Source organism: Pseudomonas sp. KH_040, from assembly GCF_057839305.1.
This window is the reverse complement of record NZ_CM174487.1, coordinates 5,489,869-5,546,572: the sequence shown is the minus strand read 5'-3', so window position 1 is coordinate 5,546,572 and position 56,704 is coordinate 5,489,869. Positions and strand designations below refer to the sequence as shown.

Sequence of the window (56,704 nt, the reverse complement as noted above, 5' to 3'; positions counted from 1 at the left end):
GTAAGCCGTCGCCCATAGCGGTCTTGAGGCTTTTAGCGCTTGTTCTTCGGGCGCTCTGCCGTTAACCTTCGCGGCGGAGAGTCGATCGGACAGTCGCTGCCCTCTATGAAAATTAGGGGGGGGAGGAAAGTCCGGGCTCCATAGGGCGAAGTGCCAGGTAATGCCTGGGAGGCGTGAGCCTACGGAAAGTGCCACAGAAAATAACCGCCTAAGCGCTTCGGCGCCGGTAAGGGTGAAAAGGTGCGGTAAGAGCGCACCGCACGTCTGGCAACAGTTCGTGGCTAGGTAAACCCCACTTGGAGCAAGACCAAATAGGGTCCCAAGGCGTGGCCCGCGCTGGGACCGGGTAGGTTGCTAAAGATGTCCAGTGATGGCCATCGTAGACGAATGACTGTTCAAGACAGAACCCGGCTTACAGATCGACTCTCCACCTTTTTCTTTCCCTGCTTGAATCAATGGCAACAGGGCTGTGTAACATCAGCAAGCCTGGGCTGAAAGTTCGGCAGCGGCAAACGCAGTAATAGCCATTTCCCACCTTGCTTCAATCAACAGCAGAAGCGCTTTTGTAATACCGAAAAAATCTTACTCTTAACAAATTACTTTAACTTTCGAGCGCAGCTATCAGTGCTGCATCAGGTTATGGGTCAAAAGTCTGCGCCAGATTGTCGTTACTCCTCCTTTTATGCTCCTAAATCTCCGTTCTGTAAGGGTTTTCCTTTAATCCGCGCCTTGACGGTGTGGTGGGCGCATTCCTATAGTGTGCGCAAGTGGCGGAAAGTGGCATGAAGTGGGTTTTTTGAGCTCAAAACGATAAAAATTGGAGAAACGCAGACGTGTTTCGCGGAGCTAACGCTATCAGTCTCGACGCAAAGGGCCGTCTCGCTATGCCGAGCCGGTACCGTGACGAGCTCGATTCGCGCAGTTCCGGCCAATTGATCGTGACCATTGATGCCGTTGATCCGTGTCTGTGTGTCTATCCGCTCGACGAGTGGGAAATTATTGAAACCAAGTTGCGCGCACTCCCTTCGCTTCGCGAAGAGAACCGTCGCCTGCAGCGTTTATTGATTGGCAACGCCGTCGACCTCGAGCTCGATGGCAGTGGTCGTTTTCTGGTTCCGCCGCGTCTGCGCGAATACGCCAAATTGGATAAGCGCGCGATGCTGGTAGGCCAACTGAACAAGTTCCAATTGTGGGACGAGGATGCATGGAACGCGGTATCTGCCGCTGACCTTGCTGCCATTCAACAACCGGGCGCGATGCCTGATGAACTGCGTGATTTGATCCTGTGACTATTGATAGCGGCTTTAACCACATCACCGTACTGCTTGACGAAGCCGTCGAGGCTCTCGCCGTACGTCCTGATGGCTGCTATCTGGACGGCACGTTCGGGCGCGGCGGCCACAGCCGGCTGATCCTCAGCCAGCTCGGCACGGACGGTCGGCTCATCGGATTCGACAAAGATCCACAAGCGATTGCCACCGGGCAAACGCTAGCGGCCGAAGACGGCCGCTTTGTCGTTGTGCAGCGCAGCTTTGCCGAGCTCGGTTCGGTGGTTGCCGAACAGGGTCTGAGCGGCAAGGTCAGCGGTATTCTGCTCGACCTCGGCGTGTCTTCGCCGCAGCTCGACGACGCCGAGCGCGGTTTCAGTTTCCTCAACGACGGCCCGCTCGACATGCGCATGGACCCGTCCCGCGGCATCAGCGCTGCCGAATTCGTCAACACCGCGCCGGCTGAGGAAATCGCCCGGGTGTTCAAGGAATACGGCGAAGAGCGATTCTCCGGTCGCATGGCTCGCGCGGTCGCCGAACGTCGCGATATCAAGCCGTTCGAGCGCACCGCCGATCTGGCTGAAGTGTTGAAAGTCGCCAACCCGGCATGGGAAAAGGGCAAGAACCCGGCCACCCGTGCATTCCAGGGTTTGCGCATTCACGTCAACAACGAGCTGGGTGATCTGGAAGCCGGCCTCGAAGCCGCACTGGATGCTCTGGAAGTTGGCGGCCGTCTGGTCGTGATCAGCTTCCACTCGCTGGAAGACCGCATCGTCAAACTGTTCATGCGCAAGCTGGTGAAAGGCGAAGCCGACAACCTGCCGCGCAACCTGCCGGTTCGCCATGTCGCGTTCGAACCGAAAATCAAAGTCCATGGCAAAGCGCAGACGGCCTCCGACGCCGAACTCAAAGCCAACCCACGTTCCCGTAGCGCCGTCATGCGCGTCGCGGAGAAGCTGCGGTGAGCAAGCTTTTCGCCAAGCCACTGCCCGGCGGCAGCTTTCTGATGCTGCTGCTGTTTATCGGCGTGCTCGTGTCGGCCATCGCCGTGTCGTACAGCGCGCACTGGAACCGGCAGTTGCTCAACACCCTTTACAACGAACTCAGCGTGCGCGACAAGGCGCAGGCCGAGTGGGGCCGTCTGATTCTTGAACAGAGCACCTGGACCGCGCACAGCCGCATCGAAGTGCTGGCCACCGAACAATTGAAAATGCACATCCCCGGCGCGGCTGACGTGAAGATGGTGGCGCCATGATGAAACTCGAAGGCGCACTGTTCCCATGGCGCTTCCGCCTGATGGTGGCGCTGCTTGGCATCATGGTCGCGGCGATCTGCTGGCGCATCATCGACCTGCAAGTGGTTGACCGTGACTTCCTCAAAGGTCAGGGCGATGCGCGCAGCCTGCGTCACATTCCGATTCCGGCTCACCGTGGTCTGATCACCGACCGTAACGGCGAGCCTTTGGCCGTGAGTACCCCGGTGACCACGCTGTGGGCCAACGCCAAGGAAATGCAAACGGCGAAAGAGAAGTGGCCGGCACTCGCCGCCGCGCTGGGTCAGGACCCGAAAGCCCTGACTGAACGCCTCGAAGCCCAGGCCAACAAAGAATTCATTTATCTGGTGCGCGGGCTGACCCCCGAGCAAGGCCAGGCTGTGCTCGACCTGAAAGTGCCGGGCGTTTATGGCATCGAAGAATTCCGCCGGTTCTATCCGGCCGGTGAAGTCACCGCACACATGGTCGGGTTTACCGACATCGACGACCACGGTCGCGAAGGTGTCGAACTGGCTTATGACGAATGGCTCGCCGGGGTGCCGGGCAAACGACAGGTCATCAAGGATCGGCGCGGACGGCTGATCAAGGATGTCCAGGTCACCAAAAACGCCAAGGCCGGCAAGCCCTTGGCGTTGTCCATTGACCTGCGCCTGCAATATCTGGCCAACCGCGAGCTGCGTAACGCGATCATCGAGAACGGCGCCAAGGCCGGCAGCCTGGTGATCATGGACGTCAAGACCGGCGAGATTCTGGCCATGGTCAACCAGCCGACCTACAACCCGAACAACCGCCGCAACCTGCAACCGGCGATGATGCGTAACCGCGCGATGATCGACGTGTTCGAACCGGGTTCGACCATGAAAGCCATCTCGATGGCTGCCGCAATCGAAACCGGCCGCTGGAAACCGAGCGACACCGTCGAGGTGTATCCGGGCTCCCTGCAGATCGGCAAATACACCATCAAGGACGTCTCCAAGAGCGAAGGTCCGGTGCTCGACCTGACCGGCATCCTGATCAATTCCAGTAACGTCGGCATGAGTAAGGTCGCGTTCGATATCGGCGGCGAAACGATTTTCCGCCTCGCGCAGAAAGTCGGCCTCGGCCAGGACACCGGCCTTGGCTTCCCGGGCGAACGTGTCGGCAACCTGCCGAACTACCGCGATTGGCGCAAGGCTGAAACCGCAACGCTTTCTTACGGCTACGGTATTTCCGTGACCGCGATTCAGCTCGTCCACGCGTTCTCGGCATTGGCCAACAACGGTCGTCTCGCGCCGTTGACCCTGATCAAAACCGACAAGCCACCGCAGACCACGCAGGTGCTGCCGGAAGCCGTCGCGAAAACCCTGCAAGGCATGCTTACTCAGGTGATCGAAGCGCCGCGCGGCGTGTTCCGTGCGCAGGTGCCGGCGTATCACGTGGCGGGCAAGTCGGGTACTGCGCGTAAGACCTCGGTGGGCACCAAGGGCTATGCGGAAAACTCTTACCGCTCGCTGTTCGCCGGTTTCGGTCCGATGAGCGATCCGCGTTACGCCATCGTTGTCGTGATTGATGAACCGTCCAAGGCCGGTTACTTCGGTGGTCTGGTTTCCGCGCCGGTGTTCAGCCGTGTGATGTCCGGCACCCTGCGTCTGATGAACGTAACGCCGGACAACCTGCCGACGACGCAACAAGCCAACGCTACCCCGGTCGTTCCGCTGAAAGCCAATGGAGGGCGCGGCTGATGTCATTAAGTCTGAACAAGATATTCCCCCACGCCGGCCACGATCTGTTGATCCGTGAATTGGCGCTGGACAGCCGCAACGTACGCGCGGGCGATTTGTTCCTCGCCGTGCCCGGCGGCAAATTCGATGGCCGTGCGCACATCGCCGATGCCTTGCAACGCGGCGCGGCGGCTGTAGCGTATGAAGTTGAAGGTGCCACCGTGCTGCCGATCACCGACGTGCCGCTGATTCCGGTCAAAGGTCTGGCGGCGCAGCTGTCGGACATCGCCGGGCGTTTTTACGGTGAGCCAAGTCATCACCTGAACTTGATCGGCGTGACCGGCACCAACGGCAAAACCAGCGTGACCCAATTGGTTGCGCAGGCGCTGGATCTGCTCGGTCAGCATTGCGGCATCGTTGGGACCTTGGGTTCCGGCTTCTATGGCGCACTGCAAAGCGGTCTGCACACCACGCCGAATCCGATCGCCGTGCAAGCAACGTTGGGCGACCTGAAAAAGGCCGGCGCCAAAGCCGTGGCCATGGAAGTCTCGTCCCACGGTCTGGATCAGGGCCGCGTCACTGCGCTGGCGTTCGACGTCGCGGTGATGACCAACCTGTCCCGCGACCACCTGGACTATCACGGCACCATGCAGGCGTACGCCGAGGCCAAGGCCAAGCTGTTCGCCTGGAATGATCTGAAGTGCCGCGTGGTCAACCTCGACGACGATTTCGGCCGGCAACTGGCCGCTGAAAAACGCGAATCGCGCCTGATCACCTACAGCCTGCTCGACAGCAGCGCCTATCTATATTGCCGCGAAGCGCAGTTCGATGACCACGGCGTGCGCGCCACACTGGTGACGCCGCAGGGCGAACATCATCTGCGCAGCACCTTGCTCGGTCGTTTCAACCTGAGCAACGTACTGGCAGCCGTCGGCGCCTTGCTCGGTCTGGATTACGCGCTCGACGAAATTCTCAAAGTACTGCCGAAACTCGAAGGCCCGGCCGGTCGCATGCAGCGTCTTGGCGGTGGCACTCAGCCGTTGGTGGTGGTCGATTACGCCCACACCCCGGATGCGCTGGAAAAGGTTCTGACCGCTTTGCGCCCGCACGTCAAAGGTCAACTGCTGTGCCTGTTCGGCTGCGGCGGTGACCGTGATCGCGGTAAGCGTCCGTTGATGGCCGAAGTGGTCGAGCGTCTGGCCGATCAGGTGCTGGTCACCGACGACAACCCCCGCACTGAAGATCCGGCAGTGATTTTCGATGACATCCGCGCCGGTTTCACGGCTGTGGATAAAGTCACCTTCGTCGCCGGCCGTGGTCAGGCGATCGCGCAACTGATTGCCGGCGCGTCCGCCGATGACGTGATTGTGCTGGCCGGTAAAGGTCATGAGGACTATCAGGAAATCAACGGCGAGCGCCACGCTTTCTCCGATCTGGTCGAGGCTGATCACGCCCTGACCGCTTGGGAGGTGGCCCATGCTTAAGGCCCTCAAACTCAGCGAACTGACCAACGCGCTCGACGCCCGTTTGATCGCCGCCGATGCCAGTTTCGACGGCGTCAGCATCGACAGTCGCGCGATCCAGCCAGGCCAACTGTTTATAGCGCTGACCGGCCCGCGTTTCGATGGTCATGACTATCTGAATGATGTCGCTGGCAAAGGCGCCGTTGCCGCGCTGGTCGAGCGTGAAGTCGCCGACAGCACGCTGCCGCAACTGCTGGTCAAAGACACCCGTCAGGCCCTCGGCCAATTGGGTGCCTTGAACCGTGCCGCGTTCACTCAGCCAGTCGCTGCCATCACTGGCTCCAGCGGCAAGACCACGGTCAAGGAAATGCTCGCGAGCATCCTGCGCACCCGCGGTCCGGTGCTGGCGACCCGTGGCAATCTGAACAACGACCTCGGCGCACCGCTGACCCTGCTCGAACTGGCCCCGGAACACACTTCGGCGGTGATCGAACTGGGCGCCTCGCGTCTGGGTGAAATCGCTTACACCGTTGGCCTGACCAAGCCGCACGTGGCGATCCTCAACAATGCCGGCACCGCGCATGTTGGTGAGTTCGGCGGGCCGGAAAAAATCGTCGAAGCCAAAGGCGAAATCATCGACGGGCTGGCGGCCGATGGTGTCGCCGTGCTCAACCTCGATGACAAGGCTTTCGGTATCTGGAAGACCCGTGCGGGCGCGCGCAAAGTGCTGACTTTTGCCTTGAGCAACACGCACGCGGACTTTTACGCCAGCGATCTGAGCACCGATGCCCGTGGTTGCCCGGCCTTCAATCTGCACACACCTGAAGGTGTCGAGCGCGTTCAACTGAACCTGCTCGGCACGCATAACGTCGCCAACTCCATGGCCGCCGCCGCTGCCGCTCACGCCTTGGGCGTGTCGCTGTTCGGCATCGCCACCGGGCTTGGCGCCGTGCAACCGGTCAAGGGTCGCACCGTCGCGCAACTGGCGAAAAACGGTATGCGCGTGATCGATGACACTTACAACGCAAACCCCACCTCGATGTGCGCGGCCGTTGATATACTCGCCGGCTTTTCCGGCCGCACCGTCCTGGTGCTCGGAGATATCGGCGAGTTGGGCGATTGGGCGGAGCAGGGGCACCGCGACGTGGGCGAGTACGCCCGGGGCAAGGTTTCCGCGCTTTATGCCGTCGGGCCAAACATGGTTCACGCCGTAAACGCTTTCGGTGAACAGGCGCATCACTTCGGCACGCAAGCCGAACTGATTCAGGCCCTCGACGCCGAGCAGGACACAAAAACCACCATTTTGATCAAGGGTTCGCGCAGTGCAGCGATGGAAAACATCGTTGCGGCTCTGTGCGGGTCCAGTCTGGAGAAACATTAATGCTGCTGCTGCTAGCGGAGTATCTGCAACAGTTCTACAAAGGCTTCGCGGTCTTTCAGTACCTGACCCTGCGCGGGATTCTCGGTGTGCTGACCGCGCTGGTTTTGTCGCTGTGCTATGGCCCGTGGATGATCCGCACTTTGCAGAACCGTCAGATCGGTCAGTCCGTTCGTAATGATGGCCCGCAATCGCACCTGTCCAAGTCGGGTACACCGACCATGGGCGGCGCACTGATTCTGTCTTCGATCGGCGTCAGCACTCTGCTTTGGGCTGACCTGAGCAACCGCTACGTCTGGACTGTTTTGTTGGTGACTCTGTTGTTCGGCGCCATCGGCTGGGTCGACGATTACCGCAAAGTCATCGAGAAGAACTCGCGTGGTCTGCCGAGCCGCTGGAAGTATTTCTGGCAGTCGGTGTTTGGCCTCGGCGCGGCGATCTTCCTTTATATGACTGCGTCCACCCCGGTGGAAACCACGCTGATTCTGCCGATGCTCAAGGACTACAGCATTCCGCTGGGCCTCGGTTTCATCGTGCTGACCTACTTTGTGATCGTCGGCTCGAGCAACGCGGTCAACCTGACTGACGGCCTCGATGGCCTGGCAATCATGCCGACCGTGATGGTCGGTGGTGGCCTCGGCATCTTCTGCTACCTGTCGGGTAACGTGAAATTCGCTGAATACCTGTTGATCCCTTACGTGCCGGGCGCGGGCGAACTGATCGTGTTCTGCGGCGCGCTGATCGGTGCCGGTCTCGGCTTCCTGTGGTTCAACACCTATCCGGCGCAAGTGTTCATGGGTGACGTCGGTGCCCTGGCACTCGGCGCGGCGCTGGGCACCATCGCGGTGATCGTCCGTCAGGAAATCGTCCTGTTCATCATGGGCGGCGTGTTCGTGATGGAAACCCTGTCAGTCGTCATTCAGGTTGCGTCCTTTAAGCTGACCGGTCGCCGTGTGTTCCGCATGGCACCGATCCACCACCATTTTGAACTCAAGGGCTGGCCCGAGCCGCGCGTGATCGTCCGTTTCTGGATCATCACCGTGATTCTCGTGCTGATCGGCCTTGCCACCCTGAAGCTGAGGTAGAACGAGTGTCTCTGATCGCTTCTGACCACTTCCGCATCGTTGTCGGCCTCGGCAAGAGCGGCATGTCCCTGGTTCGCTTCCTGGCGAACCGGGGCACGTCGTTTGCCGTGGCCGACACGCGGGAAAATCCACCGGAACTGGCCACGCTCAAGCGTGACTATCCGCACGTGGAAGTGCGTTGTGGCGAGCTGGACGTCGAATTCCTGTGCCGTGCCGACGAGCTCTACGTGAGCCCCGGCCTGGCGCTGGCGACCCCGGCCCTGCAAGCCGCTGCGGCCCGTGGCGTGAAACTGTCCGGCGACATCGAGCTGTTCGCGCGTAACGCGCGGGCGCCGATCGTGGCCATCAGCGGTTCCAACGCGAAAAGCACCGTCACCACTTTGGTCGGCGAGATGGCGGCTGCGGCCGGCAAACGTGTCGCCGTCGGCGGCAACCTTGGCACTCCGGCGCTGGATCTGCTCAGCGACGACGTCGAGCTGTACGTCATGGAGCTGTCGAGTTTCCAACTGGAAACCACCGACCAGCTCAATGCCGAAGTGGCCACCGTGCTGAACATCAGCGAAGACCACATGGATCGCTACAGCGGTCTACCGGCGTACCACTTGGCCAAGCACCGGATCTTCCGTGGTGCCAAGCAGTTCGTGGTCAACCGTCAGGATGCGCTGACTCGTCCGTTGATGGGTGAGGGCCAGCCGTGCTGGACCTTCGGTCTGAGCAAACCGGATTTCAAGGCATTCGGTATCCGCGAAGAAGATGGTGAGAAGTACCTGGCCTTCGAATTCCAGAACCTGATGCCAGTGCGTGAATTGAAGATTCGCGGTGCACACAACCAGTCCAACGCCCTCGCGGCGCTGGCGCTGGGGCATGCCGTGGGCTTGCCTTTCGACGCCATGCTCTCGGCGCTGCGCACCTTCGCCGGCCTCGAACATCGCTGCCAGTGGGTGCGTGATCTCGATGGCGTGGCGTATTACAACGATTCCAAAGCGACCAACGTTGGCGCCGCACTGGCGGCCATCGAAGGTCTCGGCGCGGACATCGACGGCAAGGTCATCCTGATCGCCGGTGGCGATGGCAAGGGTGCCGAATTCAACGATCTGCGTGATCCGGTCGCGGCCAACTGCCGCGCCGTGATCCTGATGGGCCGCGACTCCGACAAGATCGGTGCGGCAATCGGTGATGCCGTGCCGCTGATTCGCGCGACCTCACTGGTCGACGCCGTTGCGCAATGCCGCGCCGCCGCCCGGCCGGGTGACGTCGTGCTGCTGTCGCCGGCCTGTGCCAGTTTCGACATGTTCAAGAATTACGAAGACCGTGGTCACCAGTTCGTCCGCGCTGTGGAGGATCTGGCATGAGCCTGCGCAATATCATCAAACCGTATCCGTCGCCGATCATCACCGGGCGCGGTATCGACCTCGATTTCCCGATGCTCGCCGGTTGCCTGGCGCTGCTCGGTCTCGGTTTGATCATGATCGCCTCGGCGTCCACCGAAGTGGCAGCCGCGCAGTCGGGCAGTCCGCTGTATTACATGATTCGCCACCTTATTTATGTGGTGCTGGGTCTGGGCGCGTGCATCGTCACCATGATGATTCCGATCGCCACCTGGCAACGTCTCGGCTGGCTGATGCTGATCGGTGCGTTTGGCTTGCTGGTGATGGTGATCATTCCCGGCATCGGTCGCGAAGTGAACGGTTCGATGCGCTGGATCGGTTTCAGCTTCTTCAACGTGCAGCCGTCCGAGATCGCCAAAGTGTTCGTGGTGATCTACCTCGCCGGTTATCTGGTGCGTCGCCAGAAAGAGGTGCGTGAAAGCTGGATGGGCTTCTTCAAGCCGTTCATCGTGCTGCTGCCGATGGCCGGTCTGTTGCTGATGGAACCGGACTTCGGGGCCACCGTAGTAATGATGGGTGCTGCGGCGGCCATGCTGTTCCTCGGCGGGGTCGGACTGTTCCGCTTCTCGCTGATGGTGGTGTTGGCGGTCGGGGCCGTGGTCTTGCTGATTCAGATGCAGCCATATCGTATGGCGCGTCTGACCAACTTCGCCGACCCGTGGGCTGACCAGTTCGGCGCCGGCTATCAGTTGTCGCAAGCCCTGATCGCCTTCGGTCGCGGTGAATGGCTGGGCGTCGGTCTGGGCAACAGCGTGCAGAAGCAGTTCTACCTGCCGGAAGCGCACACTGACTTCGTGTTCTCGGTACTGGCTGAAGAACTCGGCGCCGTGGGTTCGCTGTGCACCGTCGCGCTGTTCGTGTTCGTGTGTATTCGCGGCATGTACATCGGCTTGTGGGCGGAGAAAGCCAAGCAGTTCTTTGCCGCGTATGTGGCTTACGGTCTGTCGTTCCTGTGGATTGGTCAGTTCCTGATCAACATCGGTGTGAACGTCGGCCTGCTGCCAACCAAGGGTCTGACCTTGCCGTTCCTCAGTTACGGCGGCAGTTCGTTGGTGATCTGCTGTGCCTGTCTCGGCTTGTTGCTGAGGATCGAGTGGGAGAGTCGAACCCATCTGGGCAGTGAAGAGATGGAATTCCATGAGAGCGACTTCGCCGAGGAGCCGAATCATGGGCGCTAACGTATTGATCATGGCCGGCGGCACCGGCGGCCACGTATTCCCGGCGCTGGCCTGTGCCCGCGAGTTTCAGGCGCGCGGCTACACCGTGCACTGGCTCGGCACGCCACGCGGGATCGAGAACGAACTGGTGCCGGCGGCAGGTCTTGAACTGCACCGCATCAACGCTACCGGCCTGCGCGGCAAGGGCAAGCTGTCGCTGCTCAAGGCGCCGTTCATGCTGCTCAAATCGGTGTGGCAGGCGCGGGCGATCATTCGTCGCTTGAAGCCTGTGTGTGTGGTCGGCTTCGGTGGTTATGTGACCGGTCCCGGTGGCCTCGCCGCGAAACTGGCCGGCGTGCCGGTGATCGTTCACGAGCAGAACGCCGTGGCCGGCACCGCCAATCGGTTGCTGGTGCCGTTCGCCGCCCGGGTGTGTGAAGCGTTCCCCGACACCTTTACTCTGTCGGACACCCGCCGTACCACCGGAAACCCGGTGCGCAGCGAGCTGTTCCTCGATACATCGCGACCTGCCCTGGCCGGTCGCAAAGCGCGTTTGCTGATCCTCGGCGGAAGCCTTGGCGCAGAACCGTTGAACAAGTTGCTGCCTGAAGCCCTGGCCCAAGTCGCTGCCGATTTGCGCCCGGAAGTGTTTCATCAGGCTGGCAAAAACCACGATGAAGTGACTGCAGAGCGTTACCGCGCCGCCGGCGTGGAAGCGCAGGTGCAGCCGTTCATCAAAGACATGGCCCAGGCCTATGGCTGGGCTGACCTGGTGGTGTGTCGCGCAGGCGCGTTGACCATCAGTGAGCTGGCTGCCGCCGGTCTGCCCTCGATGCTGGTGCCTTTGCCCCACGCGATCGACGATCACCAGACCCGCAACGCCGATTATTTGGCCCGCGAAGGCGCTGCCTTCCTGATGCCGCAAAGAACGACTGGTGCCGCGGACCTTGCCGCGCGCCTGACAGAGGTCTTGATGCAACCGCAACGACTCGAAGATATGGCCCAAGCGGCCCGCCGTCTGGCGAAACCCGATGCCACCCGTAGCGTGGTCGATACCTGTCTGGAGGTGGCCCATGGTTGAGAATCAGAAAGCCATGCCGCAACCGGAAATGCGCCGCATCCGTCGCATCCACTTCGTCGGCATCGGCGGCGTGGGCATGTGCGGTATTGCCGAAGTGTTGTTGAACCTGGGCTACCAAGTGTCCGGTTCCGACCTGAAAGCTTCGCCGGTGACCGAGCGTCTGGAATCGTTCGGCGCGCAGATTTTCATCGGCCACCGTGCCGAGAACGCTGCGACCGCCGATGTGCTGGTGGTGTCTAGCGCGGTAAATACCTCGAACCCGGAAGTCGCGACTGCGCTTGAGCGCCGCATTCCGGTTGTACCGCGTGCCGAAATGCTTGCGGAACTGATGCGCTATCGCCACGGCATCGCTGTCGCCGGTACGCACGGCAAAACCACCACCACCAGCCTGATCGCTTCGGTGTTCGCCGCGGGTGGTCTGGACCCGACGTTCGTCATCGGTGGTCGTCTGAATGCCGCGGGCACCAATGCCCAGCTCGGCACCAGCCGTTACCTGATCGCCGAAGCCGATGAAAGCGATGCGAGTTTTCTGCATCTGCAACCGCTGGTGGCCGTGGTCACCAACATCGACGCCGACCACATGGCGACCTACGACGGTGACTTCAACAAACTGAAGAAAACCTTCGTCGAGTTCCTGCACAACCTGCCGTTCTACGGCTTGGCAGTGATGTGCCTGGACGATCCGGTGGTGCGCGAAATCCTGCCGCTGGTGAAACGTCCGACCGTGACCTACGGCTTCAGCGAAGACGCTGACGTGCGCGCGATCAATATTCGCCAGCAAGGCATGCAGACGTTCTTCACCGTGCTGCGCCCGGATCGTGAACCGCTGGACGTGTCGGTGAACATGCCCGGCAACCACAACGTCCTCAACTCGCTGGCGACCATCTGCATCGCCACCGACGAAGGCGTCAGCGATGAAGCCATCGTTCAGGGCCTTTCGGGCTTCCAGGGCGTGGGCCGACGCTTCCAGGTCTACGGCGAACTGCCGGTGGACGGGGGCAACGTGATGCTGGTCGACGACTACGGTCACCACCCGACCGAAGTCGCCGCGGTGATCAAAGCCGTGCGCGGTGGCTGGCCGGAGCGCCGTCTGGTGATGGTGTATCAGCCGCACCGTTACAGCCGCACCCGCGACCTGTACGACGACTTCGTCAATGTACTGGCCGACGCCAACGTGCTGCTGCTGATGGAAGTTTATCCGGCCGGCGAAGAGCCGATCCCGGGCGCTGACAGCCGCAAGCTGTGCAACAGCATCCGCCAGCGCGGTCAGCTCGACCCGATCTACATCGAGCGTGGCGTCGATCTGGCGCCGCTGGTCAAGCCGCTGCTGCGTGCCGGCGACATCCTGCTGTGCCAGGGCGCCGGTGATATCGGCGGTCTCGCGCCGAAGCTGTTGAAAAGTGAATTGTTCGCTGGCGCCGTGGCGGCGTCGGTCGAGGGGAAGTTGAAATGACTGCTGCCTACGCCAACCTGTTCTCCACCATCGCGCCAAAAGACTTCGGCCGCGTCGCCGTGCTCTTCGGCGGGCTGAGTGCCGAGCGTGAGGTTTCGCTGAAATCCGGTAACGCCGTACTTGAAGCGCTGCAAAGTGCTGGCGTGGACGCGTTCGGCATCGACGTTGGCGACGACATTCTGCAACGTCTGCTCAGCGAAAAGATCGACCGCGCCTTCATCATTCTTCACGGCCGTGGCGGTGAAGACGGCTCCATGCAGGGCCTGCTCGAAGTGGCGGGCATTCCGTACACCGGCAGCGGCATTCTGGCCTCGGCACTGGCGATGGACAAACTGCGCACCAAGCAGGTCTGGCACAGCCTCGGGATTCCGACGCCGCGTCACGCCGTGCTGTGCAGCGAAGCCGATTGTATTTCGGCGGCGACGGAACTGGGCTTCCCTTTGATCGTCAAACCGGCGCATGAAGGTTCAAGTATCGGGATGGCCAAAGTGAGTTCTGCGTCCGAGTTGATCGACGCATGGAAAGCGGCCAGTACCTACGATTCGCAAGTCTTGGTTGAGCAATGGATTCAAGGTCCGGAGTTCACCATCGCCACCCTGCGTGACCAGGTGTTGCCTCCTATTGCCCTGGGTACACCGCACACGTTCTACGACTACGACGCCAAGTACATCGCCAACGATACCCAGTACCGCATTCCGTGCGGGCTGGATGCCGCCAAGGAACAGGAACTCATGGATCTCACGGCCAAGGCCTGTGAGGCGCTGGGTATTGCCGGTTGGGGCAGGGCGGACGTGATGCAGGACGCCGACGGGCAGTTCTGGTTTCTGGAAGTGAACACCGCTCCGGGCATGACCGATCACAGTCTGGTGCCGATGGCCGCGCGTGCGGCTGGCCTGGATTTCCAGCAACTGGTTCTGGCCATTCTGGCCGCCAGTGTTGAAGACGCTCGAGGTTAAGACGATGCAAGGCGCTCAGCTCCGACATCAGCCTCCCGCACCCGGCCGCAAGCCGGTGCCACGGGGTGCCAGCCGAATGGTGGCGAAAGAGCCGATGTCCGCGCGCCTGCCGAAAGCCAATTTCAGCTTTCTGAAAAGTCTGTTCTGGCCGGTGCTGTTGGTGGTGCTGGGCTTTGGCACTTACGAAGGCGCGACGCGTTTGCTGCCGTACGCCGACCGGCCGATCACCAAGATCGCCGTGCAGGGCGACCTGAGCTACATCAGCCAGCAAGCGGTGCAGCAGCGTATCGCCCCGTATGTGGCGTCGAGCTTCTTCACCATCGACCTGGCCGGTATGCGCACCGAGCTTGAGCAGATGCCGTGGATCGCCCACGCCGAAGTACGTCGGGTGTGGCCGGACCAGGTGGTGATCCGCCTCGAAGAACAATTGCCGGTGGCGCGTTGGGGCGACGAGTCGTTGCTGAACAATCAGGGCCAGGCGTTTACGCCCAAGGAACTGGCGAATTACGAACACCTGCCACAGCTGTTCGGCCCACAACGGGCTCAGCAGCAAGTCATGCAGCAGTATCAGGTGCTGAGCCAGATGCTGCGGCCGTTGGGCTTCTCGATTGCGCGCCTGGAATTGCGTGAACGCGGGAGTTGGTTCCTGACCACCGGTGCCGGCAGTTCCGGCCCCGGCATCGAGTTGCTGCTGGGACGCGGCAACCTGGTGGAAAAGATGCGCCGCTTTATCGCCATCTATGACAAGACGCTTAAAGACCAGATTACGAACATTGCGCGCATCGATCTGCGCTATGCCAACGGCCTCGCTGTTGGCTGGCGGGAACCAGTAGCGCCGACGACAGCCCAACCCGCTGTCGCAAAGAATTAAGAAGAGGCAGGACCCATGGCAAACGTGCAAAGCGGCAAAATGATCGTCGGTCTCGATATCGGCACCTCCAAGGTGGTGGCGCTGGTCGGCGAGGTCTCCGACGACGGCTCGCTGGAAATCGTCGGGATCGGTACCCATCCGTCCCGTGGCCTGAAGAAGGGCGTGGTGGTCAACATCGAGTCCACCGTGCAATCGATCCAGCGCGCGATCGAAGAGGCCCAACTGATGGCGGGCTGCCGCATTCACTCGGCGTTCGTCGGCGTGGCGGGCAATCACATCCGCAGCCTGAACTCCCACGGCATCGTCGCGATCCGTGATCGTGAAGTCAGCTCGGCTGACCTTGAGCGCGTGCTCGACGCCGCTCAGGCTGTAGCTATCCCGGCTGACCAGCGCGTGCTGCACACCCTGCCGCAGGATTACGTGATCGATAACCAGGAAGGCGTGCGCGAGCCGCTGGGCATGTCCGGCGTGCGTCTGGAAGCCAAGGTTCACGTGGTCACCTGCGCCGTCAACGCCGCACAGAACATTGAAAAATGCGTGCGTCGCTGCGGTCTGGAAATCGACGACATCATTCTCGAGCAACTGGCCTCGGCCTACTCGGTGCTGACCGACGACGAGAAAGAACTCGGCGTGTGCCTGGTCGACATCGGCGGCGGCACCACCGACATCGCGATCTTTACTGAAGGCGCGATCCGCCACACCGCAGTGATCCCGATTGCCGGTGATCAGGTGACCAACGACATCGCCATGGCGTTGCGCACCCCGACCCAGTACGCCGAAGAGATCAAGATCCGCTACGCCTGCGCCCTGGCCAAACTGGCCGGTGCCGGTGAAACCATCAAGGTGCCGAGTGTTGGCGATCGTCCACCGCGCGAACTGTCGCGTCAGGCCCTGGCTGAAGTGGTCGAGCCGCGTTACGACGAACTGTTCACCCTGATCCAGGCCGAGCTGCGTCGCAGCGGCTACGAAGACCTGATCCCGGCCGGCATCGTCCTCACCGGCGGTACGTCGAAGATGGAAGGCGCCACTGAACTGGCCGAAGAAATCTTCCACATGCCGGTCCGCCTCGGCGTACCGCATGGCGTGAAAGGTCTGGATGACGTGGTGCGCAACCCGATTTATTCCACTGGCGTGGGCTTGTTGATGTACGGCCTGCAAAAGCAGTCCGACGGGGTTTCGTTCTCCGGCATCGGCAGCCGCGACAGCTACAGCAACGAAGAGCCACAGGCGCCGTTGCTGGACCGATTGAAGAAGTGGGTTCAAGGCAACTTCTAAAGCTTTACCGCAACACCGCAACAAAAATGCAGTAGGCGAAAAAACTAGAGAATGTAAGGAGAGGGAAAATGTTCGAACTCGTAGACAACATCCCCGCAAGCCCGGTAATCAAAGTTATCGGTGTTGGCGGTGGCGGCGGCAACGCTGTCAATCACATGGTCAAGAGCAACATCGAAGGCGTTGAATTCATCTGCGCCAACACTGATGCTCAAGCGCTGAAAAACATCGGCGCGCGCACCATTCTGCAACTGGGCACCGGCGTGACCAAAGGTCTGGGCGCCGGCGCCAACCCTGAAGTAGGTCGTCAGGCCGCTCTCGAAGACCGTGAGCGCATTGCCGAAGTCCTGCAGGGCACCAACATGGTGTTCATCACCACTGGCATGGGCGGCGGTACCGGTACCGGTGCTGCGCCGATCATCGCCGAAGTGGCCAAGGAAATGGGCATTCTGACCGTTGCGGTAGTAACGCGTCCGTTCCCGTTCGAAGGCCGCAAGCGTATGCAGATCGCCGATGAAGGCATCCGCATGCTTTCGGAAAGCGTCGACTCGTTGATCACCATCCCTAACGAGAAGCTTCTGACCATCCTCGGTAAAGACGCCAGCTTGCTGTCGGCTTTCGCCAAGGCTGACGATGTACTGGCCGGTGCCGTTCGCGGTATCTCCGACATCATCAAGCGTCCGGGCATGATCAACGTCGACTTCGCCGACGTGCGTACCGTAATGAGCGAAATGGGCATGGCGATGATGGGCACTGGCTGCGCCAGCGGTCCGAACCGTGCACGTGAAGCCACTGAAGCGGCCATCCGCAACCCGCTGCTGGAAGACGTGAACCTGCAAGGCGCACGCGGCATCCTGGTGAACATCACCGCCGGTCCTGACCTGTCCCTGGGTGAGTACTCCGACGTGGGTAGCATCATCGAAGCCTTCGCTTCCGAGCACGCGATGGTCAAGGTCGGTACCGTTATCGATCCGGACATGCGCGACGAACTGCACGTGACTGTGGTTGCCACCGGTCTGGGCGCGAAAATCGAGAAGCCTGTAAAGGTTATCGACAACACCGTTCATACCTCCATGGCTTCTGCCCAGGTGCAACAACCGGCTGCGGCCCGTCAGGAAGCGCCAGCGGTGAACTACCGTGATCTGGACCGTCCGACCGTCATGCGCAACCAGGCTCAGGCCGGTGCTGCGGCTGCCGCGAAGATGAATCCGCAAGATGATCTGGACTACCTGGACATCCCGGCGTTCCTGCGTCGTCAGGCCGATTGATGGAATGTATCAGGGCTATGAAGGTGATTGGTGTTCAGCAAAGGCATGGTCTGCTATCATCGCCAGCCTTTGTTGATACCAGTTCGCAATTTGCGCTGAAGCGGCCCAAGCCATGATTAAACAACGCACACTGAAAAATATTATCCGTGCCACAGGTGTAGGCCTGCACTCCGGTGAGAAGGTCTATCTGACCCTCAAGCCTGCGCCTGTCGACACTGGCATTGTGTTTTGTCGCGCTGACCTCGACCCTGTGGTGCAGATTCCTGCCCGCGCGGAAAACGTCGGTGAAACCACTATGTCGACGACGCTGATCAACGGCGACGTGAAAGTGGACACGGTAGAGCACTTGCTCTCGGCCATGGCTGGCCTGGGCATCGATAACGCCTACGTCGAGCTCTCCGCGTCCGAAGTCCCGATCATGGATGGCAGCGCTGGACCCTTCGTATTCCTGATTCAATCGGCAGGCCTGGAAGAACAGGACGCCGCCAAGAAATTCATCCGCATCCTGCGTGAAGTGACAGTGGAAGACGGCGACAAGCGCGCCACTTTCGTCCCTTTCGAAGGGTTCAAGGTGAGCTTCGAGATCGATTTCGATCACCCGGTATTCCGGGACCGCACCCAAAGTGCAAGCGTGGATTTTTCCAGCACTTCGTTCGTAAAAGAAGTCAGCCGCGCCCGTACCTTTGGTTTCATGAGTGATATCGAGTACCTGCGCAAGCACAACCTCGCACTCGGCGGCAGCGTTGAAAACGCGATCGTGGTTGATGCCGATGGCGTACTGAACGAAGACGGCCTTCGCTATGAAGACGAATTCGTGAAGCACAAGATCCTCGATGCCATTGGCGACCTGTACCTGCTGGGTAACAGCCTGATTGGTGAGTTCAAAGGCTTCAAGTCCGGTCATGCACTGAACAACCAGCTGCTGCGCAAGTTGATTGAGCAGACAGATGCTTGGGAAGTGGTGACGTTCGAAGACGCCAGCACCGCACCAATCTCTTACATGCGCCCGGTTGCGGCGGTGTAAGTAAAAAACCTCTCTAGTTTTTTGAAGGCCATCCTCGGATGGCCTTTTTTTATGCCTGTAATTTCTCTAGTGCCTGATCTGGCCCTATCGCTGGCAAGCCAGCTCCCACAGGTTTCTTTGTGAATCACAAATCTGCAGCACATCACAAATCCCTGTGGGAGCTGGCTTGCCAGCGATAGGGCCGGTGAAGCCAATACATCTATCAGGCAGCCACCACCACCCGGTTACGCCCACCTTCCTTGGCCTGATACAACGCCTTGTCCGCCGCAAACAGCAACTGCTCCAGCGTCATCTCGCTCGCCGCCGTCCATGTCGCGATGCCAATACTCACGGTCATCGGCCGCTCAGCCCCATCGACCAATGGCAATTGCTCCACCGCCTGACGAATATGCTCGGCAATCTGCTGCGCGCCATGACCGTCGGTCTCGGCCAGAATCACCGAAAACTCCTCCCCGCCATAACGCGCGACCAGATCCGCCGGTCGCCGCACATTGTCCGTGATGACCTTGGCCAGCGTCTTCAACGCCTGATCCCCAGCCTGATGCCCATGTCGATCATTGAATGCCTTGAAGTGATCAGCATCAATCATCATCACCGACATCGGTTTGCCCGAGCGCTGGGCGCGGAACCACTCATGACGCAGTGCCTGATCGAGCATTCGCCGATTGGCCACGCCCGTCAGCGCATCGGTAGCAGCCAGTTGCGCCAGCTCGCGCTCGGCACGCTGACGCAAGCGTAATTCGCGGGCCAACAGCCAGGTCAGCCACAACAGACCCACGCACAACACGCCCGTGGCACCGCTAATCAGAATCGCGGTGCGCCGCCAGGTGCCGAACACTTGATCGCTGGACAGCGCAACCATCACCGTCAACGGCAAATTGCCAACCCGTGAATAGGTATAGAGGCGCTGCTGATGATCCATGCTCGAGGTGCTGGTGAAACTGCCGCTGCCATCCTTGTCCCCGAGGATGCGCACGACATTCGGCCGGTTGCCGAAGCTTTTGCCGATGGAATCACTTTGCAGATAAGGCTTCTGTGCGAGCAGGACGCCGTCACTGTTGATGATGTTCAGCGTGCTGTCTTTGCCAATGTCGAGGCTGTTGAACAATTGGTCGAAGTAGTCGAGTTTCATCGACGCCACGGCCACACCAGCGAACTCACCGGTTTGCGAGGAGATCCGGCGACTGAAACTGATTCGCCACTGATTGGCCTCGTCGCAGTCGCAACGGGTCTTGAACGGACGGCTGATGAACATGCCGATGTCGCGATTGAAGGCATGGGCGAGGAAGTAATCGCGGTCGGCAAAATTACCCGGTTTTGGCTCGATTCGCGAAGAATCGGCAATCACATTCCCGTGTTTGTCGAGCAACAGAATGTCACCCTTGAAGCGTGCCGTGGTCGAGCGGTCGAACAGCGCCAGATGGCGGATCTGCGGTGAGACATCTTGCAGGTCATCGCGCTGGGCGGCGGCGATCAGGCCTTGCAGGGTCAAGTCGTACAGCTCGACGGTGCGCAGCACATCGGCGTCGATCAGTTGCGCAATGGTGGTGGCACTGCGGGTCGCCGATTCCCGAGCATTGGCGTGCTCGCGGATCAGCAGGAACGTGACGATGCACAGAATCGCGATCACTGTCAGCAAACTGCCGCAGATCAGCAGCAGCTCGGGGCGTCCGGTCTTGCCCGCAACGGGTGGGGTACGGCTCGCGATCATGATTGGGCTGTCGGTTGGGGGAAGGTCTTATAAGCGTAGTAGGCCAAACACCACAGCCGAAGCCAGAAACCATTCCTAATGTGGGAGCGAGCCTGGACTTCAAGACTGTGCTGTGGCGCCGATCTTAGAAGACGTTGATCGGGTAGTCGATGATCACGCGGTATTCATCTGTATCCGAATCAATCACGCCGTAACCGTTGCCGCCACGGTTGGTCGCCCATTGCAGGTGCACCGCCAGATCCTTGGCCTGACCGCTCTGCACCACGTACTTCAAGTCGAGATCGCGTTCCCAATGCTTGGCGTTGCGGCCATCGGCGCTGTACCAGTTGGAATAGCCTTTGCTGTCGGGGTCAACTTTGGTCAGGTCGACAGTGCCGCGCGAGTAGGACACAGACGAGGTCAGACCCGGCACGCCGACACCGGCGAAGTCATAGGCGTACTTGAGCTTCCACGAGCGTTCGTTCGGGCCGTTGAAGTCGGAATACTGTTGCGAGTTATCCAGATAAACGCTGTCACCCTGGCTGATGTAGTCGAACGGCGTGTTGCCGTTGACCCGCTGATACGCGGCGGTGACGCTGTGATTACCGACGCCAACGGTGAAATGCAGGCTGTAGGTGTTGTTGTCGATGTTGCCCAGCAGCGCATCACCGGTGTCTTGCGTGTGATAGAAATGCAGGCCCGGGTTGAGGCTGACCAGATCGTTCAACTGCCAGGTGTAATCCAGGTCGTAGTAGTACTGGTTCCAGATGTCCTTCAGCTCGGAGGCATAAAGACTGCTGGTCAGGCCTTCGACACCGCTCCATGCCACGCCGGCCCAGTTCAGGTGCTGGCTCTCATCGCCGTCGGCAAGGTTGCCGTAGGAAGTGCCGATGCGCGTGTGACCGCTTTGGTTGTAAGGCTTGGTAAAACTGGCCTGGCCACCTTCGATCAACCAGCCGTCGAAGCTGTGGTTGGTCAGGCTCACACCACGGAAAGTCTGCGGCAGCATGCGCGTTTCACCGCCAGCGATGACCGGGTTGGTGAGGAACAGGTCTCCGGCCTTCAATTCGGTATCGAACGCGCGCATTTTCAACGTGCCGCCCGCCGTGGAGAACGAACCCGGCGCTTTGCCGCCATTCTCTCGGACCGGCAGGATGCTCGACCCGTCCGTGCCGCCACCGCCATCCAGCTTCAACCCGAGCATGGCGTGGGCGTCAATGCCGAAACCGACCGTGCCTTCGGTGTAACCCGATTTGAACACCCCAAGAAAGCCTTGGCCCCACTCGATGTTGTCGTCCGCTTTCTGCAAGCGGTTGCGATTCATGTAGTAGTTGCGGGCGTTGAGGTTGAGGCTCGAACCCTCGACAAAGCCTTCTTTGGCAGGCTCGTCGGCGTGGGCGGCAGGGGCAATCGTTGCGGCAATTGCAATGAACAGCGGGGTGAAGCGGACTGGGTAACGCACGTGCAATGGAGCTCCTTGGGTCAACTGGCGCCTCTATATTTTGAGGCGCTCGATGTTTCTTGTTGTTACAGACGAACCAAACGGCTTTCAGACCACAACGAAAAAAGGCCGCTGAAAGGCAGCGGCCTGGAATGACGACGGTTGAACGGGAAGAGCCAAACAACCGCGTCGAGGGAAACGTTGGCGCGGAGCGCGACTCAGCTGTCTTTCTCGCTTGCTTGAGTCTGGGAAGTGGCAGCCTGCGGGGCTTGCGAGGCGTCCTGAGCCTTGGCCATCACTTCGGCCTGATGCTGATCGTAGGCCTGCGCGCGAGCGACATTGTGCGCCACGAACGACTGCGATTCTTCAGCCATCGCCATCGGCGACAGGATCAATGAGGACAAAACGAACGCGCTGGCAATACCCATACTGTTGGACATCTTGAAAACCTTCTCGCTTGGCGAGTGCTGTTTGGTGCGGGCAAAGATAAGGTTGCCGAGCGTTGGGAAACAGCGTGATTTTCATAAATGACTGTTGCGCGGGAGGTAAAAGTCGAAGATCGCGGCGCGGCCAAGGGCAACCCCCTCACCCCAGCCCTCTCCCCCAAGGGGGCGAGGGGGAAAGGGAGCAGATCCGGGGCTTTTCAGAATCCGAGTTCGACTGGATATTTCAGGTCGGCGTACTTCGAGAGAACAACTCGCTCAGTCCCATTTCCCCCAGGGGGGCGAGGGGGAAAGGGAGCCGATAGGGGGCTTTTCAAAGCCTGAGTTCGACTCGAGCTTTCAGGTCGGCGTACTTCGAAAGAACACCACGGTCAGTCCCCTCTCCCTCCGGGAGAGGGTTAGGGTGAGGGGCTTTTCAAACCGGCAAATAAATCCCGAAAGTATTCATCCCCCGATCACTGCGCACAAACACATCCCCGCCATGCATCAGCGCAATCGCTTTAACGATCGCCAGCCCCAACCCATGGTTATTGCCACTGTTGCTACGCGACGCATCGACCCGATAAAAGCGCTCGAACAGCCGTGGCAAATGCTCACTGGCAATCGGCGAACCGGGGTTGGCCACACCAATACTCACCTGATGATCTTCAACCTCGATGCGCACCTCGATCACCTGACCCGGCCCGGTGTGCTGCACCGCATTGCTCAACAGATTGATCAACGCCCGGCGCAAATGCGCGACCTCGATCTGCACCAGTGCATCACCGCTGACCTGCACTTCAACCTGCGCATCTTCAAGGATGAAATCCAGATACTCCAGCGTCGTCGCCACCTCATCTGCCAGCGACGTCGAGGTCAGTTTGGTCGCCTTGTTGCCCTGATCGGCACTGGCCAGAAACAGCATGTCATTGATGATCGAACGCAGCCGTTCCAGCTCTTCAAGATTGGATTGCAGCACTTCGAAATAGTGTTCGGCAGAGCGCCCACGGGTCAGCGCCACTTGCGTCTGGCCAATCAAATTGGTCAGCGGTGAACGCAGTTCATGGGCGACGTCGGCGTTGAACGATTCCAGCCGCGAGTAGGCCTGCTCGACCCGTTCCAGCGTCGAGTTGAATGAGTCGACAAACTGCTCAAGCTCCGGTGGCAGCGGCGACAAACGCAAGCGCCCGGCTCTGAGCGGTGGCGCCAGTCGTTGAGCCTCATGGGACAGTTTGATCAACGGCTTCAAACCAATCCGCGCGACCCAATACCCCAGTGCCGACGCCATCAACACACCGACAATCGCCAACCCGATCAGCGCGATCAACAGATTGTGCTGAGTCTCGTGAAAGGTCTCGGTATCAATGCCGATCATGAAGCGTAGCGGCGGGCGCTGATCCTTGGCTGGCAACTCGGTCAGCAACACTTTCAGCGGATAAGGATGGTCGGCCAACTGCAGGTCATGCATGCCCAACGGGCCTTGAGCGAACGCGCGAATCGCCGCATCGGGCTGACCATACTCGTAACCCGGATCGCCACTCACCACCCAGAAACGAATGCGTTTGTCCTCTTCGCCGAGCAGCTTCAACTTGGCGTTGATCTTCACCCAATGCTCCGGCGTGCCGAAGCGATTGAGCGCCGATTCGAGCACGCTGTAACGTGCATCCAGCTCGGCTTCCGGCAGTAATCCCAGGCCTTTGTCGACCTGTTGATACAACGCGCCGCCGATCAACAGAAACACCAGCAGCGCCACCAGCGTGAACATTCCACTGAGGCGCAGGGCAATCGAGTTACTGGACACCACGGCTCTCCAGCACATAACCCATGCCGCGAATGGTGTGCAGCAGTTTCTCGTCGAACGGCCCGTCGAGCTTGGCGCGCAGGCGTTTGATCGCCACTTCGACGACATTCGCGTCGCTGTCGAAATTGATGTCCCAGACCATCTCGGCGATGGCGGTTTTCGAAAGGATTTCACCTTGGCGGCGGGCGAGGACGCTGAGCAGCGAGAACTCTTTGGCGGTCAGATCCAGTCGGGTGCCGGCGCGAGTGGCCTTGCGGCTGATCAAATCTATCCACAGGTCGGCGATGCTCACTTGCACCGGTTCGTGGCCGCCGCTGCGCCGGGTCAGTGCTTGCAGACGCGCGACCAGTTCGAGGAAGGAAAACGGTTTGCCGAGGTAATCATCGGCACCGTCGCGCAAGCCTTTGATGCGGTCTTCGACGCGCTCGCGGGCGGTGAGCATGATCACCGGGGTCTGCTTGCGTGCACGCAACGCGCGCAAAACGCCGAAGCCATCGAGGCCCGGCAACATGACGTCGAGGACGATCACCGCGTAGTCGCTTTCCAGCGCCAGATGCAGCCCCTCGACGCCGTCGCGAGCCAGATCCACGGTGTAACCCTGTTCCGTCAGACCGCGGTGCAGATAGTCCGCGGTTTTTTCCTCGTCTTCGATAATCAGAACGCGCATGACCCTGCCTCAGTCTGTGGTCGCCAATGCCGGTGAGGGCATCGGTTTGGGCCGGTGGAACAGCCGCTCAAGCCACAAGTATATGACCGGAGTGGTAAACAACGTCAGCATCTGGCTGACCAGCAAACCGCCGACCACCGCGATCCCCAACGGTTGGCGCAGTTCGGCGCCGGTGCCGTAACCGAGCATCAGCGGCAGCGCGCCAAGCAGGGCGGCGAGGGTGGTCATGATGATCGGCCGGAACCGCGTGATGCACGCTTCGAAAATCGCCTCCTGCGGCGACAGACCTCGGTGGCGCTGCGCTTCGAGCGCGAAGTCGATCATCAGGATGCCGTTCTTCTTGACGATACCGATCAGCAACACCAGGCCGATCAACGCCATGATCGAAAAGTCCTGGCCGCAGATCCATAGCATGATCACTGCGCCCAAACCCGCCGCCGGCAATGTCGAAATGATCGTCAGCGGGTGCACGAAGCTTTCATAAAGCACACCGAGAATGATGTACACCGCCACCAGCGCCGCGAGAATCAGCCACGGCTGGCTGGCCAGCGAACTCTGGAACGCCTGCGCCGCACCCTGGAAATTGCCGCTGATCGCCGTCGGCATGCCGATCTCGGCCTTGGCCTGATTGAGCAGAATCACCGCATCACCCAACGCTACGCCGGGCGCGAGGTTGAACGACAGGTTGGCGGCCGGGAACATGCCGTCATGGGCGATCGACAGTGGGCCAATGGTTGGCGCATCGAATTTGGCCAGCGCTGACAGCGGCACCATCTCGCCACTCAGCGGTGAGCGCAGGTAGAAATAGTTGAGGCTTTCGGCCTTGCCGCGTTGTTTGGTGTCCAGCTCCAGAATCACGTTGTACTGGTTGACCTGAGTCTGGAATTCATTGATCTGCCGTTGCCCGAAGGCATCGTACAGCGCCTCGTCGACATCGCTGGCGGTCAGGCCGAAACGGGCGGCGGCGCTGCGGTCGATGCTGATGTGGGTGATGCTGCCGCCCAGTTGCAGGTCGTTGGAGATGTCGCGGAACGCCGGGTTGCTGCGCAGTTTTTCCGTGAGGCGTTGCGTCCATGTCGCGAGGGTCGCGCCGTCGTTGCTCTTCAGCACGTACTGATATTGCGCGCGGCTCGGGCCGGAGCTGAGGTTGATGTCCTGGCCAGCGCGCAGATAGAGAACGATGCCGGGGACTTTCATCAGTTGCGGGCGGATACGGTCGATGAACTGGCTGGCGCTGACGTCACGGTCGCCGCGTTTTTTCAGGGCGATCCAGAAGCGGCCGTTGGCGATGGTCTGGTTACTGCCGGACACGCCGACCGAGTGGGAAAACGCCTGCACGGCCGGATCGGCGGCGACGATTTCGGCCATGGCCAAGTGTTTTTTCACCATGTCGCCGTAGGAAATATCCGCAGCCGCTTCAGTGGTGCCGAGGACGAAACCGGTGTCCTGCACTGGGAAGAAACCTTTCGGGATAAAGATGTAACCGCCGATGGCCAGCGCCAGCGATAAACCGAAAACGCCGATCATCAACTTCTGATGGGCGAGGGCGCGGCGCAGACCTTTCTCGTACCAGCCGAGCAGACGTTCGCTGAAGCCCGGTTTGGCGTGGGCGTGGTGCACCGGTTTGCGCATGAACAGCGCCGCCAACGTTGGAGCCAGAGTCAGCGAGACCACCACGGAAATCATGATGGTCGAGGTCGCCGTCAGGGCGAATTCCTTGAACAGTCGCCCGACCACACCGCCCATGAACAGCAGCGGAATAAACGCCGCCACCAGCGAGAAACTGATCGAGACCACGGTGAAGCCGATCTCGCCGGCGCCCTTGATCGCCGCTTCGCGCATATCGTCGCCGGCCTCCAGATGGCGGTGGATGTTTTCCACCACCACGATGGCATCGTCGACCACAAATCCCACGGCCACCACGATCGCCACCAGCGTCAGGTTATTCAGGCTGAAACCGAGGATGTACATCAGGGCGAAACTGGCGATCAGCGACACGCCGAGCACCGCCGAAACAATCAGGGTCGCCGACAACTGACGCAGGAACAGCGCCATCACCGCGACCACCAGCAGGATCGCGATCAACAGGGTGATCTCGACCTCATGCAGCGAGGCACGAATGGTCTGGGTGCGATCGATCAGGGTTTTCACTTGCACCGAGGCCGGCAGCATCGCTTCGAGGCCGGGCAGGGCGGCTTGAATGCGGTCGACGGTTTCAACGATGTTCGCGCCCGGTTGACGCGAGATCACCAGGTTCACCCCGGGTTGATCACCGGCCCAGGCTTGCACGTAGGCATCTTCCGAACCGTTGACGACTTTGGCGACATCACGCAGGTGAACCGGGGCGCCGTCCTTGTAGGAAACGATGAGTTGGCTGTAGTCCTCGGGGTGGAACAACTGGTCGTTGGTCGACAGCGTCGAGATGCTCGATTCGCCGTACAGCGCACCTTTGGCAAGGTTGAGGCTGGTCTGCTGGATCGCCAGCCGAATGTCGGCGAGGGTCAGGCCGATCGCCGCCAGTTTGTCGGCCGAGGCTTGTACGCGAATCGCCGGACGTTGCTGACCGGTGATGTTGATTTGGCCTACGCCGTCGATCTGACTGATCTGACGCGAGAGCAAGGTTTCCACCAGGTCGCTGAGTTCGGTGCCGGGCATTTGTGACGAGCTGACACTGAGGATCAGTACCGGGCTGTCGGCCGGGTTGACCTTCTTCCAAGTGGGCAGCGTCGGCATGTCCTTGGGCAGTTTGCCGGCGGCGGTGTTGATCGCCGCTTGGACTTCCTGGGCGGCGGTGTCGATGCTTTTATCGAGGGTGAACTGCAGGGTCAGCAGGCTGGAGCCGAGCGCACTGCTGGAGGTCATCTGGGTCATGCCGGGGATGGCGCTGAATTGCACCTCCAGCGGCGTGGCCACGGACGAGGCCATGGTGTCGGGGCTGGCGCCGGGCAACTGCGCGGACACCTGAATCGTCGGAAATTCCGCTTCCGGCAGTGGGGCAATCGGTAAACGCGGGAAGGCAATCAAACCGACCAGCACCAGCGCGATGGTCAGCAGAATGGTTGCGACCGGGTGATCGATGCACCACGTCGAGACGCCTTTGTGCGCCTTCATGGTTTCGGCTCCGCTTGCACCACCTGCGCCGGCTCGCTCATGACTTGCACCGTTGAACCCGGTTTAAGCCGCGACTGGCCATCGGTGACCAGCACGTCACCGGCCTTCACGCCTTTGATGATGTCCTGACCGCTGCCTTGATAAACCATCTGCACTTGCACGGCTTCGACCTTGTCGCCGTTGACCCGGTAAACGAAGTGTTGGTCGAGGCCACGTTGTACGACGGTGGGCGGGACGACCAGCGCATCTTTGTCGAGGGCTGTCTGAATTTTTACCGTGACCAGCAGGCCGGGCCAGAGCTTCTGGCTGGCGTTGTCGAATTCGGCCTTGGCGCGGATGGTGCCGGTGTTGGCGTTGATCTGGTTGTCGATCAGGGTCAGGTGACCTTCGCCGAGCAGGTTGCCGGTTTCGCCATCGGTGTCGGCGCCGATGTAGGCCTTGACCTGCGCGCGCTGCGGATCGTTGATCAGGCCTTGCAGGGTCGGCAGCATTTGCTGGGGCAGGGAAAACTCAACGGCGATCGGGTCGATCTGGGTGACGGTGAACAGGCCGGCGGTGTCGGTCATGCGCAGGAAGTTGCCTTCGTCGACTGTGCGAATACCGACGCGGCCGGTGACCGGGGAGCGGATCTGCGTGTAGGAAAGTTGTACCTGCGCCGCGTCAATCGACGCCTGGTTGCCTTGGGCGGTGGCTTTGAGTTGGTTGACCAAGGCTTGTTGCTGGTCGTAGGTCTGTTTCGAGATGCCGTCGTCGACGGTGAGCAGTTTGTAGCGTTTGAGGTTGACCAGGGCGACTTGCAGTTGCGCCTGGCTTTCGCCCAGTTGGGCGCGGGCCTGGTCGAGGCTGGCGCGGATGGAGCGGTCGTCGATGGTGGCCAGCAGGTCGCCTGCTTTGACGAGTTGGCCTTCTTTTACGAGGATTTTGGTGAGGATGCCGTCGATCTGGGGGCGCACGACCACGCTGTGTAATGAGAGTACGGAGCCGATGCCGCTGGTGTAGCGGGGGACGTCTTTTTCGCTGACCGCTATGACTCGCACGGGGATTGCTGTGGGGGTGGCGAGTTTGGTCGGGGCGGGTTTCAGGGCGTACCACAGACCTGCGCCTGCGAGGACGATCAATAGGGTGGCGAGCAGGGCTTTGTTCTTTTGGATTCGCATGCGGGGTGGGCGCCGGAGTTTGGAGTTTGGGCAGGTTGGGTAGTTATAAACTTGTTTGGGGGTCAGGAGGGTGACGGCTGGCTGTCAGCGCTGTCAGTTTTCTTTGGGTGTATATCCGTTGCTGCGGGTGTGGCTGATTAAGGTTCCGCCCTTACGGCGGGTCACTTTTGACAAACGCCTCAAAAGTAACCAAAAACGCTTGCTCCTACGTGCGGCCCGCTCGCTGGGGCTCGGGGTTCCTTCGCTGCGGGATCGATCCGGGCGCAGCGCCTACGGTTTGCTTCGCTGCACCTCCTCTCGCTGTGTTTGGCTTCGCCAAACGGTCGCTGCGCTCCCACGCCCGGATCAATCCCTCCACTCAGCCTTCCGACGTCGCCCGTGGGTCAAGATCAAGAGCAGGCGAGCTGACACTCGGCCTATTGAGTGGTGAAGAGCGGGGCGTGGTCGGCTTTGGATTTGTGGTGGATTTGCCCCTCACCCCAGCCCTCTCCCGAGGGAGAGGGAGCCGATTTTCGGGCGTTTCAAAACCTGAGTTCAACGCGGTATTTCACGTCGGTGTACCTCTCCCAAACACCTCGGTCAGTCCCCTCTCCCTCTGGGAGAGGGCTAGGGTGAGGGTTGGCTTTTGGCTGTTTAAATTTGTGTCAAATAACCAGAACCTTCCCACAAGGTTTTCAGGTTGTCCGTCGGACGTGCGCTCTCTAGTCTTGGGTTGTCGCCGAAAACTCGGCGATCGGGTGTGAGAGCCCGTAGGAACTGTTAATCCAACACCAGTACCACCATAATTGCCGCCGGCTATTTGCTGCCCTGCAATTTTTATGGCGGCTGTGTGCGGGCGAACTTCGGTTCGGCCGGGCTTGTTCCTACCGGTTTCTCACTCCGCACATAGCTGCCACCACTCCGCCGCGTGAGAAACGGCATGTGTTGGCTTTGATTAGGAACATTCCATGACTAAGCCCGTACCCGATCCACCCATCGATCCCACAACCCCACTCGAAGACGCCATCCGCGCCGACGACCAGATCAAAACCCGCGAAGCCATCAAACGCGCGCTCGATTTCTACCTCTGTCCCGAACCGGTCAAACCGCGTCAGCCCAGTACGATGTTCCTCATCCACCCGGACATCGACACCGAAAGCCTGCTCGCCCACGCCTGTGAATCGCTGGCTTCAGCCAATGTCATGGCCGGTGATCTGGCTGATCAGCTCAGTCGCCCGCAGCGCAGTACGGCGCTGGCGATCCAGCAGATCGTCATGCTCGCCGAGTTGGCGGTAAACCGGGCGCTGGATCGGGTTGATCCGCAAACGTAATCCGTCTGAACACCGCGTTATCGTTCTTCGCGAGCAGGCGTCTGATTGGGCGCCCCATCTCTAACGGCCATTTTTTGTTGAGCAGTCCCAAAAAGGGACCGATCAGTCCCAATCAGGGACTTATTTGCCCACTACGCTTCTCAAGATCCGTCCCTGCACGCGGATAAACATTGTGTAGCCCGGGTCCTCTGGGCCGCTCACTCCGGGAGTGTCTTGAAATGAAGCTGAAAACCGCTCTGCCATCTGTGCTCCTCTTGCTTCCACTCACTACGTTTGCAGCGCCTGCCAGCCAATCCGGTGAGATCCGCTTCACCGGGCAAATCGTTGATTCTGGCTGTCAGGTCGGACCGGTCGGGGCGTTTGTTGATCGTGAGTCTCGCCAGATCGAAATCAAGCCCGGCGTGAAAGTCGATGTCGACACTGAGCGCAACGTCTGCAGTCATCAGGCGCTGCCGATTTCCATGCGCTACGAAGCGTTGAAGACCTCGACCGACAAAGGCATTGTCATCATCAGTTACCTGTAAACCGTTCGGCGTGCGTTGCAAATCTTCAGGTGCCGAGCGATGGCGCACAGGTATACTGCGCGCCTTCGCGGCTCACTGATCGGGCCCGACTTTTTGCTTTCCGGAGCTTTTATGACTTCCCCGACCCTGCCGCCGGTTGACGACGCTGTGAGCGATGTCCCGGCTGAACTGGCCGACACCAGCGATACCAAAGCCGAAATCCCGGCGTTCAAATTTCCGTTCAAGCCGGGCGAGCTGGCCTCTGCCAAAGGCTCGAACCAGCCGTGGTACAAGAACGGCGCCAAGAATGGCCACACCAAGACCCCGGGCATGGCGCCGCCGGGTACCCGTCGTTCGATGGGCAAGCGCTGAGTTTTAATCCCGCCTGCGTTCAACGCGGCGACTGATACTGCCCGTGCCGGACCTTTCGCTGGCAAGCCAGCTCCCACAGGGTTCTGTGTCGTACACAAATTATGTGAACGCCCGAGATACCTGTGGGAGCTAGCGTGCTAACGATGAGGCCGGTTCGATCGCTGCAAAAAACCGATCAAGCCGCCCGCAGCGAGATAAACGCATACGTCTGCGCCGGTTCAGTCACCACCTGTGCCCCGGCCGCCAACACTTGCCCGGCCACATCATCCCCGGACAAATGAAATACCCACTCACTCGGAGTCGTCGTCAGCGGTTGCGCGGTGACCTGATCAATCACCGAAGCAAAAGCGCTCATATTCGGCAAATACGCTGTAAACCCGTCACCCTTCAACGCCGTGGTGCGAATCCCGAGCATCGCGCAAATCGCATCCTTGATGCCGATGTCATCCCGATCCGCCTGGCGCGAGCGTTGAATCAACTCCACCAGTTCCTGATCCACCAACTCGCCACCGGCAATCAACACTGGCCCCTGTTGCCAGGACTCCGGCGGGCAATCCTTGGCGGCAGGGTTGAGCGGGATATGCGGGTTGATTTCCGCCGGATAGATGCGACACACCAGTGGCCGCCGCTCGTAGATCCGGCACAACTTGTCTTCGTCAAGATTCCGGCAAGGGCCGACGTTGTACGCGGCGAAGGTAATCGCCACGTGGGCATCCGTGACACCGCTGCGCACCACCGCCGAACGCCGTTCAGCGTGCTCACGCTGTTGCGCTGGCAAGCCCAGACCATTGCCGAGAAAAGCCTCCACCAGCACGATCACCTGGCCGCCATCCGCCGCCCACATGCGGGCTTCGGCCAAGGTCAGGGGGACATGGTGATCGGTGCAGCATTTGCCGCAGCCTACGCAGGAAAACGTCGTATTCATTGAGCGATCTGTCTTCAATCAGGGTGTGAAACGGTGGCGGAAAACCACCGCACAGGCCTGGATCGAAGCAAGTTATGCGCCATTCACTGGGTTTTGCCGGTCGGACGGATCGAGTCCCACTCGGTGACGAAAGCAGTTTTCGATTTTTTGTTGTACAGGCACAGCTCGGTGCCTTGCTGGCCTTTCATGTGTTTTTGCGGGTATTGGCCTTGCAGCAAAACGGCGGTGTAGCCGACGCGGTCATCGAATTGCGCGGGCGTGCCGACGGGTTTGGTGTTTTTCAAGCCGCTGGCTTTGCTGCAACTGGCGAGCACGGTTTTGTCGTAGGCGGCCCAGGCATCGGGGCTGGAGGCGTGGGCCTGGGACGCGAGGGCGGTGAGGCAGAGTAGGCTGAGGGTGAGCGCTTTCATGGGGGGCATCCTTGGTCGTGGGTGGCCAAGGTTGGAGTGTGCCTAAAGAGTTTTGTTGCCTGGGACACCGTTAAAAGATCGCAGCCTTCGGCAGCTCCTACATGGATATGCGGTTCCCTGTAGGAGCTGCCGAAGGCTGCGATCTTTTGACTTTAATCAGTCCGGCACCCGTTCCCGGCGGACCACATACATCCCGGCACCTTCATACAACCGCTGCGCGCGATGGTTGTCCTCCAGCACCTTCAGATCTACAAACCCTTCGCGCCGTTGCTGAAACACCTTGAATGCATGGAGCAACAACGCCCGACCCAGTCCTCGGCCCTGCATGCGCGGATGCACCACCAGATTTTTGATATAGGCGCTGGTCCAGCATTGCGCCACACCGACCACGCTGTCGCCATCGTGGGCAATAAAGCACAACGACGGATCGTATTCAGGATTGCTCTCGAACTGCTGCTGCCAAGCGTCCAGCGCCGGCACTCGGCCGCCGCCTTCGCGGTAGCCCAGTTGCATCAAATGATGCACGTCCGCCGCCAGTTCGACGGAGTACGTGCGCAGTTCAATGTCCTGTGGCCAAGGCGCATCCGGCGCGTCCTTACCGAGGTCGCGCCGCATCAAAAAACAATACGTCTCGACCAAGACTCAGTGCCCGTGTGCCGCGACGTGTTTGGCCGCTTCGATCAGGCAGTGGGTCAGTTCCGGCGAGGAGAACTTGGTCAGCACGCCGTTCGCCCCGGCCAGGCGCGCTTTCTCGCTGTTCATTGCGCTGTCGAGCGAGGTGTGCAGCAGCACGTACAGATGGGCGAAGTCCGGCGTTTCACGCAGAGTGCGGGTGAAGGCGTAGCCGTCCATCTCGGACATTTCGATGTCGGAGACGATCAGGTTGATTTGCTGCGCGGTGCCTTGCAGGTCGAGCAGGCAGTCGATGGCTTCCTTGGCGCTGCGTGCGGTGTGGCATTGCAGGCCGAGGTTGCGCAGGGTGTGCACCGATTGTTGCAGTGCCACCTGGCTGTCGTCGACCACCAGAATTCGCGCATTGCCGAGCACATCAGCGTCTTCCATGCTCAGATCGGTCGGGGCCATTTCGATCTGTGCCGGGGCGATGCTGTGGATAACCTTTTCGATGTCGAGCACCTGCACCAGCGTGCCGTCCACCGAGGTCACGCCGGTGATGTAGGCGCGCGAACCGCCGGAACCGAACGGCGGCGGTTTGATGTCGGTGGTCAGGCAATGAACGATTTTGCTCACAGCCTGGACGTGCAGGCCCTGCTTCGAACGGCTGACGTCGGTGACGATCAGGCAACCGCCGTTGGGGTCTTCCAGCGGGCGCTCGCCGATGGCGCGGCTGAGGTCGATGACCGACAGCGAGGCGCCGCGCAACGTGGCGATGCCTTTCACATGCGGGTGCGATTCCGGCAGCTTGGTCAGCGGCGGGCAGGGGATGATTTCACTGACTTTCAGCAGGTTGATCGCCATCAGCTTGCCGCTGCGCAAGGTAAACAGCAGAAGCGAAAGTGAATCTGCGCGGGCTTTGGTGGAGGACATATGAACCTTCTGTGGAAAGGTGGTGGGCGAGGGTGGAAATCGCCAGAAACTATTGATGCCGGGTTATCGGCGTTAAAGGGGTGGGCTTTAGGTTAGTTGTCGGGTGGTCGGCTTGAGTTTATCGCTGTTCTCTCGAACACGGCCCCTCACCCCAGCCCTCTCCCAGAGGTAGAGGGGGCCGACCGAGGCGTCTGGCGTTGTACATCGACCTGAATGACCGAGTCGATTATGGATTCGGTAAAGATCTTTCACGTCGGCGGAATTCTTGAATATCTCCCAATCAGTCCCCTCTCCCTCCGGGAGAGGGCTAGGGTGAGGGTGTGCTTTTAGCTCTTCATCCCCAACCGCTTGGCCATCCGCCCAAGATTCGCCCGATCCAGCCCCAACTCCCGCGCCGCACTCGCCCAGTTATCCTGATTGCGTTCCAGCGCCGCACTGATCAAGCGCCGCTGATACTGCTCGGTCGCACTGCGCAAATCCCCGCTGACCAGCGGCATCTCAGCCGCAACAGGCTCAACCGAGTTATCCACAACCTCACGCGGTAAATCCAGATCCGCCGCGCTCAAACTGAGGATCTTCGGCCGCACCTTGCAGTTGCCCAACGCTTTCAGCGCACTGCGTCCGATCAAGTGTTCCAGCTCGCGTACGTTGCCCGGCCAGGTGTAGGCGAGCAGTGCTTCCTGGGCGTCGCTGTTCAGGCGCAGGCTGTTGAGGCCCATGCGCGAGCGATTCTGTTCGAGGAAAAAACCGCTGAGCAACAACACATCGCGACCACGATCACGCAGCGCCGGCACGCGCAGCGGGTACACACTCAGGCGATGGTAGAAGTCGGCACGATAGCGACCACTGCGCACTTCTTCCGCCAGGTCGCGGTTGGTCGCGGCAATCAGGCGCACATCGACCTGATGCTCCTTATCCGACCCCAAACGCTGCAATTGACCACTCTGCAACACGCGCAACAACTTGGCCTGCACGGTCAGCGACAACTCACCGACTTCATCGAGAAACAGCGTGCCGCCATTGGCCAGTTCGAACTTGCCACGCCGGTCACTGGTGGCGCCGGTGAAGGCGCCGCGCACGTGGCCGAACAGTTCGCTTTCTACCAGCGTATCCGGCAACGCGGCGCAGTTGAGGCTGATGATCGGTTTGTCGGCGCGCGGTGAGGCGGCGTGGATCGCTTGGGCGACCAGTTCTTTGCCGACGCCGGTTTCGCCGGTGATCAACACGGTCAGATCGCTGCCGCCGACCAGATTGATTTCCTCAACCAGTTTTTTCAGCGCCTTGCTCTGGCCGATCATCTCGCGGTTTTGCTGGCCGCTGGCCTGGCGGTAAACCTCGGCGCGCTGGTGCTCGTCTTCAGCGCGATTGGCCAGGCGTTGAATGCGTTCGGCGGCGTTGACCGTGGCCGAGGCGAGGCTGGCGAAAGCTTGCAAGGCGTCGAGTTCGATCGGTTCGAATCGCTCGGGGTCGAGGGCGTCGAGGGTGATCAGGCCCCAGAGTTTTTCATCGACAAATAAAGGACAGCCGAGGCAATCGTGAACTTCGAGGTGTTCGTCGAGGCCGTCGACCAAACCGTCGTAAGGATCGGGCAAGTCGCTGTCGGCGGCGAATCGCGTGAGGCCGGCGCCGCTCAGCAGAATCTCGAAGCGCGGGTGCTCGCTGACTTTGAAGCGCCGGCCAAGGGTGTCGGTGCTCAAGCCGTCCACCGCCAGCGGCACCAGTGCTTCGCCGTCGAGGCGCAACAACGCCGCCGCATCGCAGGGCAGCAAGGCGCGCATGGCTTCAAGCAGGCGTCGGTAGCGCTCGCCCTCGGGCAGTTCGCGAGACAGGTCGGAGACGAGAGGCAGCAGGGCGGTGAGCAGGGATTTGGCGGTCATGGTCTTGTAGTCAAAGAGACAAGATGTAGTCGGGATGACTATAAATGTAGTTGAGTCTTTATGACTACGATATTTTCAAGTTGTTGATTTGTATAGATAAATAAGTTGGCACGGAACCTGATAACTCTAAAGTAACTTTCAAGAAAGCTCAGGAGTCATGCTTATGCTTAGCGTCCAGGATCGTGCCATCGTCAAATCCACCGTGCCTCTGCTGGAGAGCGGCGGTGAAGCGCTGATCACGCACTTCTACCGCATGATGCTCTCTGAATACCCGGGAGTTCGCCCGCTGTTCAACCAGGCGCACCAGGCCAGCGGTGACCAGCCCCGCGCCTTGGCTAACGGCGTATTGATGTACGCGCGGCACATCGATCAGCTCGACCAGTTGGGCGATCTGGTGGCGAAAATCATCAACAAGCACGTCGCCCTGCAGATCCTTCCGGAGCACTACCCGATTGTCGGTGCCTGCCTGCTTCGGGCGATTTCCGAAGTGCTCGGCGAAGAGATCGCCACACCGGAAGTGATGAGTGCCTGGGGCGCGGCGTACGGCCAGTTGGCGGACATCCTGATCGGCGCCGAAACCGCAATCTACGACCAGAAAGAACACGCCGTTGGCGGCTGGCGTGGTGCGCGCGAGTTCATCGTCGCGGCCAAGGTCGAGGAGAGTGCGGAGATCATTTCGTTCTACTTCGAGCCTGCTGATAAAGGCCCGATCCTCGCGGCCGAACCGGGTCAGTACATCGGCATGAAGCTGATCCTCGACGGTGAAGAAATTCGCCGCAATTATTCGTTGTCGGCACTGGCCAACAACGGTCAGTACCGCATCAGCGTCAAACGCGAACCGGGTGGCCGTGCGTCCAATCACTTGCACGATCAACTGCAGGTTGGCGCCAGCATCCAGTTGTTCCCGCCATCGGGTGAGTTCACCTTGGCTGCGAGCGACAAACCGTTGGTGCTGATCAGCGGCGGCGTTGGCATCACGCCGACTCTGGCGATGCTCGAAGCAGCGCTGGAAACCGAGCGGCCGGTGCACTTTATCCACTGCGCGCGCAATGGCCGCGTGCATGCGTTCCGTGACTGGATTGATGAGCTGGCGGCGCGTCATCCGCAACTCAAACGTTTTTACTGCTATGCCGAAGATGACGGTGTCAGCCCGGCGGCGGACAAGGTCGGGATGCTGGATCAGGCGTTGCTGGGCGAGTGGTTGCCGGCTCAGCGTGATGTGGATGCTTACTTCCTCGGGCCGAAGGGTTTTATGGCGGCGATCAAGCGGCATTTGAAAGCGCTGGGTGTACCGGAGCAGCAGAGCCGTTATGAGTTCTTCGGGCCTGCAGCGGCTTTGGAGTGATCTGAAACCGGGTTGCCTTCATTCGCGAGCAGGCTCGCTCCCACAGGATTTGTGTTCGGCGCAGATCAATGTGGGAGCGAGCCTGCTCGCGAAGGCCGTTACGCGGTGCTGATTCTTAAAAAGTGTTTAAAGGTTAATCATTTCTTAACCGGTTTATCGTTTATTCCCCGATGCTGATGATAGGCGCTCGTTCGTTTACATGATCAGGATCGCCCCATGTCGCACTTCGCCTTCGCTCGTCGTTTCAGTTTTGCAGCCATCGGTCTTTCAGCCGCGTTGCTGGCCAGCCCGTTTGCTTCTGCCGAATCTGCCTTGATAAAACCGCAGACCCTGATCGTCGATCAGAGCCTGCCCAAGGCGCAGGTCGAAGCCATGGAATTGGCCGCGCGGCGTTATGGCAGTTTCTGGAATTCCGGTGAGGAGGCGTTGGCCACGGCGGCGTTGTCGCCGCAGTTTGTCGACCAGACGCCACCCGAGGGCCGGGTGCAGGGGCCGACCGGGCCGTTGCTGGCGTCGAAGTTCTTTCGCACGGCGGTGCCGGACTTGAGTTGCGACATCGAGCAAATGATCATCGCCGGTGATCGCGTGGTAGTGCATCTGCACTTTCGCGGGCACTTCAGCGGTACGTTCAAGGCTCTCAAAGGGCAGGGGCAGCGTGTAGACTTCCGGGCAACCGATATCTATCAGATCGACAACGGTCGCATCGCGGCCAATTGGCATATCGAAGACAACATCAGCTTGATGGCGCAACTGCACGCGCAGCCGCCGGCCAGCTGAACCATGGACTTACAAGGGAAACGCGATGAGCGAGGAAACGATTCGACTGGGACGTGAGCGGCGCTTTCTGGTGCTGCTGGGCATTATCTGCCTGGCACTGATCGGCGGTGCGTTGTACATGCAGATCGTGCTCGGTGAAGCACCGTGCCCACTGTGCATTTTGCAGCGCTATGCGTTGTTGTTGATCGCGTTGTTCGCGTTCATCGGCGCGGCCATGCGCAGCCGTCGCAGCATCACCGTATTCGAAGTGCTGGTGGTGCTTTGCGCGATTGCCGGGGCCGGTGTGGCCGGGCATCACGTGTACACCCAGTTCTATCCGGCGGTGAGCTGCGGCATCGATGTGCTGCAGCCGATTGTCGATGATCTGCCATTGGCGAAAATCTTCCCGCTGGGCTTTCAGGTCGACGGTTTCTGCTCCACGCCTTACCCGCCGATCCTCGGTCTGTCGCTGGCGCAATGGGCACTGCTGGCGTTCGTGCTGGTGGTCATTCTGGTGCCGCTGCTGACCTCGCGTAACCGAAAAGCACTGCGCTGAGTCAACTATTCGGCAGTCTGGCCGATACAGAAAACGCCTCGATTTGCGTATCAGCATATCGGGGCGTTTTGCATTTCAGAGTGTTTGTGAAAACACCGTGACGGACGGCAAGGGAGGGTGCGGCAAGTGTGCGACATGTTGTCACACGCGCCGTGTCGCAGGGCTCCTCAGTGACGCGGAATCGGCCGTTGTTACAAAAAAGGATTGGTCTGATTCGGGGTTTTTCGGCTTTAGCACGCGAGTGCCAGAGCAGGCAGTTTTAACAAGCGCTGGCAGATGGCCAAAAGCCTTGGGTTATCGGGGCTTGCGCTGTTTCAGCGTTCGGAAAAAGCCTTCAGAGCTGTCTGAACTGACGCGGGTACACCTACAATTTTTGGTGTTTTTGTTGAGAATCTATTTCGATAACATGCGGAACTTTTGCAAAAATGGCGATGGATTGTTGCTCGAACGGATAAAAATTATTTCGGGATAAGACATGGTGTATAGGGCGCTACCTATCTACAATCGCCCGCACTGAATTCCCGGCACTGTTCAGCCTTTATTAAGGAGGCGAGCAGGAAGTCGGGTGTCGAGTGAGTCGCAAGGCTTTCAAGACACCCAGGTGTCGGTGCCTTCCAACTTTCCGCACCAAATGGAATTGGTCTGTAACAAGGCCTTTGACCACGAATTCGAATAAGAACTGACCGCTGTCCCAGGTTTTGTCGAGCGTCTGACGCGCGACGGGCGGCCCTTATTCAATCCAAAGAAAATGCCAACCCTTGGCAGGGTGAAGTGTTGGCGATCAAAACCCAACTGCATTGCGCAAGCTGCTTTAGAGGTCGTGAGATGAGTAAAAACAGGTACCCCAGATTACTAGGCCTAGTGCCGCTGCTCGGCACGTTGTTGCTGGGAGGCTGCAACATGACCTTGCTCAATCCAACGGGCCAGGTTGGCCTGGAACAGCGAAACCTGATCATCACCGCGACCCTGCTGATGCTGTTGGTCGTCGTGCCGGTTATCGTCATGACCTTCCTGTTCGCCTGGAAGTACCGCGCGTCGAACAAGAACGCCGTCTACACCCCGAAATGGTCGCACTCGACCAAAATCGAAGTGGCAGTCTGGACCATCCCGGTCCTGATCATCATTGCCCTGGGTTACATCACCTACATTTCGACCCACGAACTGGACCCGTATCGTCCGATTCAATCCGACGTCAAGCCAGTGACCATCGAAGTCGTTGCGCTGGACTGGAAGTGGCTGTTCATCTACCCGGAACAAGGCATTGCCACGGTCAACAAGATCGTGTTCCCGGCGCACACGCCAATCAACTTCAAGATCACCTCTGACGCTGTGATGAACTCGTTCTTCATCCCGGGTCTGGGCGGCCAGATCTACGCGATGGCGGGCATGCAGACCAAACTGCACCTGATCGCTGACCGCAACGCTGAGATGGACGGTATCTCCGCCAACTACAGCGGCGCGGGTTTCACCGGCATGAAGTTCAAAGCTATCTCCACCACTCAGGAAGATTTCGACGCCTGGGTAAGTGAAGTCAAGAAGTCACCTAAACAGCTTGATCAAGCTGAATACGCGGCCCTTGCCAAACCGAGCCAGAACAACCCAGTCGAGCTCTACTCCTCGGTCACGCCGAACCAGTTCCAGATCATCGTCGACAAGTACGAAGGTATGAAGCCGGGCAAGCCGCTGAAGCACGAGAAGAAAGAGAAAGAAGTGGCGGCCACGGAAATTGACTCGAGTTCGCATTCAGCTGCCGGGGCAGAGGAGTAAACGATGTTTGGTAAATTAAGTTGGGAAGCAGTCCCATTCCACGAGCCGATCGTGATGGTGACCATCGCCATGATCGCCCTCGGTGGTCTGGCGCTGTTCGCTGCAATCACCTACTTCAAGAAGTGGACGTACTTGTGGACCGAGTGGCTGACTTCGGTCGACCACAAGAAAATCGGCGTGATGTACATCATCGTCGCCATGGTCATGCTGTTGCGCGGCTTTGCCGACGCCATCATGATGCGTACCCAGTTGGCCATGGCCACCGAGGGTTCGCCTGGCTACCTGCCACCTGAACACTATGACCAGATCTTCACCGCTCACGGTGTGATCATGATCATCTTCATGGCGATGCCATTCTTCACCGGCCTGATGAACCTTGCAGTGCCGCTGCAGATCGGCGCGCGTGACGTTGCGTTCCCGTTCCTGAACTCCCTGAGCTTCTGGCTGCTGGTGTCCGGCGTTGTGCTGATCAACCTGTCCCTGGGCGTCGGCGAATTCGCCAAGACCGGTTGGGTTGCCTATCCACCATTGTCGGGTCTGCAATACAGCCCTGGCGTGGGCATGGACTACTACATCTGGGCGCTACAGCTATCCGGGTTAGGTACGACGTTAACGGGGGTTAACTTCCTCGCGACCGTACTGAAAATGCGTACCCCTGGCATGAAACTGATGGACATGCCGATCTTCACCTGGACCTGCACCTGGGCAAACGTTCTGATCGTGGCTTCGTTCCCGATCCTGACCGCTACCCTGGCACTGCTGACCCTTGACCGTTACATGGATTTCCACATTTTCACCAATGAACTTGGTGGCAATCCAATGATGTACGTCAACCTGTTCTGGGCCTGGGGCCACCCTGAGGTTTACATCCTGATCCTGCCGGCATTCGGCATCTTCTCGGAAGTGATCTCGGCGTTCACCGGCAAGAAACTGTTCGGCCACCACTCGATGATCTACGCTTCGGGCGCGATCTCGGTACTGGGCTTCATGGTTTGGCTGCACCACTTCTTCACCATGGGTTCGGGTGCCAGCGTCAACGCCTTCTTCGGTCTGGCGACGATGCTGATTTCCATCCCGACGGGTGTGAAGCTATTCAACTGGCTGTTCACCATCTACCAGGGCCGTCTGCGCTTCACCAGCCAGGTTCTGTGGACTCTGGGCTTCATGGTGACCTTCGCCATCGGCGGCATGACCGGCGTACTGCTGGCCATCCCGGGTGCTGACTTCGTTCTGCACAACAGCCTGTTCGTGATCGCGCACTTCCACAACGTGATCATCGGCGGTGCGGTATTCGGTTACATCGCTGGTTTCGCGTTCTACTTCCCGAAAGCGTTCGGCTTCAAGCTGCACGAAGGCTGGGGTAAGGCAGCGTTCTGGTTCTGGATCTCGGGCTTCTTCGTCGCGTTCATGCCGCTCTATGCACTGGGCTTCATGGGCATGACCCGTCGTCTGAACGCTACCACCAACCCTGAGTGGGTACCGTACCTGTACGTTGCCATGTTCGGTGCGGTGATGATCGCTGTGGGTATTGCCTGCCAGCTGATCCAGCTCTATGTGAGCGTGCGTGACCGCAACAAGCCAGAGAACGTTTGCGATCACGGTGACCCGTGGAATGCACACACCCTGGAATGGTCGACCTCGTCGCCACCGCCGTTCTACAACTTTGCTGTGCTGCCTAAGGCTGACTGCATCGACCCGTTCACTGAAGCCAAGGAAAACGGTACTGCGTACCAGCGTCCGGCCAAGTACGAGCCGATCCACATGCCGAACAACACCGCCACTGGCGTGGTGATGGGCGCACTGTTGACCGTCTTCGGTTTCGCGATGATCTGGCACATCTGGTGGTTGGCGATCGCCAGCCTGGCCGGCACCGTCATCTACTTCGTGATCCACGCTGCGCGTGACGACCAGGGCTATATGGTTCCGGTTGAAACGATCGAGCGTATCGAAGCCGAGCAGCACAAGCGTCTGGTCGCGGCAGGGAAAATCCCGGCCGGTGCCACCCGTGTTGAAACCTCGTTGGAACAGGCTTAAACCATGTCGAACTTAGTGACCAATGTTGGACACGCCCATGGTGACCATGGGCACGATGACCATCACCACGACTCGGGCGAGATGACCGTATACGGTTTCTGGCTCTACCTGATGACCGACTGCATTCTGTTTGCGTCGATCTTCGCGGTGTACGCAGTACTGGTAAACAACGTCGCCGGTGGCCCGTCGGGCCACGACATCTTCGAACTGCCATACGTGCTGGGCGAAACCGCTCTGCTGTTGTTCAGTTCGATCACCTACGGCTTCGCCATGCTGGCGTTGTACAAAGGCAAGAAGCAGGCGGTCCTGGGTTGGTTGTTCATGACCTTCCTGCTCGGCGCAGGCTTTATCGCCATGGAGATCAACGAGTTCCACCTGCTGATCTCCGAGGGCTTCGGTCCTAGCCGTTCCGGCTTCCTGTCCGCGTTCTTCACCCTGGTCGGTACCCACGGTCTGCACGTGTCGGCGGGTCTGATCTGGATGGGCATCATGATGTACCAGGTCAACAAGCACGGCCTGACGGCGACCAACAAGACCCGTCTGAGCTGCCTGAGCCTGTTCTGGCACTTCCTGGACGTGGTGTGGATCTGCGTATTCACCGTTGTTTACCTGATGGGGACTCTGTAATGGCTAATGCACACTCCCATGACAGCCATGATGCTGGCCACGGCAGCGTAAAGTCGTACGCCATTGGCTTCATCCTGTCGGTGATCCTGACCGTCATCCCATTCGGTCTGGTGATGTACCCGAGCCTGCCGAAAGCCACCACGCTGGCAATCGTTCTGCTGTTCGCAGTAATCCAGGTGATTGTTCACCTGTATTACTTCCTGCACCTGGACCGTTCCATTGCTCAGCGTAACAACGTGATTGCATTCGTCTTTACGGCGATCGTGATCGTGCTGCTGGTTGGCCTGTCGTTGTGGATCATGTTCAGCATCCACACCTACATGATGGCGAAGTGAGGTAAGACCCGATGTCGCTCAAGCACTTTATCCAAATCACCAAACCGGGGATCATTTTCGGTAACGTGCTTTCTGTGGCAGGCGGGTTCTTCCTGGCCTCGAAAGGGCATGTCGATCTGGCGGTGTTTCTGGCTGCCATGATCGGTACATCCCTGGTTGTTGCCTCCGGTTGCGTGTTCAACAACTGCATCGACCGCGACATCGACCTGAAGATGGAACGCACCAAGAACCGGGTGCTGGTGCAGGGCTTGATCTCCCTGAAACTGGCCCTGGTCTACGCGACCATCCTTGGTGTTCTCGGCGTTGCGTTGTTGTACAAGGTGGCCAATCCGTTGGCCGCTTTGTTCGCGGTGATCGGCTTCATCATCTACGTCGGCTTCTACAGCCTGTACCTCAAGCGCAAGTCGGTTCACGGCACGCTGGTGGGTAGTCTGTCGGGCGCCATGCCGCCAGTGATCGGTTACGTCGCCGTAACCAACAGCTTTGACATGGCCGCGCTGACGTTGCTGGTGATGTTCAGCCTGTGGCAGATGCCGCATTCCTACGCCATCGCGATCTTCCGCTTCAACGATTACCTGGCCGCATCGATTCCGGTGCTGCCAGTGAAGCGCGGGATTCAAGTGGCCAAGAAGCACATCCTGCTCTACATCCTGGCGTTCCTCGTAGCGACCTTGATGCTGACCTTCAGCGGTTACGCCGGCATGAGCTACCTCGCCGTCGCCGCGGCCATGGGCATGTACTGGTTGTACATGGCCTGGACCGGCTACAAAGCGGTGGATGACACGGTCTGGGCACGCAAGCTGTTCGTGTTCTCGATCTTCACCATCACTGCGTTGAGCGTCATGATGTCCCTGGACTTCAAGGTGCCCGCAGAGCTGCTGCTGACGTACGCGCCGTAAGGCTCAAAGGCTTGAAGAAAAACCCCGCACATTGAGAGATGTGCGGGGTTTTTTGTTGCCTGGCGTAAAGCCCCTCATCGGAACGCCGCCCGCCCAGCCCTCTTCCAGAGGGAGAGGGGGCCGATCGAGTTGTCTCGAGTCCACCGCCGACCTGCAAAGTCGTGGCGATTATGGATTCGGTAAAGTGCGTTCAGGTCGGTGTATGTCGTCAATATCCTGCGTTCGGTTCCCTCTCCCTATGGGAGAGGGCTAGGGTGAGGGTTGCGAGTGGAGTTCAAAACCCCTAGATTTGGATCCAACCCCGACAGTGATAGCACCAAGCCATTTTTTCGGTGTTTTACTGCCGTGATTCGAGCTTCTTCATGCACTGATCAAAAGGCTGGGCGAAATGACTGAGAGGATGACCTGCGACGAGCGTTTTATTGCCCTGGCCCAAGAGCTGAACTACGACATCTATGGTGAGAACACCGCCGGCGGCAATTACGCGCCGCTGATCCGTCATCATGATGAGCTGTACATCAGCGGTATGGTACCGCGCACCCACGGCAAGATTCAGTACCCGGGTCGCGTCGGACTGGAGCTGACCCTCAAGGATGCGCAAGCCGCCGCGAGCATCAGTGCGATGCGTTGCCTGGCGCTGATCGTCGATGCGGTGGGTTCGCTGGACAAGATCAAGGCGTTGTTGCGGGTGACGGTGTATGTGAAGTCGACGCCGGACTTCGTTGATCTGAGCGAAGTCGCCAACGGTGCCTCGGACGTGTTCAGTCATGTGCTCGGCGATGCCGGCCGGCACACGCGCACCACGGTCGGTGTGTATCAGTTGCCGAAGAACGCAGCGATTGAAGTGGACATGATTGTAGCGTTGCATCCTTCGGCTTGAGGGTGGTTTAGCGGTTTGCCCTCACCCTAGCCCTCTCCCTCGGGAGAGGGGACTGACCGAGGTGTCTTGCGCTATACATCGACCTGAGAGGCCGAGGCGATTGTGGATTCGGCACCGCACTTTCATTTCGGCGAACTTCCACAATATCCGCAAATCGGCTCCCTCTCCCTTGGGAGAGGGGACTGACCGAGGTGTGTTGCGCTATACATCGACCTGAGAGATTGAGGCGATTGTGGATTCGGCACCGCACTTTCATTTCGGTGCATCTCTTGAATATCTCCCGATCGGCTCCCTCTCCCTCGGGAGAGGGCAGGGCGGGCGGCGTTCCGATGAGGGGCGAGGATTTTCGCCTTCTCACAAATCCCAAGCCGGACAACAAAAAGCCCCGCCTGAATCTCAGTGCGGGGCTTTTTCGTTCAGCGCTGCGCTATTACTGCGCGGCGATGCTGTACCCATCAAACGCAGTCTGCTGTTGCAGCGCGGTAATGATGTTCTTGCGGTTCACTGCCTGTTCGGTACCCGCGTTGTCGACGAAGACTTCGCTTTCCAGCTCCGCTTCTTCGCCTTCACCAACGAAGGTGAAACCGAGGAACTCCAGCGCTGCACGGTCAACGTTCAGGCGCGAGCGTGGCGTGCGCAGTGGCAGGGTCACGCTGATGCCGTCCTTGCTGATGGTGAAGATTTCGACTTCTTTCTTCTTCGCAGCCTTGCCCTTGCCGCCGCTCGGATTGCTGATCGCCTGATGGGTCTGGTTCAGCACTTTCAGCGCGAGGCCGTAAACGATTTCCTGGAACGCCGGATCGTCCTTGAAGCTGGACAGGATGCGGCCGATCGAGAACTTGCTGCTGAGGTCTTCAAGGGCGGCGAGGTCGGCGGCTTCGGCGTCTTTCAGCGCCTTGAGTTCGCCCATCAGCTCGTAGGCCTTGTCGTCATCGAAACTGTCGTGAGCCTGACGGATCGCCGCGCGCAGCTCGCGGATCTGGTCGCTTTCGCGGGTCGACTGGAACGCGTCCAGGACCATCTCGCTGATGATTTTGGCTTGTGGCAGGTGTTGTGAAAGATTGATGGAGTTTTCGTATTCCGCTTTGGACGATTCGGTGACTACGGATTCAGCGGTGTTGAAATCGGACATTGAAATTTCACTACTTTTTTAACTTGAGTGGAGATGAGAAAACCGAGGGCTTTTTCAGGCCGACTAATTTAGGGGAGCGCGGCGGCGTTGTCACGGAGCAACGGTCTGCCGGTCGAGTTTTTTCCCGGCGTGCACTATTTCCGGCGCGGCCGTTCCATGGCAATCACCGAGGTTTCAAAACCCAGGCTGGCAAAAAAAGCCTCTGCGCCCTCGCGTCCGGCCCGCAGCACCCAGGTAATTTCGGGATTGTCGCCCATGATGTGCTCGACCAGTGCACGGCCAATCCCTGCACGCCGATGCTGGTCATCGACCACCACCATCGACAGGTAACCGTTGGACAAACCGTCGGTGATTCCGCGAGCGAATCCGATGATCTGCTCACCCCGGACGGCGACGGCGGTACGCTGAGAGTTCTTGATCAGTAGGGCGAAGTGTTCCGGTGAGCCAGTACGATGGCCCCAGCCATGCAGCCCGAGAAACTGCCGCACCGATTCCGTTTCGGCGGGCAGCAAATCACGTACGTTGGGTGTGTTGTTCATCTGCTGTTCGAGTCCTTGTCAGCGATTTTTCATGGAAGAGCAGCGTAGGCAGCGTCAGGATTTCCCCCACGTCTGCATCGCAAACTCCACGAACCGGCGCAATTTCGGCAAACGATAACGATCTGGCGCGTAGAGCAGATGCATCGGTCTGCTGGGTGGCTGGAAGTCGGCGATCACCTTCACCAGTCGGCCTTCGCGCAGGTCTTGTTCCACCAGCGCATCCGGAAGCATCACGATGCCCATGCCGGTGCGGGCCGCCTGGTGCAGCCCGGCGGAGCTGTTGATCAGCATAGGCCCGCTGACGTCGACCATGATCTCCCCATCGGGACCACTGAGACGCCAGCGCTTTTCCACCGATTGCCAGTCGTCGCCAGCGGGATAGGCGAACGACAGGCAGTCGTGTTGTTGCAGGTCTTCCGGGGTTTTCGGCATGCCCCGCCGGGCGACATAGTGCGGCGAGGCGCACACGGTCAGGGTGTAATCGATCAAAGGCCGGGCGATCAGGTTGGACTGCTCGAAATTGCCCAGCCGAAACGCCACATCCAGGCCACTCTCCAGTAGATCGGGACGGCTGTTGGTCAGCACCACGTCGAGTTTGACCTGCGGGTACAGCAAGGAAAATTCACTGAGCGCCGGGGCCAGCCGTTCAACGCCGAACGTCAGCGGCGCGGTGAGGCGCAGCATGCCCCGGGGTTGATCGAGGGTCTGCTCGGCGAGGCGTTCGGAATCGGCGACCAATCCCAACACTTCCAGACAACGCTGGTAGTAAACGCTGCCGAATTCAGTGAGCCGCTGACGGCGGGTCGTGCGTTGCAGCAGTTGCACGCCCAGCCGTTGCTCCAGCGCGCGCAGATGATTGCCGACCATGGTCGTCGACAGGTCGCACTGCAACGCGGCCGCCGTCATGCTCCCGGCTTCGACGACTTTGACGTACACGCTCATCGACTGGAACAGGTCCATTATCAAGCTCAGCTTTTAAATGAATGAAGTTTTCCCGAGTTTATCCAGTTTCGCTGGCTAACCATACTGCCAGCACACCGACCTGCACTGGAGTTTGAAGTCATGACCGCCGCCCTGATGAACACCTACCAACCACTGGCCTTGAGCTTCACCAAGGGCCTGGGCACTCGCCTGTGGGATCAGGCCGGTCGCGAATATCTGGATGCGGTGGCCGGTGTGGCGGTGACCAACGTCGGCCACTCACACCCGCGGATCGTTTCGGCGATCAGCGAGCAGGCCGGGTTGCTGCTGCACACGTCGAATCTGTACAGCATCGACTGGCAGAAACAACTGGCGAAACGGCTGACTGAGCTGTCGGGCATGGAGCGCGCGTTTTTCAATAATTCCGGTGCCGAGGCCAATGAAACAGCGCTGAAACTCGCGCGTTTATACGGCTGGCGCAAAGGCATCGAACAGCCGCTGGTGGTGGTCATGGCCAACGCGTTCCACGGCCGCACACTTGGTACCTTGTCAGCCAGCGATGGCCCGGCAGTACGCCTGGGTTTCAACGATTTGCCGGGGGATTTCCTCAAAGTGCCGTTCGGCGATCTCGCTGCGCTGGAGCAGGTACAGCAAAAGCACGGTGAGCGCATCGTGGCGATTCTGGTTGAGCCAATCCAAGGCGAAAGCGGTGTGCAGCTCGCGCCGCCCGGTTACCTTAAAGCCCTGCGCGAACTGTGTAATCGCCATGCGTGGCTATTGATGCTCGATGAAATCCAGACCGGCATCGGCCGTACCGGGCGCTGGTTCGCCTTTCACCATGAAGGCATTGTCCCGGATGTCATGACCCTGGCAAAAGGACTGGGCAACGGCGTGCCGATCGGCGCTTGCCTGGCCCGGGGCAGGGCGGCGGATCTGTTTACGCCCGGCAGCCATGGCAGCACCTTCGGCGGCAATCCACTGGCGTGTCGGGTCGGTTGCACGGTGCTGGATATCATCGAAGAACAGGGCCTGCTGGAAAATGCCAGGATTCAGGGGGAACGGCTATTAACTCGCCTGCGTGCAGAGCTGGCGGACAATCCCAATGTGCTGGCGATTCGCGGGCAGGGCTTGATGATCGGGATCGAGCTGAAACAACCGGTGCGTGATCTGACCCTGATCGCCGCGCGGGATTATGGACTGTTGATCAACGTCACGCGGGGCAAGACGATACGGCTGCTGCCACCGTTGACGATTGATGAGCGTGAGGTGGAGATGATTGTCAGAGGTGTGGGATGTGTCGTTCAGTCGTGACGATTTTCACTCTTCGATCAAATGTCTGACTTTGGCTTTTCCTGCGCGCATTTCGCCGATCGATCTGATCAACCGCTCGGCGTTTGCGGGTGAGCGCATCAAGTAGGCTGTTTCTTCGAGTGTGCTGTTCTCGCCAGGAGGCATCATCACGACAGGCTCAGATTCTTGCCGGGATTGCGAAGTTAGCTCTCGATCCTCGCTGGATGCCAAGAACGTATGGAGGTGAGTACAGGATGACAAGGCGACACCTACTAGTGGTTGTTTCGCAGAAGGGTTGCTGCGAGCACGTTCAGTATCACTTAAGAACCCTGGAGACGTTTCTGAGACGTCTGTAATCCTTGTCCACTGTCTCGGGCAGTGAGAAACCGCCGCGTTGTCGGGATCTGGTATTTCAAATGTAGGAAAAAACTTGTGGCTAGTCCGGATAATCCGCCAGATCCGGCGCCAGCATCCGTGTCTTCGCCTTGCCATTCGAATTGTGCTGAATGATCTCGCGCGGCTGCCCCTGCTCATTGAAAAACACCTGACCGATCCCCGCCGAATTCCATAACCGCTCACCTGCCTCAGCATGTTCCGGCGTGTAGGGCACGATGCGCATGCGGCGGCGTTTGGTAAACCAGTTCAACGGTGAGCGCGGCGAGTAGAGCCAGCGGTTGAGGCGGTCGAACCATTCCAGCAGGCTTTTCGGAAACTCGTTCTTGATCCCGCTGCTGGTGATCTGCCAGATTCGCGGCCCGGCCTTGCGGTGGCGGATAAGCACTTCGTAGACGAAGGAATAATGCACGTCGCCGGACAGCACCACGTAGTTACCCGGTGTGCGCGAGTGGCGGAAAATATTCAGGATCACTTGCGCGGCACCGCGATGGGCCATCCAGTTTTCCGCGTCGACCAGCAGCGGAAAACCGCACCAACTGAAGACCTTTTGTACGGTTTCAATCAGCTTCACGCCGAAGATCGGCGCCGGAGAAACGATGATCGCTGACGGGTGATCAAGCAGTTCCTGTTGCAGTTCGCTCAGCGCCTCCCAATCGAGCAGGCCCGACGGTTGCTTGAGCGCCATCTCACTGCGCCAGCGTCGGGTGCGCGTGTCGATGACTACCAGCGCCGGACTGGTTGGCAGTACGAAATGCCAATGCTGAAAGCGCAGCAGGTCATCGATCAAACCGTCCTGCACCGGGCTGTCGAGATACTGATCATCACCGCTGGCGCTAAGGCTCAGGGTTTTTCCCAGCACATCCTTGAACGCATCGGGATTATTGCCCCAGCCCTGACACAACATATAGGCGATCAACGCGTTGCCGATGATGCGTTTGGAGAACGGATGGCCGTAGGCCGTTTCCTCCCATTGCGCGGACAGGTTCCAGTCATCGGTGATGTCGTGATCATCGAAAATCATCAGGCTCGGCAGATGCGCCAGCGCGCGGGCGACCTTGTCCAATCCAGCCTTGAACGCGTCGATGCGAGTCTGTTCGAGGGTGTAGCGCTTGAGGCGTTCGGGCGTCAGTTCGGGCGCTTGCGGATCGATCAGCGACCAGGCCGTCGGCGACCATACCAGCAAGTACATCGCCATGACTTCGGCGAACGTCACCAGATGATTGTCAGCACTGCTGCTGGTGAAAATCGGCTTACGCGCACCGCCGAAAAATCGCTCGCGCAATGTCTCGTTGCTTTCCAGCGCCGGTAACAAATCCGCACGGTGGTAGTAACTGGCCGGGTGTTTGTAGAGCTTGGCGCTGTCGCTGACCACGGCACCTTCGAGGTGTTCGTCGAACAGGCCAAGGCGTTCGATCAAGGCATGAATCGCCCGCAACATCGGGCCGGCGACATCGTCGGCGTAGACCTGATCGCCGCTCATCATCAACAGGGCGGGGCGTTGTTGCGGATCGGTTTCCGTCGCCAGCAATTGGTCGACGCAAAGCAAACCATCCGTCGCCGGGTGATGCGGCTTGCGGCAGGAGCCGTGCAGCAGTTGATCGATCCGCGAGCGCAGGACGAAGTTCGGGCTGGTTGCATCGCCGTAAAGCAGATGCGCCGCCCAGTCGGCGATGCCCTCTGCATTGTCGATCAGCAGGTCATAGTCGATACGTGTGTCGCAGGGCAGGGCGTTGTTGAGAGCAACATCGATGAGATGGACAAACGCCTGACGACCTACCGGAATGACGGTGCATTTCCCGGCGTCGAGAGGAATGTCTCCTACACCTTGCAGGCGTAAGGTCAGCGCCAGTGGTCGCGTGCCGACCAGCCACATGACCACGCGCGTTGGCTCCAGCCGTCGCAACAGCGGGCCGGCCAGGACAGGAGGCAGCGGGATCAGGTCAGCGGGTGTCGAAGACATCGAGGGCAAAGCTCAAGGCACACAGGCCGGCGATGATAGCGCAGCCGGCGCCTTGATCCCTTAAATGAGGCTTAAGAATCGATCTTCTTCAGCTTCAGATCGAGCAGTCGCCACGCGGCTTTGTCAGTATCTTTGCCGTCTACTTGCTGAACGGAACAGTCAGAACTGTAGCTGACATGGTCGCCCAACATGTTCAGAGCGGTGACGGTGCTGCTGATGGTATAGGTCTGATCCTTGAACCGTTGGCTGCTCGCGCTCTTGGCGCTGGCGATCGCTGTCGACGCTGAAAAACGCATGGCACTTTTGATAATAGGGTCGCAAATCATGAACGCCATCAGGGATCTGTCCGCGTCCGGATGGTTGCCGGCCAGTCGGCGCGAAACTTCAAAATCGTTGCGCACGTTGTCCTTGAAGTTTTTCTCCTGGATTAATGCGGTCAGGCGCTGGCTGTAGTTCGGTAGAAGTGCGGACTCGGGCGGCGAAGGCTCGTTCTGTGGTTCGCTGGCGACATAGGTCGTAAGGTTGTCGGAGTTCTCAGGTGAGGACGCGATCGCAGCCATGGGCTCCATTGCCTTTTCTAATTCAGGCATGAGTGCCGCCGCGGCGCTCTGCGTCTCGCTGCTCTGCGTTGTCCTCGGCGCGGCCGACGGAAACAGCGACAACGTGATCGACAGCACCACCATCGCGACAATGAAGCCGCCCGCTGCGCCAACGATGTTGCCGTAGAAAATATTCCAGCTGCCACGGTTCTTGACCACCCAGCGCCACATGAACCCCCAAACCGCGACAATCGCCAGAAAACGCAGAAACTCCATTTGATCCTTTCCTTAAACCTTCCAAACCTGAAATCAACGCACGCCCAAGGTGAACGCTGAGAATGGCCGGCAAGATAACAAAACAGACGTGAAATGGCAGTGACGATAGCGGTGCTCAGTGAAAATTAAGCGCGAAAAACGCCAGCGTCGTCACACCCGCAGCCAGCCCACAGATACCGGCGAAAAGTTGCCGGGCCAACGGATGCTCTGGCCGAGGACGCCTGACCAGCCACATCCAGACACCCGCCAGCACGCCGAACGTGGTGATCATTTGCAACACGCTACTGGCCAGGTTCTCAGTTGCAGGAGGCACGTGCGCCGGGAAAAGTCCTGCACAGATCACCGAAAAAATCATCGCTACGATGAAGCCGCTGGCGGCACCCGCCAGGTTGGCGAGGATCAGGTTCCAGGCACCACGAGTCTGCACGACCCAAGCCCAAACGGCTCCCCAGACGAAAAAGTACAACACGGCCATCAAGGTGTTTCTCCCTCTGAAAATTGACTCCACCGAGGTGTTGGCGACCTCGTTACTGGCAGTGGACGGCAAGATAGCAAAATAGTAGCGTCGCGCCACTGCCCATCTCCGTAACGGACTACCCATGCCAGTCAGTACCCACTGTTTGCGCCTGCTCTGCGCAATCACACTCACCGCTGCAATGGCCCCAGCATTCGCCGCCGTGCAAGAGCATCCGGAAAACAGCTGGAAGTACTACGCCGGCAACTGCCAGCGCGTGCTGGAAAAAATGGCCGACGTACAAAGCGGCCGCACCACCGCCTACGACGTGATGTTTGCCCTGGAAAGCAACCTGCAGACCATGAATGAACACCGCTCCAACCTGACGCCCAATCACCTGGGCTCGCGAGAATTCGCCGAATGCGAAAACTTCGCGGGCCAGGCTGAATCAATCATTGCCCAAGGCAAAGCCGAGTTCGCCGCAAAAATGCAAGGTGCTGCGGAGGAAGGCCGCATCGCCCACCAGAATTCCCCCGCCTACCAACGCGCCCGCTCCCTCGGCTACAGCGACGTCGGTGATATATCTTTCCTGAAACTGCACGAAGACACCGACGGCGAAGCACGCCTGAAAACCATGTTGATCACCGTCGACGAAATCTGCGGCCAATACTTCCGCGCCACGCAATATGTGAAGCCGTATGTGATCTATACGGTTCGGCCTTCTGACGGCGGTTGTGGCGAAGTGAAGCGCGTTGCGGTGGTTGGCGGCCGATCAGTGGAGAAGGGTGATTACATTGATGAGAAGGGTGAGTTTCAGTATCTGGGTTGGAAAAAGCTTGTTGGTGCCGACGGGTTCCCAACCGATATCCGCGTGCTGAAAGCCCGTCGTTGAAACTAAGAAATACCGGGATGTTTTCTTGAAGATGAGGATGGACAGATGATCGACTTCAACAACAAAGGCTTCTTCAAACTCAAGCAGAACGATGAGTACGCCGAACGCGTAACCGCGCTGTTGCTGGACGGTGAAGAAGTGATCGACTCTTACAAGGCCATGCGTGACGGCGTGGTGTTTACCAACAAACGCATCATCGCCGTCAACGTTCAGGGGATTACCGGCAGCAAGAAGGATTTCACTTCCTTGCCGTACAAGAACATCGTCGCCTACTCCGTGGAAACCTCGGGCACGTTCGATCTGGATTCGGAGCTGGAGATTTACTTCTCGTCACTGGGGAAGGTGAAGTTCGAATTCACCGGGAAGACGTCGATGGTGGAGATCTCCAAGTACATCTCGAAGCATCTGCTGTAACGCCTCAGCCCATTACAAGATGTCTTTCAAATAGCCCTTGAGCGCGAGGAGCGGCTGATCCAGCTGCTCCAGCGAACGCGCCTCGCTGAACTCGGCTGACAACTTCTGCAACTCCCGCCCCAACGGTTTCTCGACACCGCCCAAGGCGTCCATCGCCAGTCCCAGGCATTCATTCATCTTGAACTGAATGGTCTCGACATCCCCGCGCCGCACCAATAGTTCGAAAATGTCTTTCTGGTAATCACCCATGACCATGTCGTCCCGCAGGATCGGGCTCAGGCCTTCTTCCTCGTAAGCGAGCTTGAGGGAGAAAAGGGCGACTGTTTCCAGTGACGTTTCCATGGGGTGCCTTTAGCGACGTCCGTCAGTGTGAGAGTTGATGACTGGAGGCAGCCACCGTTAGGTGCAAGATGCGCTGGGCTGCCTTCAGAGTGGCGGGATTATACGGAGCGGGATCAACAAGTGCAGCCCAAAGGCGAGGCCGGGCACACTGAAGCCGATCAATAACCTTCACGGGATTGCGCGGCATTTCCATCGGAGGCCGGCGAGTATTATGGTGAGCCTTTACACACTCGACGTTAACTGTTGGATACGAATGGAGTGACGACCATGGAATACGACGACAAACTGATGGAAGACGCCGTGCTTGCCCTGTTGGCAGCGCTCAGTTCCGACGACGGCAATGCCTGGAAAGGGTTCGACTTCGAGATCATGAACCGATTGCATGAGCAGGGTTTCATCAGTAACCCGGTGAACAGGAACAAGTCGGTCTGGTTGACGGAGGAGGGGCTGGAGCGGGGGCGGGCGATAGCGGCGCGGTTGTTTGGGGGAAATGCTCAGGCTGAGCCTGCAAAAGACTCCGACACCTGAGTCCGTGCCATGTCACGTGCTACCCGCGCGGTGGTGAGCGTTCTGCATTGCGCGGTCACTTTATTGCAGGCGAAAAAAAGGCCTTGCTAAGCAAGACCTTTCTTAATTTTGGTGCCCGAGGGAGCCTCATAGGCGCCATTTAAATCGTGTCTTGTAGCCGGATTATATGGGGATTCAGGCTATTGGACGCTAGGGGTCCTCTGGCTACGAATGTCACGCATTTTCTTGCTGAGGTACGGTGGACATTTTTTTCTGAATTTCAGCACGTCCTGCCACTCCTTTGACCAAATTTATCGCAGTCAATAGAGCAACCCAGAAGACGGCGACAGAGCCGAGTACGATAGTCAATTTTTGGTCTTGGAAATCTCCAAGCTTTTTGCTTCCTTCTAACACGGCATAGCAAAGCTCAACGCCCGAATAAGCCGCCGCGGCTGAGAGCATCAGCGAGAAAAGCTCTGCCAGCAGAGGAAGTGATCTCATCAGACACAAGCTATAAATCGTAAACAGCACGCCTGCTATCAGAGCGATGTAAATGAAGGTGTTTGGGCCAGCCATTCAGAGACCCTCCGCCTTAAGAAACTTCTCGATCAGCTCCTTTTTTCTCTCAGCATTCGGGTTCTTTGCTCCGGCTGACTCCTTCAGCGCTTGACTGATCAGGCGCATCTCCTCTCGTTGTCTTTCCCACAGACCTAGACCTGCAACGACGGCACCTAACACGATGGAAATGACACCGATTAATATTGTATTTGAGCCTGGAAAAAAAGAACTGACAGATAGCGCAAAACCGGCAATCGTGGCTATCGCTGTGCTTATCAGGGTGGATGTCTTAGCAAGCTTTCGTCGATCTTGGGAGTATTTGGATATGAAGATCAACGTTTCCTCGTCCATCAACTCAAGACGCCGTATCAATTCTTGTTCGGAAATATCGACCATTTCAGATTCTTTTATGAGGATGCAAAGGCTCGGAGATCAACCGAGAATTAAGGGATTCTACAATGAGTTTGTCTATTTTAGCCTAGCTAGCGGCATCGGCGCATATGAAATGGAGCGCAAGGCCCGGGGGGACCCTGGCACTCCTCCAAGCGTACGGGGTCGGAAACCCGCCGGACCGTGGTAGCGGGAGGTGCCCTCGCTTACTGAGTTCCAATGTTGAAATTGTAAGGATCTGAAGAGAAAAGGGGCATCGTTACCGTATCGGGATCCCTCAGGAACAGACCACGTTTTCAAAATGTGGTATGTACCTGAAATATCGTGTAGATAGCTTCAAAGCTGAGCGTCAGTATTAGTCAGTGCGTTGCTCCAGGTGGGTCCCCAAGGAAACATAGACCGCCACACAGGGTTTGCAGATACCGCGAGAGCTACGTTAATTACTGGAAATATTGGAGCTTTGGGAGCGTTCGGATCATCTTCCGCGAAAGATTTCTGATAGTTATCAATCGCTAACTTACAAAAGGCTTCATTTCTTTCGATCTGAGTTTCGAGTTCTTTCAGAGATGAGATCCCAATATCATTCAGTACGTCGAGTACCTTAGTGATGTTAGCTCGATCCTGGTCACTAAGTTCCTGCTTGTAGCGCCACTGAACGAATTCAACTAGGCTGTCGTAGTTAAGCTCGTTCTCTAGAAAGTTATTCGGGGTGTTTTTGCTTTCCCGAACCTCTTCCAGATACTTGTCTCGCTGTAATCTGATGAATTCGAACTGATCATCGACAGTTTCAAATAAGCCTGCTAGACCATTGAGTTTTCGAATTAGGTTTGATGGGACTTGTGATTCTTTTTTGTACACCATGTGGTGCTGAATTATAGACCAGGCGTCTTGAACTACTGTGCGGACTTGGATCTCGCATCTTAAGTTTCGCAGGTCATCGTACCTTGCGCCGGAATATTTCTCGCTGAGGCGCACTATGAAATGGTGCCCGATGTAACCAAACTTGTTTGTATCCAGCTCCTCGCGC

The 56,704-nt window shown here is 59.0% G+C and carries 56 protein-coding genes and 1 other RNA gene (2 of these 57 running past the window's edge); 34 read left to right on the top strand and 23 right to left on the bottom strand.

Annotated features, from left to right (window positions below; all coding sequences use genetic code 11):
* From rsmI to lpxC, 18 genes are all read left to right on the top strand, one after another.
* Positions 1-4: the final stretch of a 16S rRNA (cytidine(1402)-2'-O)-methyltransferase gene (gene rsmI, locus AC3IUF_RS24615; protein WP_034156477.1), read on the top strand. 902 nt of this gene lie to the left of the window's left edge; only the last 4 of its 906 coding nucleotides appear in the window; its start codon lies beyond the left edge, outside the window; the stop codon is at positions 2-4.
* Positions 5-77: 73 nt separating this feature from the next.
* Positions 78-431: RNase P RNA component class A (rnpB, locus tag AC3IUF_RS24610), an RNA gene on the top strand.
* 402 nt (positions 432-833) lie between these two features.
* On the top strand, positions 834-1,289 hold the full coding sequence (gene mraZ, locus AC3IUF_RS24605; protein ID WP_007917012.1) for a division/cell wall cluster transcriptional repressor MraZ: 456 nt from the start codon (positions 834-836) through the stop codon (positions 1,287-1,289).
* Positions 1,286-2,233 carry a 16S rRNA (cytosine(1402)-N(4))-methyltransferase RsmH gene (rsmH, locus tag AC3IUF_RS24600; protein ID WP_007917010.1) on the top strand — a complete coding sequence of 316 codons (948 nt, stop codon included), beginning with the start codon at positions 1,286-1,288 and terminating at the stop codon, positions 2,231-2,233. The genes mraZ and rsmH overlap by 4 nt, the downstream gene beginning before the upstream one ends.
* Positions 2,230-2,523: a cell division protein FtsL gene (ftsL, locus tag AC3IUF_RS24595; RefSeq protein ID WP_007917008.1), complete on the top strand. Its 294-nt coding sequence runs from the start codon at positions 2,230-2,232 to the stop codon at positions 2,521-2,523. Before rsmH ends, ftsL begins: the two co-directional genes overlap by 4 nt.
* On the top strand, positions 2,523-4,262 hold the full coding sequence (locus AC3IUF_RS24590; protein WP_174245137.1) for a peptidoglycan D,D-transpeptidase FtsI family protein: 1,740 nt from the start codon (positions 2,523-2,525) through the stop codon (positions 4,260-4,262). Before ftsL ends, AC3IUF_RS24590 begins: the two co-directional genes overlap by 1 nt.
* Complete coding sequence (locus AC3IUF_RS24585) at positions 4,262-5,725, top strand: UDP-N-acetylmuramoyl-L-alanyl-D-glutamate--2,6-diaminopimelate ligase (RefSeq protein WP_007917005.1); 1,464 nt, start codon at positions 4,262-4,264, stop codon at positions 5,723-5,725. Before AC3IUF_RS24590 ends, AC3IUF_RS24585 begins: the two co-directional genes overlap by 1 nt.
* Positions 5,718-7,085 (top strand): UDP-N-acetylmuramoyl-tripeptide--D-alanyl-D-alanine ligase, encoded by a 1,368-nt coding sequence (locus AC3IUF_RS24580; protein WP_489279559.1) that lies wholly within the window; start codon positions 5,718-5,720, stop codon positions 7,083-7,085. Before AC3IUF_RS24585 ends, AC3IUF_RS24580 begins: the two co-directional genes overlap by 8 nt.
* Positions 7,085-8,167, top strand: a complete 1,083-nt coding sequence (mraY, locus tag AC3IUF_RS24575) for a phospho-N-acetylmuramoyl-pentapeptide-transferase (protein ID WP_007917000.1) — start codon at positions 7,085-7,087, stop codon at positions 8,165-8,167. The genes AC3IUF_RS24580 and mraY overlap by 1 nt, the downstream gene beginning before the upstream one ends.
* Before the next feature lie 5 nt (positions 8,168-8,172).
* Positions 8,173-9,519, top strand: a complete 1,347-nt coding sequence (gene murD, locus AC3IUF_RS24570; protein WP_489279558.1) for a UDP-N-acetylmuramoyl-L-alanine--D-glutamate ligase — start codon at positions 8,173-8,175, stop codon at positions 9,517-9,519.
* Entirely contained in the window at positions 9,516-10,733 is a 1,218-nt protein-coding gene (gene ftsW / locus AC3IUF_RS24565; RefSeq protein WP_007916996.1) for a putative lipid II flippase FtsW, read from the top strand. Before murD ends, ftsW begins: the two co-directional genes overlap by 4 nt.
* Positions 10,723-11,793 (top strand): undecaprenyldiphospho-muramoylpentapeptide beta-N-acetylglucosaminyltransferase, encoded by a 1,071-nt coding sequence (gene murG, locus AC3IUF_RS24560; RefSeq protein ID WP_007916994.1) that lies wholly within the window; start codon positions 10,723-10,725, stop codon positions 11,791-11,793. Before ftsW ends, murG begins: the two co-directional genes overlap by 11 nt.
* A complete protein-coding gene (murC, locus tag AC3IUF_RS24555; RefSeq protein WP_007916992.1) occupies positions 11,786-13,246 on the top strand; it encodes a UDP-N-acetylmuramate--L-alanine ligase in 1,461 nt (486 codons plus the stop codon). Before murG ends, murC begins: the two co-directional genes overlap by 8 nt.
* Positions 13,243-14,202: a D-alanine--D-alanine ligase gene (locus AC3IUF_RS24550; protein ID WP_110721097.1), complete on the top strand. Its 960-nt coding sequence runs from the start codon at positions 13,243-13,245 to the stop codon at positions 14,200-14,202. The genes murC and AC3IUF_RS24550 overlap by 4 nt, the downstream gene beginning before the upstream one ends.
* Before the next feature lie 4 nt (positions 14,203-14,206).
* Positions 14,207-15,073, top strand: a complete 867-nt coding sequence (locus AC3IUF_RS24545) for a cell division protein FtsQ/DivIB (RefSeq protein WP_007916989.1) — start codon at positions 14,207-14,209, stop codon at positions 15,071-15,073.
* 15 nt (positions 15,074-15,088) lie between these two features.
* Positions 15,089-16,348, top strand: a complete 1,260-nt coding sequence (ftsA, locus tag AC3IUF_RS24540; RefSeq protein ID WP_007916987.1) for a cell division protein FtsA — start codon at positions 15,089-15,091, stop codon at positions 16,346-16,348.
* A gap of 68 nt (positions 16,349-16,416) precedes the next feature.
* Complete coding sequence (ftsZ, locus tag AC3IUF_RS24535; protein WP_007916986.1) at positions 16,417-17,613, top strand: cell division protein FtsZ; 1,197 nt, start codon at positions 16,417-16,419, stop codon at positions 17,611-17,613.
* 112 nt (positions 17,614-17,725) lie between these two features.
* Positions 17,726-18,637, top strand: coding sequence for a UDP-3-O-acyl-N-acetylglucosamine deacetylase (gene lpxC / locus AC3IUF_RS24530; RefSeq protein WP_007916984.1), 912 nt, complete (start codon positions 17,726-17,728; stop codon positions 18,635-18,637).
* A 202-nt stretch (positions 18,638-18,839) separates the two neighbouring features.
* On the opposite strand, the gene AC3IUF_RS24525 is transcribed toward lpxC, so the two are convergent.
* The 7 genes from AC3IUF_RS24525 to AC3IUF_RS24495 form a co-directional block, all read right to left on the bottom strand.
* Positions 18,840-20,348 (bottom strand): sensor domain-containing diguanylate cyclase, encoded by a 1,509-nt coding sequence (locus AC3IUF_RS24525; protein ID WP_414893118.1) that lies wholly within the window; start codon positions 20,346-20,348, stop codon positions 18,840-18,842.
* Positions 20,349-20,472: 124 nt separating this feature from the next.
* Positions 20,473-21,789: an OprD family porin gene (locus AC3IUF_RS24520; RefSeq protein WP_489279555.1), complete on the bottom strand. Its 1,317-nt coding sequence runs from the start codon at positions 21,787-21,789 to the stop codon at positions 20,473-20,475.
* A gap of 197 nt (positions 21,790-21,986) precedes the next feature.
* On the bottom strand, positions 21,987-22,208 hold the full coding sequence (locus tag AC3IUF_RS24515; RefSeq protein ID WP_489279554.1) for a hypothetical protein: 222 nt from the start codon (positions 22,206-22,208) through the stop codon (positions 21,987-21,989).
* Between the two features lie 418 nt (positions 22,209-22,626).
* Positions 22,627-23,991: a heavy metal sensor histidine kinase gene (locus AC3IUF_RS24510; RefSeq protein WP_489279553.1), complete on the bottom strand. Its 1,365-nt coding sequence runs from the start codon at positions 23,989-23,991 to the stop codon at positions 22,627-22,629.
* Positions 23,981-24,658 (bottom strand): heavy metal response regulator transcription factor, encoded by a 678-nt coding sequence (locus AC3IUF_RS24505; protein ID WP_007916978.1) that lies wholly within the window; start codon positions 24,656-24,658, stop codon positions 23,981-23,983. The genes AC3IUF_RS24510 and AC3IUF_RS24505 overlap by 11 nt, the downstream gene beginning before the upstream one ends.
* Positions 24,659-24,667: 9 nt before the next feature.
* Complete coding sequence (locus AC3IUF_RS24500) at positions 24,668-27,769, bottom strand: multidrug efflux RND transporter permease subunit (RefSeq protein WP_007916977.1); 3,102 nt, start codon at positions 27,767-27,769, stop codon at positions 24,668-24,670.
* Positions 27,766-28,926 carry an efflux RND transporter periplasmic adaptor subunit gene (locus tag AC3IUF_RS24495; protein WP_489279552.1) on the bottom strand — a complete coding sequence of 387 codons (1,161 nt, stop codon included), beginning with the start codon at positions 28,924-28,926 and terminating at the stop codon, positions 27,766-27,768. The genes AC3IUF_RS24500 and AC3IUF_RS24495 overlap by 4 nt, the downstream gene beginning before the upstream one ends.
* Before the next feature lie 947 nt (positions 28,927-29,873).
* Between AC3IUF_RS24495 and AC3IUF_RS24490 the strand changes: the two genes are divergently transcribed.
* The 3 genes from AC3IUF_RS24490 to AC3IUF_RS24480 all read left to right on the top strand — a co-directional run bounded on the left by AC3IUF_RS24490 (position 29,874) and on the right by AC3IUF_RS24480 (position 31,111).
* Complete coding sequence (locus tag AC3IUF_RS24490) at positions 29,874-30,236, top strand: DUF6124 family protein (protein WP_007916971.1); 363 nt, start codon at positions 29,874-29,876, stop codon at positions 30,234-30,236.
* A gap of 218 nt (positions 30,237-30,454) precedes the next feature.
* A complete protein-coding gene (locus tag AC3IUF_RS24485; RefSeq protein ID WP_489279551.1) occupies positions 30,455-30,760 on the top strand; it encodes a type 1 fimbrial protein in 306 nt (101 codons plus the stop codon).
* 111 nt (positions 30,761-30,871) lie between these two features.
* Positions 30,872-31,111 carry a hypothetical protein gene (locus AC3IUF_RS24480; RefSeq protein ID WP_007916963.1) on the top strand — a complete coding sequence of 80 codons (240 nt, stop codon included), beginning with the start codon at positions 30,872-30,874 and terminating at the stop codon, positions 31,109-31,111.
* 175 nt (positions 31,112-31,286) lie between these two features.
* On the opposite strand, the gene AC3IUF_RS24475 is transcribed toward AC3IUF_RS24480, so the two are convergent.
* The 5 genes from AC3IUF_RS24475 to norR form a co-directional block, all read right to left on the bottom strand.
* Entirely contained in the window at positions 31,287-32,036 is a 750-nt protein-coding gene (locus AC3IUF_RS24475) for a YkgJ family cysteine cluster protein (RefSeq protein ID WP_007916961.1), read from the bottom strand.
* Positions 32,037-32,119: 83 nt separating this feature from the next.
* The gene (locus tag AC3IUF_RS24470) at positions 32,120-32,446 is read right to left on the bottom strand and encodes a hypothetical protein (RefSeq protein ID WP_447787045.1); all 327 of its coding nucleotides are present in this window, start codon (positions 32,444-32,446) and stop codon (positions 32,120-32,122) included.
* A 156-nt stretch (positions 32,447-32,602) separates the two neighbouring features.
* Positions 32,603-33,061 (bottom strand): GNAT family N-acetyltransferase, encoded by a 459-nt coding sequence (locus tag AC3IUF_RS24465; RefSeq protein WP_489279550.1) that lies wholly within the window; start codon positions 33,059-33,061, stop codon positions 32,603-32,605.
* A gap of 27 nt (positions 33,062-33,088) precedes the next feature.
* Positions 33,089-33,991 carry a chemotaxis protein CheV gene (locus AC3IUF_RS24460; RefSeq protein WP_007916955.1) on the bottom strand — a complete coding sequence of 301 codons (903 nt, stop codon included), beginning with the start codon at positions 33,989-33,991 and terminating at the stop codon, positions 33,089-33,091.
* A gap of 326 nt (positions 33,992-34,317) precedes the next feature.
* Positions 34,318-35,868: a nitric oxide reductase transcriptional regulator NorR gene (norR, locus tag AC3IUF_RS24455; protein ID WP_489279548.1), complete on the bottom strand. Its 1,551-nt coding sequence runs from the start codon at positions 35,866-35,868 to the stop codon at positions 34,318-34,320.
* A 163-nt stretch (positions 35,869-36,031) separates the two neighbouring features.
* Here norR and hmpA point away from each other — a divergent pair, with 163 nt between their 5' ends.
* The 9 genes from hmpA to AC3IUF_RS24410 all read left to right on the top strand — a co-directional run bounded on the left by hmpA (position 36,032) and on the right by AC3IUF_RS24410 (position 45,067).
* Positions 36,032-37,213 (top strand): NO-inducible flavohemoprotein, encoded by a 1,182-nt coding sequence (gene hmpA, locus AC3IUF_RS24450; protein ID WP_489279547.1) that lies wholly within the window; start codon positions 36,032-36,034, stop codon positions 37,211-37,213.
* A 216-nt stretch (positions 37,214-37,429) separates the two neighbouring features.
* Positions 37,430-37,990, top strand: a complete 561-nt coding sequence (locus AC3IUF_RS24445; RefSeq protein ID WP_007916950.1) for an ester cyclase — start codon at positions 37,430-37,432, stop codon at positions 37,988-37,990.
* A gap of 25 nt (positions 37,991-38,015) precedes the next feature.
* On the top strand, positions 38,016-38,525 hold the full coding sequence (locus AC3IUF_RS24440) for a disulfide bond formation protein B (RefSeq protein ID WP_123376543.1): 510 nt from the start codon (positions 38,016-38,018) through the stop codon (positions 38,523-38,525).
* An 825-nt stretch (positions 38,526-39,350) separates the two neighbouring features.
* On the top strand, positions 39,351-40,292 hold the full coding sequence (gene cyoA / locus AC3IUF_RS24435) for a ubiquinol oxidase subunit II (RefSeq protein WP_007916947.1): 942 nt from the start codon (positions 39,351-39,353) through the stop codon (positions 40,290-40,292).
* Between the two features lie 3 nt (positions 40,293-40,295).
* Positions 40,296-42,326, top strand: coding sequence for a cytochrome o ubiquinol oxidase subunit I (gene cyoB / locus AC3IUF_RS24430; protein ID WP_007916945.1), 2,031 nt, complete (start codon positions 40,296-40,298; stop codon positions 42,324-42,326).
* Between the two features lie 3 nt (positions 42,327-42,329).
* Positions 42,330-42,953: a cytochrome o ubiquinol oxidase subunit III gene (gene cyoC / locus AC3IUF_RS24425; protein ID WP_007916943.1), complete on the top strand. Its 624-nt coding sequence runs from the start codon at positions 42,330-42,332 to the stop codon at positions 42,951-42,953.
* The gene (gene cyoD, locus AC3IUF_RS24420) at positions 42,953-43,288 is read left to right on the top strand and encodes a cytochrome o ubiquinol oxidase subunit IV (RefSeq protein WP_007916940.1); all 336 of its coding nucleotides are present in this window, start codon (positions 42,953-42,955) and stop codon (positions 43,286-43,288) included. Before cyoC ends, cyoD begins: the two co-directional genes overlap by 1 nt.
* A gap of 11 nt (positions 43,289-43,299) precedes the next feature.
* Positions 43,300-44,187: a heme o synthase gene (gene cyoE / locus AC3IUF_RS24415; RefSeq protein ID WP_007916939.1), complete on the top strand. Its 888-nt coding sequence runs from the start codon at positions 43,300-43,302 to the stop codon at positions 44,185-44,187.
* A 388-nt stretch (positions 44,188-44,575) separates the two neighbouring features.
* Positions 44,576-45,067, top strand: coding sequence for a RidA family protein (locus AC3IUF_RS24410; protein WP_034156086.1), 492 nt, complete (start codon positions 44,576-44,578; stop codon positions 45,065-45,067).
* Between the two features lie 430 nt (positions 45,068-45,497).
* Here AC3IUF_RS24410 and AC3IUF_RS24405 read toward each other — a convergent pair whose 3' ends face one another.
* The 3 genes from AC3IUF_RS24405 to AC3IUF_RS24395 all read right to left on the bottom strand — a co-directional run bounded on the left by AC3IUF_RS24405 (position 45,498) and on the right by AC3IUF_RS24395 (position 47,698).
* A complete protein-coding gene (locus tag AC3IUF_RS24405) occupies positions 45,498-46,199 on the bottom strand; it encodes a hypothetical protein (protein WP_460370160.1) in 702 nt (233 codons plus the stop codon).
* A gap of 134 nt (positions 46,200-46,333) precedes the next feature.
* The gene (locus tag AC3IUF_RS24400; RefSeq protein ID WP_489279543.1) at positions 46,334-46,738 is read right to left on the bottom strand and encodes a GNAT family N-acetyltransferase; all 405 of its coding nucleotides are present in this window, start codon (positions 46,736-46,738) and stop codon (positions 46,334-46,336) included.
* A gap of 54 nt (positions 46,739-46,792) precedes the next feature.
* Positions 46,793-47,698: a LysR family transcriptional regulator gene (locus AC3IUF_RS24395; protein ID WP_095112389.1), complete on the bottom strand. Its 906-nt coding sequence runs from the start codon at positions 47,696-47,698 to the stop codon at positions 46,793-46,795.
* A 102-nt stretch (positions 47,699-47,800) separates the two neighbouring features.
* Between AC3IUF_RS24395 and AC3IUF_RS24390 the strand changes: the two genes are divergently transcribed.
* Positions 47,801-48,970: an aspartate aminotransferase family protein gene (locus AC3IUF_RS24390; RefSeq protein ID WP_489279541.1), complete on the top strand. Its 1,170-nt coding sequence runs from the start codon at positions 47,801-47,803 to the stop codon at positions 48,968-48,970.
* Positions 48,971-48,976: 6 nt separating this feature from the next.
* Here AC3IUF_RS24390 and AC3IUF_RS24385 read toward each other — a convergent pair whose 3' ends face one another.
* The 4 genes from AC3IUF_RS24385 to AC3IUF_RS24370 form a co-directional block, all read right to left on the bottom strand.
* Positions 48,977-49,180 (bottom strand): type II toxin-antitoxin system Phd/YefM family antitoxin, encoded by a 204-nt coding sequence (locus tag AC3IUF_RS24385; protein ID WP_081498753.1) that lies wholly within the window; start codon positions 49,178-49,180, stop codon positions 48,977-48,979.
* Between the two features lie 205 nt (positions 49,181-49,385).
* Complete coding sequence (locus tag AC3IUF_RS24380; protein WP_489279540.1) at positions 49,386-51,305, bottom strand: alkaline phosphatase D family protein; 1,920 nt, start codon at positions 51,303-51,305, stop codon at positions 49,386-49,388.
* A 71-nt stretch (positions 51,306-51,376) separates the two neighbouring features.
* The gene (locus AC3IUF_RS24375; RefSeq protein ID WP_095112386.1) at positions 51,377-52,120 is read right to left on the bottom strand and encodes a hypothetical protein; all 744 of its coding nucleotides are present in this window, start codon (positions 52,118-52,120) and stop codon (positions 51,377-51,379) included.
* A 115-nt stretch (positions 52,121-52,235) separates the two neighbouring features.
* Positions 52,236-52,694 carry a hypothetical protein gene (locus AC3IUF_RS24370; protein WP_256588353.1) on the bottom strand — a complete coding sequence of 153 codons (459 nt, stop codon included), beginning with the start codon at positions 52,692-52,694 and terminating at the stop codon, positions 52,236-52,238.
* 25 nt (positions 52,695-52,719) lie between these two features.
* Here AC3IUF_RS24370 and AC3IUF_RS24365 point away from each other — a divergent pair, with 25 nt between their 5' ends.
* Together AC3IUF_RS24365 and AC3IUF_RS24360 are read left to right on the top strand one after the other, a co-directional pair.
* Positions 52,720-53,466, top strand: coding sequence for a hypothetical protein (locus AC3IUF_RS24365; protein ID WP_489279538.1), 747 nt, complete (start codon positions 52,720-52,722; stop codon positions 53,464-53,466).
* A gap of 45 nt (positions 53,467-53,511) precedes the next feature.
* On the top strand, positions 53,512-53,880 hold the full coding sequence (locus AC3IUF_RS24360; RefSeq protein WP_007916917.1) for a PH domain-containing protein: 369 nt from the start codon (positions 53,512-53,514) through the stop codon (positions 53,878-53,880).
* Between the two features lie 12 nt (positions 53,881-53,892).
* Here AC3IUF_RS24360 and AC3IUF_RS24355 read toward each other — a convergent pair whose 3' ends face one another.
* Positions 53,893-54,222, bottom strand: a complete 330-nt coding sequence (locus AC3IUF_RS24355; protein ID WP_108226062.1) for a hypothetical protein — start codon at positions 54,220-54,222, stop codon at positions 53,893-53,895.
* Positions 54,223-54,489: 267 nt separating this feature from the next.
* On the opposite strand from AC3IUF_RS24355, the gene AC3IUF_RS24350 reads away from it, so the two are divergent.
* Positions 54,490-54,750: a DUF6429 family protein gene (locus AC3IUF_RS24350; RefSeq protein ID WP_489279537.1), complete on the top strand. Its 261-nt coding sequence runs from the start codon at positions 54,490-54,492 to the stop codon at positions 54,748-54,750.
* A 213-nt stretch (positions 54,751-54,963) separates the two neighbouring features.
* On the opposite strand, the gene AC3IUF_RS24345 is transcribed toward AC3IUF_RS24350, so the two are convergent.
* The 3 genes from AC3IUF_RS24345 to AC3IUF_RS24335 form a co-directional block, all read right to left on the bottom strand.
* Positions 54,964-55,305, bottom strand: coding sequence for a hypothetical protein (locus tag AC3IUF_RS24345; RefSeq protein ID WP_489279535.1), 342 nt, complete (start codon positions 55,303-55,305; stop codon positions 54,964-54,966).
* The gene (locus AC3IUF_RS24340) at positions 55,306-55,683 is read right to left on the bottom strand and encodes a hypothetical protein (RefSeq protein ID WP_160041726.1); all 378 of its coding nucleotides are present in this window, start codon (positions 55,681-55,683) and stop codon (positions 55,306-55,308) included.
* A gap of 330 nt (positions 55,684-56,013) precedes the next feature.
* Positions 56,014-56,704 carry the 3' portion of a GTP pyrophosphokinase gene (locus AC3IUF_RS24335; protein ID WP_160041724.1) on the bottom strand. It continues 389 nt past the right edge of the window, so 691 of the gene's 1,080 nt are visible here — the last part of the coding sequence; its start codon lies off the right edge, out of view; the stop codon is at positions 56,014-56,016.

Coding starts and splice junctions, on each gene's coding strand:
- AC3IUF_RS24525 (WP_414893118.1), bottom strand. CDS start 20,348: ATGATCGCGAGCCGTACCCCACCCGTTGCGGGCAAGACCGGACGCCCC.
- cyoC (WP_007916943.1), top strand. CDS start 42,330: ATGTCGAACTTAGTGACCAATGTTGGACACGCCCATGGTGACCATGGG.
- AC3IUF_RS24375 (WP_095112386.1), bottom strand. CDS start 52,120: ATGGAGTTTCTGCGTTTTCTGGCGATTGTCGCGGTTTGGGGGTTCATG.
- AC3IUF_RS24350 (WP_489279537.1), top strand. CDS start 54,490: ATGGAATACGACGACAAACTGATGGAAGACGCCGTGCTTGCCCTGTTG.
- AC3IUF_RS24580 (WP_489279559.1), top strand. CDS start 5,718: ATGCTTAAGGCCCTCAAACTCAGCGAACTGACCAACGCGCTCGACGCC.
- cyoB (WP_007916945.1), top strand. CDS start 40,296: ATGTTTGGTAAATTAAGTTGGGAAGCAGTCCCATTCCACGAGCCGATC.
- AC3IUF_RS24445 (WP_007916950.1), top strand. CDS start 37,430: ATGTCGCACTTCGCCTTCGCTCGTCGTTTCAGTTTTGCAGCCATCGGT.
- AC3IUF_RS24405 (WP_460370160.1), bottom strand. CDS start 46,199: ATGTCCGATTTCAACACCGCTGAATCCGTAGTCACCGAATCGTCCAAA.
- AC3IUF_RS24545 (WP_007916989.1), top strand. CDS start 14,207: ATGCAAGGCGCTCAGCTCCGACATCAGCCTCCCGCACCCGGCCGCAAG.
- AC3IUF_RS24460 (WP_007916955.1), bottom strand. CDS start 33,991: ATGTCCTCCACCAAAGCCCGCGCAGATTCACTTTCGCTTCTGCTGTTT.
- AC3IUF_RS24390 (WP_489279541.1), top strand. CDS start 47,801: ATGACCGCCGCCCTGATGAACACCTACCAACCACTGGCCTTGAGCTTC.
- cyoD (WP_007916940.1), top strand. CDS start 42,953: ATGGCTAATGCACACTCCCATGACAGCCATGATGCTGGCCACGGCAGC.
- AC3IUF_RS24340 (WP_160041726.1), bottom strand. CDS start 55,683: ATGGTCGATATTTCCGAACAAGAATTGATACGGCGTCTTGAGTTGATG.
- cyoE (WP_007916939.1), top strand. CDS start 43,300: ATGTCGCTCAAGCACTTTATCCAAATCACCAAACCGGGGATCATTTTC.
- AC3IUF_RS24480 (WP_007916963.1), top strand. CDS start 30,872: ATGACTTCCCCGACCCTGCCGCCGGTTGACGACGCTGTGAGCGATGTC.
- ftsA (WP_007916987.1), top strand. CDS start 15,089: ATGGCAAACGTGCAAAGCGGCAAAATGATCGTCGGTCTCGATATCGGC.
- hmpA (WP_489279547.1), top strand. CDS start 36,032: ATGCTTAGCGTCCAGGATCGTGCCATCGTCAAATCCACCGTGCCTCTG.
- AC3IUF_RS24485 (WP_489279551.1), top strand. CDS start 30,455: ATGAAGCTGAAAACCGCTCTGCCATCTGTGCTCCTCTTGCTTCCACTC.
- AC3IUF_RS24585 (WP_007917005.1), top strand. CDS start 4,262: ATGTCATTAAGTCTGAACAAGATATTCCCCCACGCCGGCCACGATCTG.
- AC3IUF_RS24505 (WP_007916978.1), bottom strand. CDS start 24,658: ATGCGCGTTCTGATTATCGAAGACGAGGAAAAAACCGCGGACTATCTG.
- murG (WP_007916994.1), top strand. CDS start 10,723: ATGGGCGCTAACGTATTGATCATGGCCGGCGGCACCGGCGGCCACGTA.
- AC3IUF_RS24590 (WP_174245137.1), top strand. CDS start 2,523: ATGAAACTCGAAGGCGCACTGTTCCCATGGCGCTTCCGCCTGATGGTG.
- AC3IUF_RS24365 (WP_489279538.1), top strand. CDS start 52,720: ATGCCAGTCAGTACCCACTGTTTGCGCCTGCTCTGCGCAATCACACTC.
- AC3IUF_RS24410 (WP_034156086.1), top strand. CDS start 44,576: ATGACTGAGAGGATGACCTGCGACGAGCGTTTTATTGCCCTGGCCCAA.
- AC3IUF_RS24465 (WP_489279550.1), bottom strand. CDS start 33,061: ATGCGGCGCGACCTCGGTAAGGACGCGCCGGATGCGCCTTGGCCACAG.
- cyoA (WP_007916947.1), top strand. CDS start 39,351: ATGAGTAAAAACAGGTACCCCAGATTACTAGGCCTAGTGCCGCTGCTC.
- AC3IUF_RS24345 (WP_489279535.1), bottom strand. CDS start 55,305: ATGGCTGGCCCAAACACCTTCATTTACATCGCTCTGATAGCAGGCGTG.
- AC3IUF_RS24400 (WP_489279543.1), bottom strand. CDS start 46,738: ATGAACAACACACCCAACGTACGTGATTTGCTGCCCGCCGAAACGGAA.
- ftsZ (WP_007916986.1), top strand. CDS start 16,417: ATGTTCGAACTCGTAGACAACATCCCCGCAAGCCCGGTAATCAAAGTT.
- AC3IUF_RS24470 (WP_447787045.1), bottom strand. CDS start 32,446: ATGAAAGCGCTCACCCTCAGCCTACTCTGCCTCACCGCCCTCGCGTCC.
- AC3IUF_RS24495 (WP_489279552.1), bottom strand. CDS start 28,926: ATGCGAATCCAAAAGAACAAAGCCCTGCTCGCCACCCTATTGATCGTC.
- AC3IUF_RS24475 (WP_007916961.1), bottom strand. CDS start 32,036: ATGAATACGACGTTTTCCTGCGTAGGCTGCGGCAAATGCTGCACCGAT.
- AC3IUF_RS24440 (WP_123376543.1), top strand. CDS start 38,016: ATGAGCGAGGAAACGATTCGACTGGGACGTGAGCGGCGCTTTCTGGTG.
- murC (WP_007916992.1), top strand. CDS start 11,786: ATGGTTGAGAATCAGAAAGCCATGCCGCAACCGGAAATGCGCCGCATC.
- AC3IUF_RS24355 (WP_108226062.1), bottom strand. CDS start 54,222: ATGGAAACGTCACTGGAAACAGTCGCCCTTTTCTCCCTCAAGCTCGCT.
- mraY (WP_007917000.1), top strand. CDS start 7,085: ATGCTGCTGCTGCTAGCGGAGTATCTGCAACAGTTCTACAAAGGCTTC.
- AC3IUF_RS24380 (WP_489279540.1), bottom strand. CDS start 51,305: ATGTCTTCGACACCCGCTGACCTGATCCCGCTGCCTCCTGTCCTGGCC.
- AC3IUF_RS24500 (WP_007916977.1), bottom strand. CDS start 27,769: ATGAAGGCGCACAAAGGCGTCTCGACGTGGTGCATCGATCACCCGGTC.
- AC3IUF_RS24360 (WP_007916917.1), top strand. CDS start 53,512: ATGATCGACTTCAACAACAAAGGCTTCTTCAAACTCAAGCAGAACGAT.
- norR (WP_489279548.1), bottom strand. CDS start 35,868: ATGACCGCCAAATCCCTGCTCACCGCCCTGCTGCCTCTCGTCTCCGAC.
- AC3IUF_RS24550 (WP_110721097.1), top strand. CDS start 13,243: ATGACTGCTGCCTACGCCAACCTGTTCTCCACCATCGCGCCAAAAGAC.
- AC3IUF_RS24490 (WP_007916971.1), top strand. CDS start 29,874: ATGACTAAGCCCGTACCCGATCCACCCATCGATCCCACAACCCCACTC.
- lpxC (WP_007916984.1), top strand. CDS start 17,726: ATGATTAAACAACGCACACTGAAAAATATTATCCGTGCCACAGGTGTA.
- AC3IUF_RS24395 (WP_095112389.1), bottom strand. CDS start 47,698: ATGGACCTGTTCCAGTCGATGAGCGTGTACGTCAAAGTCGTCGAAGCC.
- AC3IUF_RS24515 (WP_489279554.1), bottom strand. CDS start 22,208: ATGTCCAACAGTATGGGTATTGCCAGCGCGTTCGTTTTGTCCTCATTG.
- ftsW (WP_007916996.1), top strand. CDS start 9,516: ATGAGCCTGCGCAATATCATCAAACCGTATCCGTCGCCGATCATCACC.